The following is a 42,983-nucleotide window of genomic DNA, read 5'->3' on the forward strand; positions in this document are numbered from 1 at the left end:
AAGGTTTTAAAAAAATTAAGACAAAACTTAATATCTTAATGGTTCAAAAATAATAGTAATGTTTTAAACCGTCATCGAAAACAACTGTCTTTCCGGCGCTTTTCGTTGCAATCGCATGTCAAAAGCCATACAAATGTTTCGCACAAAGGCTTTTCCCTTCTCGGTAACTTGTACGCCATCAATGATAAATTCAAGCAATCCGTCTTCTTCAAACTCTTTGAGTTGAGGTAAAACTTCGTAAATTTCATCAAAATAAGTGGCGTCTGTACTCCAAGTTGTGTGAAACTTACACGTGATATTCAAAATATGTTGACGTATTTTTAAATCTTCTTCGGTTAAAATGTGACCTTTGTTTACGGGAATCTTGTCCCATTCCAACATTTGATAGTAATCATCAAAACTCTTCACATTTTGACCAAAACCAAACCAACTGTCGCTAATTGCCGAAACGCCTAAACCAATCATCAGTTGGGTTTTAGAAGCGCTATACCCCATGAAGTTTCGGTGTAAATTTCCTTCTTGGAAGGCTATGGTCATAGCATCCTGCGGTACTGCAAAATGATCCATCCCAATTTCAAGATAACCACTTTCGTCCAATTTTCGTTTTCCTTCTTCATACATTTCGCGTTTTGCATCATCTTTTGGTAGATCTTCATCCTTAAAACCACGTTGTCCGTTTCCTTTAATCCAAGGCACATGAGCATAACTATAAAATGCCAATCGGTCGGGAAATAATGATTTTGTTTTCTCAATCGTATCGTAAATATCTTCTATAGTTTGAAATGGAAGTCCGTAAATCAAGTCGTGACTGATGGAAGTATAGCCAATTTCTCGTGCCAAATACGTCACTTTTGCCACATTTTCAAACGGCTGAATTCTGTTAATTGCTTTCTGAACAGTTTCAGAATACGACTGTACGCCAAAACTCACCCGTCTAAAACCTACATTATACAAACTTTGCAAATGCTCTCGAGTGGTATTGTTGGGATGCCCTTCAAAACTCATTTCACAACCCGGATGTTTATTTGCTAAAGCAAAAATTCCGTTGATTAAATCTTGCAAATTATTGCTTGAGAAAAATGTGGGCGTTCCACCGCCTAAATGGATTTCTTTAATAACAGGTTTTTCGTCAAAAAGCTCCGAATACAAACGCCATTCTTTTAAAAGTGCTTTGATATAAGGATCTTCAACCGCGTGGTTTTTGGTAATGCGTTTGAAGCAACCACAAAAAGTACACAAGCTTTCGCAAAAAGGCAAGTGAATGTATAAACTTATTCCCTCGGCAGAATTACTTTGCGTAAATGATTTACGAACACTTTCCAACCACAAGTCGTGCGAAAAGGTATCTTCTTCCCAATAGGGAACGGTTGGATAACTTGTATATCGTGGCCCTGGAACGTTGTATTTTTGAATTAGTGAAGTTTTCATAGACTTTAATTTCTTTATTTTTCGTCTAATACAAATAATTTTGCCACTGATTTTTAAGATTTCCACAGATAAAACAAATTAAATCTTTTTAATCATTGTAATCTGTGGCGAAAAAAAAAACAAATATGTATTTTTATAGACCATCGAATTTGAAATTCAAAATTAATGGTATAGCTTCTACTTACAAATGATAAATGTCATATCTAAAAACCGCGTTGTCTTTTGGCTTCAAAAAGTAAAATTGCAGCGGCAACTGAAACGTTCATTGAATCAATTTCACCTTGCATGGGGATGATGATGTTTTGAGTGGCTTCATCACGCCAAGGTTTTGTGAGTCCCGTAGCTTCTGTTCCAACAACAAGTGCCGTCGGTTTCGTATAATCTTGGGTATGATACGAAGTGGAGTTTTGCAACGTCGCACTGTAAAAATTAATGTTATTTTCCTTCAAAAACGCAATCACTTCTTCTGTAGAACCCGTTGCAATTTGATTGGTAAACAAGCAGCCCACACTCGAACGAACGACATTTGGGTTGTATAAATCACTCTTCGGATTGGCAATAATAACGGCGTCGACATTTGCAGCATCGGCTGTTCTTAAAATGGCACCTACATTTCCGGGTTTCTCCAGGCTTTCGCCAATTAATATCAGCGGATTTTCTGATAGTTTCAAGTCTTTTAAAGAAAGTGATTTGGTTTTTGCTATAGCCAAAATACCTTCGGTAGTATCTCTATAAGCGAGTTTTTGGTATACGTCTTTACTTATCTCAATCTTCTCTGCAGAAGTAATTTTCAACTCTGAAAGCGCTTTTTCACTAATAAAGTCAGGAACAAATAAAATGGTTTCCAATTCATATCCACCTTTTAAAGCGAGCTCAATTTCGCGTTTTCCTTCAATGATAAACGTGCCGGTTTGCTTTCGCGTTTTGGCTTTGTCTTGCAGTTGAACGAGTGATTTTATGTAGGGATTTTGAGAGGAAGTTATTTGTTTCATTGTGTAGTTGTATAAATTTAACCGCAAGGTTCGCTAGGTTTTACGCAAAGTAAAAAAGTAATTTGCAATTAATTATTGCAAATATATAATTTATTGATGCCACGGGTTAGAATGATTGGCACAGATTTAAAACTGTAAATAAAAAATCTTTTAAATCCTTCTAATCTGTGGCAAAACCTACAAAATCCCTCTTGCTTTTATTTCTAAATATTTATTAATCGTATCCAGAGTCAGATTTTCAGGGTCGGTAAGCACCGAATAAATACCGTATTTCTTGAGTTCGTTTACAATCAAACGTTTTTCAAAAGCAAATTTCTCTGCAATTACTTTATCGTAGATTTCTTGTACGTTCTCGGCTTTTTTCTGAATCAAGTCTTCCAACTCTGTATTGTTAAAAAAGACAACTACTAATAAATGGTTTTTTGCAATTCCTTTTAAGTAGGGCAATTGACGGTGTAAGCCATCTACAGTTTCAAAATTAGTGTACAAAACTACTAAACTTCGTTGCTTCAAATTTTGTTTACAATCGACGTACAATCTGGAAAAATCACTTTCGTAGAAATCGGTTTTGATGTTGTATAAATTCTCTAAAATCAGTTGCATTTGAGACGAACGCTTTTCGGCAACCACGCGATTCTCTACCTTTTTAGAAAACGAAAACACACCTGCTTTGTCTTGTTTTTTCAGAATTACATTGGACAAAACCAACGTAGCATTAATGGCATAATCCAATAAACTCAATCCATTGAAAGGCATTTTCATCAAACGTCCTTTATCAATTACCATATAAACAGATTGCGATTTTTCATCTTGAAATTGATTCACCATCAACGCGTTTTTTTTCGCAGTGGCTTTCCAATTCAGCGTTCTGATGTCGTCTCCGGGAATGTATTCTTTAATTTGCTCAAACTCCATCGTATGACCAATTCTACGGATTTTCTTGAAACCGTATTGAAACAGCGAGTTGGAAAAAGCCATCAAATCATACTTTCGCAATTGGATGTACGACGGATAAACCGGTACCATTTGGTACTTATCAAAAGAAAAACGTCGCGAAATCAGTAATAGGGGAGAACTGATGTAAATGTTTAAGTTTCCAAAGAAGTACTCACCACGTTCTGTTGGACGGAGGTAATAACTGATTTCGTCTTGCGATGAAGCTTTTATTTTTCGAATAATATTGAAATTTCGGACTTGAAACTGAAACGGAATCTCATCAATAATACTTGCAGAAACAGGGAAAGTATAAAAGTTTTTGATACTTACATTAATTGCATTTTCGTCGCCGTTGGATAGTTTTTCAGCCATAATTCGGCTGGCTTCAATTCCTTTTTTAGCAAAGAATAAAATTACAATGTCAATCAGTAGAAATACCATTAGTATTAAAAAAGCAATCCACGAAATTTTATACAGTCTTGGGAAAAAGAAAGCCACGACAAACAGCGCTATATTGCCCAAAAGCAAATAGAAAAATAAATTATTGAGGTATAGTTTTTTAAAAAAGTTCAAATTTTATGGGCTAAAATGATAATTGTTTTATCTTGGAATTTCTACAGCTTCAATGATTTGCTTGATGATTTCAACACTTGTAATTCCTTCCATTTCGCGTTCTGGAGTAACCATCACACGGTGTTGTAAAACAGGAATTGCAGCTTCTTTAATGTCTTCAGGCGTTACAAAATCACGACCACGCAAAGCCGCAAAACCTTTTGCCGCATTCAATATTGCGATAGAAGCACGAGGTGAGGCACCTAAATATAAGAAGGCATTTTCTCTCGTATTGATAACAATTTTGGCAATGTATTCGAGTAAATGTTGCTCCACTACGATTTGCTTCACCAAAGTTTGATACGTTTCAATAATTTGAGCGGTAATGATTTTCTTAATATTTTGGAGTTTATTATTGTTTTGCAATGAATGTTCGCGCTGCAAAATAATCACTTCCTCATCCAATTTTGGATAATCAATTATAATCTTGAATAGAAAACGGTCCAATTGCGCTTCAGGCAAACGGTACGTTCCTTCTTGTTCAATTGGATTTTGGGTGGCAATTACTAAAAAAGGTTTGTCCAAAATATAAGTTGTTCCGTCCATCGTGATTTGACGTTCTTCCATGACTTCAAACAAGGCCGCTTGTGTTTTGGCAGGAGCTCGGTTGATTTCGTCAATTAAAATTAAGTTTGAAAAAATCGGTCCTTTTTTAAAGGTAAATTCGGATGTTTTTAAATCAAAAACACTTGTTCCTAAAATATCCGATGGCATTAAATCGGGTGTAAACTGAATTCGGCTGAAGCCAATATCCATCGTCTGTGCCAAAAGTTTTGCGGTAATTGTTTTGGCAACTCCAGGAACACCTTCCAGTAAAATGTGTCCGTTAGATAAAAATGCCACAAGTAACTGGTCAATCATTTTTTCTTGACCTACAATTACTGTATTTAGTTCGGCTTTCATTGCTGTAATGCTGTTTTGCAATGCCGTTAAATCCAATCGTGATTGAAAATTCACATTTTCGTTTGCTGCGGTATCTTGATTTATTTCGTCCATCTTAGCTAAATATTTTTTCAATTAATGTATTAATTTCAACCAAATCATTTTCCACACTTCTATAATTTCCCTTGCGGTGTTCATTGATTTTGTAGAACAATTGTTTTAAGTCTTCGGCATTTTTGCCTGTTTTTTGTTGGAGCTTCTGTACAAATTTATCGTCAAGAGTTGTAGTATCTAACAAAAATTCACGTCGTATTTTATCCAACAAATAAATGATTTTTTTATCAATAATAGTAGGATGATTGCCTTCTTGAAAATATAGATTTCCAATGGTTTTGGTAAATTCTACAGTAGTATTTGCTAAAGGTTCCACGATGGGAACGATGCGTTGTTTTCTTTTGGCATTGAACACGATAAAGACTAACATTCCCAATAGAAACAAGTACCAAGCATTTTTTAAGGCAGGCTGACTAAATATAAATCGCATCGGATTTTGCGAAATATAGCCTTCGCGTAAATCTCGTGTGTACCAATAAATAGTTCCTTGCGGAAGGTAAGACAGAACCTTTTCGGCATATTGAAAGTGGTTGTTTTTCAATAAATGATAATTTGTAAATGCAGTGGGTTGCAAATGCAAGTAGAAATAACCTTGGTGGTACGGTACTTTTATAAAATTGGCGTAAGCTTCATCATCACCTTGATAACCTAAAATGGTGGTGGATACGGTATCAATTTCCGAGAAATAATTGGTCCCTAAACCTTCTGTTAAATTATATTTTTCAACACCTAATTTTTCATTGGCAAGCCAAACAGCTGTGGTAGGATTTATTTCAAAATTGGAATTAAAATTGAATTTAAGACTGTCCACCAGCATTTGCGGAAGCGATTGCATACTCAAGAAAACCGTATTTCCATGACTGGCAAAATAAAGCAGTTCCTTTACCGATTCAGTATCAAAAGTGGATGTTTCACTGATGGACACAAAAGTACCTGATGTTTTGTATGTAGCTACTAAAGTGTCGTAGTTGTATAAATCGTCAAAATACTCGTAAGGTGTTACGTTTACAGTGTTTAATGTATCCGGTTTTAAAAGCGAATGCAATTCTTTGTTGAACACATAAAGTCCAAACGGAATTTTGTCGTTTATGGAATAAGTGGGCGTCCAATTGATGGGTTTTGGCGCCGTAGAATCTAGGGCAGCAATGCTAACTAGCACAATTACCAAGAAAATCAAGTAGGTTCTTATCGACTTATCCATTAATAAATGCTTTGAATTGTGGTGTCAAACGCTTTTTTTGCTTTTTCAAATTCTGTTGCAGTCAATTCAAATTCTCCGTACCAAATGTAATTATATAAGTAGGACAAGTATTCAAAATTGGCTTTCAATTGCGGTGATTTTATTTCATAAAGGTAGTCGGAATTGGTTTTTTCCACATCCCATTCGATGAGTTCCTTTTCAGACATTTTTTTCAATACAAATAAGTAGTAATACCGAATAGTTAAACGGTGTTCTCCTGATTGTATGCTTTGTTTGATTAATTTTTCAAAATCCACTAAATGTAAATTCTTCTCAATTTCGTCGTAGCGAATTAAATTCGCATCGGATTTTGATCCAAAAATCCACGTGCCTTCCTTATTAAGAATTGCTTTGACAATAAGATAAATAACCACTAAAATTAGTAAAACTGCAATCGTATTGATGGCATAGTCCAAAATTGTCATGGCTCTTGCACTGTCTTGTACATCAAACGTACGGTTCAGCCACTCGGAAAACCATTCTTTAAAGCGTTCCCAAATTGATTTTACAGGAGCTGCTTCTTCGTACTTAAATGCGGTTCCATTATAATTTTCCTTAAAATTTTCTTTAAAATAAACCGGAACAACATCCGACGTGTCAATTGCAACTGCAGTGGAATCTGTCGTAATTTTTGACGCAGGTGTAGACTGACTCCAAAGTGGAATTATGCTAAAAAATAAAAGGATAAGGACAAATTTTTTCAAAGCAGCTTAAACGATTTTAGGAATAGAATTATATTTTTTGGCAACAATATGAGGGAAAATCAGATAGTAAAATGAAATGAGCGACAAGGTGGTTAAAATGATAAAAACATTCATCCAATTGGGCATTTCAAGTGAATAACGGGTTACAAATCCTTCCAGAAATCCTGCTGCAATAGTAAAAGGAATGGTACTTAAAAAGATTTTAAAACTATTTCTAAACCCAATTTTTAACGAATTCATACGAGAAAAAGTTTGCGGAAATAAAATGGAAGCACCTAAAATAAATCCGGCCGCCGATTCAATTACGATGGCGAAAATCTCCATGGAACCGTGAATCCAAATTCCTTGAACGCTTTCCCAAAAAACACCTTCTTGGTAGAAAAAATATTGAAAAGCACCAAGCATTAAGCAGTTCTTAAATAAAACATAGAATGTTCCTATCCCGCCAAAAATCCCCATGATAAAACAATAGGCACCCACTCGTAAATTATTAATTGTAATTCCGATAAATCCGCCCCAATTAGAACCTGTTTTATAAATGGCAACTGGATTTCCATCTTTAATATTTTCTAAAGTTGTATTGACATAAGTATCGCCCAAAATCAGTCTTGTAACGTCATCATCATACCTGGCCGACAAAACTCCAATGCCAACCGACATGAAAAATAATAAAAAGGCGTACAAAACATGGCGTCTGTATTGAAAGAGCAATAGTGGCACTTCCTCAGAAAAAAAGTACAAGAGTCGGTTTTTTTCTTGTCTTTTAGTTTTATAAATGCGTTGGTAAATTTGCGAAGCTAAATAATTAAGGTAGACAACGGTCTTACTTTTAGGGTAATACGTTTGTGCATACGATAAATCATTGATTAAATGTATGTATAAGCCTGCAATTTCATCAGGATTTTTTTTAGCTTTACCGAAAATTGCGGCTTCAAAATCGAGCCATTTTTCTTTGTTTTGTTTTATGAAGGCAACTTCTCTCATCGTAGGCTAAATTATAAAATATGTCAGAATTATCCATCAATACGACCCAAAATGTAACTATTAATTTTACAGCCGCTTCCATTGGCCATAGATTACTCGCATTTGGCATTGATTTACTCATCATAATCGCCTATTTAATCAGTGTCTTTTTGTTGATGGCTTACACCGGCTTTTCAAGTTTTGTGGACCGTATGGACGGTTGGTCTCAAATGGCAATTCAATCTCTTGTTTTTTTACCGGTGATGTTTTACAGCTTGCTTTTTGAAACCTTTTTTGAAGGCCAAAGCTTAGGAAAAAAAATAGTTCGGATAAAAGTGGTTAAAATTGAAGGTTATCAAGCGAGCTTTGGCGATTATTTAATTCGGTGGTTGTTTCGGATGATTGATATTGTCATCAGCAGCGGCGTTATTGGTTTTATTTCTATCATTATGAACAAGAAAGCCCAGCGTCTTGGCGATATGGCAGCGGGAACTTCAGTAATTACTTTGCGAAATAATATAAATATCTCAAGTACAATTTTAGAAGAAATCAATGACGATTATAAACCCATTTATTCTTTAGTAATTAAACTGTCTGACAATGATGTTCGAATCATTAAAGAAAACTTTATCCGTGCGAAAGCAGGAAATGACTTAGAATTACTAGCTAAATTGACTGAAAAGATTGAATCTGTTACAGGAATTAAAAATCAAAGTGGTAATCATGTTGATTTTATCAATACGATAATGAAGGACTACAATTATTATACGCAAAGCATGTAGTTTCACTTAAAACCATTTCAAAGATGACCATTTTTTCTCTTCTCGATTTCATAGGAACCGTTGCTTTTGCTTTGTCTGGTGCTTTAACGGCAATCAATAAAAAGCTGGATCCATTTGGCGTGTTCATCATTGCGTTTGTTACGGCAGTTGGTGGAGGAACATTGCGCGACATCATGATTGGAAGGACACCAGTCAGTTGGATGTTAGATTTGCGGTACGTTTACTTGATAATTTTTGGTTTTATATTGGCCATAATTTTTCGAAAGAAATTAGACCGTTTTAGAAAATCTCTATTTTTATTTGACACCATTGGTTTGGGTGTTTTTACATTAATAGGACTTGAAAGAGGAATCATTTTTGGACTGCATCCCGTAATTTGTATTGCTTTGGGAACAATGACTGCATGTTTTGGAGGTGTCATTCGGGATATTTTATGCAATGAAATACCTGTGATTTTTCGCCGTGAAATTTATGCTACGATTTGTATTTTCGGTGGAATTGTGTTTTTTGCACTTAAAGAAATCAATTTGAATCAAGACGTTTTATACATCATCACATCCTCTGTTATGATTAGCATGCGACTCTTTGCTGTAAAATACAAGTGGTACTTGCCTACACTACATAAAGCTTAATTTGTAACGTGAATAAATCCAGTCATTGCCTTTGAATAATCGCGGTCGTTTAAATGTAAGATATAATAATAGGTACCAGGAGTTACTTTATCTCCCATAATTCTCGGGCCTTTATTGGCAAATCCATTCCAATCCTCAGTTTGATTATTTCCTTCCCACACTAAATTTCCCCAACGGTTGTAAATTTCCAATTTGAAATCCATAAAAATATCACGCAATCCTTCTATAAAAAAAGTATCGTTGGAACCATCATTATTTGCCGTAACCAAATTGTATATTTTAGGCGGACAATTTTTTATTTCTAAATAAAAGGGCACGATGTTGAAACAAAATTCGGTATTTACGCGAATTACTATTTGCTGTGGCGAAGAAAACGTTTCATACGATGTCAGGTCTACGATGGGATTTTCTTGTGCATTGGCATCAGCGGCATTATTGTAAAAGGTAACTTCATCTGTGGGATTCATCTTTACAATGTCTTCATAGATAGATAAGTCAAAAATCCCTCGACCCAAAAGTAAATTACAAGTTTTCAGCGTTTCCAATGTTGGCGTTGCTGGTCCAGAAAAAAGTACAATAGGTTGTGAAAAATCGTTATTATTTTCATCCAATTCTTTTTGAATTCCGACACCATTCTCAGTTTGATCTACTATGAATTTCAATTCAAAGTCGAGCGGCAGGTTTTCGGGAATTGTAATGGAAATAATGCCACTTTCAAAGCCGTCAATTGGAATTGAATTTTGGGTAAGAAATGTAGTGACATAAGTGGTATTAGCAAAAATACTAACTGGAATTCCGGACGGCAATTGATCGGTACTGTTGGTATTGAAAACCGTATACGGTACAGAAAGTACGCGCGAATTGCATTGAATTTCAGGGGATTCAAATGTAATGGTGGCGTCTGGAAGTTGGTTGTTTAATTTTGAAATTACGGTAGAGATCATCACAAAATCTTGCAGGGAAACCAACTCAATAGTTGCTGTAGGATTGCTCACTTCTATAAAATCTTCAATGTCATAAACGTCCAAATCCATATTATACAATTGATCAGAGCCGGTAAAACTATTGGTGCTGTTAAACGCATTATTTAGCGGATTGATAGCATTAGTCAGGTCGAAACCGTTGAATTTAAACGTCTCTTCATTCGCTAAATCTGCATCGCCTTCCCAAGCGATAAAGCCCAGTTTTGCACCCAGATTGTCCACCACATTCATATTGTTTAGCGTCAAAGTCAAGGTGTTTTGTGCTTGCGATACCGCCTGAAGTCCGTCATAAACATTGAGCTGGTTTACTGGTAAAGCATTATTTTTGTAAACAATTAAAATCGCCCAACCGCCAAAATTCGTTCTGTTTTGACAATAACCTGAGCCTGTAATGAAAGGTTGTAAATCCAATTCGGAAACCGTGTAAAGTCCATTTCCATTGGCTTTAATGATATTTGTGACATCCGCATAAGCAGAAAAGTAATCTAAGTTATTTCTAAAAAGCGGAAAGTTTCGTTCGGAATTTACAAGTTGACCGTTCAGTTTAATTTCAAAATCTCCTGTTCCTGATCCAGCCCAATAGATAAAAGCCTTTTCTACTTGATCATTATCTTGCAACGTCAAGCTTGCAGCCGAAGTATTGAGGATTGTGCATAAGTTATTGAGGTTATTTCCAGAAACGGTATTTAACGTATTTCCTACTACTGTAAAGTCATAACGGCCATTAAATTGCTGCCAAAGAGCCACGTCTTGACCAACGCAATTTGCATTGGTAAGCCAAAATAGGATACAATAAAACAGCCAAAGAGTAGTTTTCACAGAATAAATGTGGATTTAAAAGTTTAAAGATAGCTTTTTTTGTCAAAATCATTCGCATCAATTTTAGTGATTTTTCAATTGCTATTGGTGGCTATTCCTAAAAAAATCAGTAATTTTCCCCATTAAATGTAGCCTTTTGAATATGTATACTGTTCGGTTGTACCAAAAAAATGATTTTGATTCTTGGAATGCTTTTATTGATCAAGCAAAGAACGCCACTTTTCTGTTCCATCGTAATTTTATGGAGTATCATGAAGATCGATTTGTAGATTATTCTTTAATCATCGAGGATGGTAGTAAATGTGTTGCCGTTCTGCCAGCCAATTTTTCAAATAATCAGGTTTTTTCGCATCAAGGACTTTCGTATGGAGGTTTAGTTTATGATAAAAAGACAAAATTAGCAACAGTGCTTACTATTTTTAAATATATTTTGGAATTCTTGAAGCAGAATGAAATTAGCAAATTTCAGGTAAAATTAACACCCTCTTTTTACACTGATTATCCTTCAGACGAGTTGAATTACGCACTTTTTTTGACAGAAGCTAAACTGATTCGGAGAGATACACATGCTATTATTGAATTGCAGAAGGGAATTTCTATTACAAAAGGACGAATGGAAGGTGTTGCAAAAGCGATAAAGCAAAAATTGATCATTAAAGAAGAGACTGAATTTCATGCCTTTTGGAACCAAATTTTGATTCCGAATCTTGCAGAAATGCATCAAGCTAAACCTGTGCATACATTAGAAGAAATACAGTATTTACATCAGAAATTTCCAGATAATATAAGGCAATTTAATGTATATCATTATGATAAACTGGTTGCTGGAACTACTATTTTTGAAACCAAAAATGTAGCTCATGCTCAATATATTTCAGGAAATAATGATAAAGGTAAATTGGGCAGTGTAGATTTTTTATACCATCATTTACTCACAAATATCTTTAGCCATAAAGAAATCTTTGATTTTGGAATTTCGAATAGTAATGAAGGTAAAACCTTAAATGGAGGTTTGTCTTTTTGGAAAGAAAGTTTTGGAGCACACATTATTTCCCAAGATTTTTATGAAGTAAATACAGCTAATTATGGTCTTTTAGAAAACGTAGTACTATGATTCAATTTTTAGATTTACATAAAATAAACCAACCCTACGAAGCACTTTTTCAAGCAAAATTAAAATCAGTTTTGGATAAAGGTTGGTACATTTTAGGAAACGAAGTGGAAAAGTTTGAGAACCATTTTGCGGATTATTGCGGCACAAAATTTTGCATTGGAGTAGGAAATGGGTTGGATGCTTTGATATTAATTTTTAAAGCCTACATTGAATTGGGAAAACTCCAAAAAGGAGATGAAATTATCGTTCCTGCAAATACGTATATTGCAAGTATTTTAGCGATTTTACAAGCCGATTTAATTCCCGTTTTAGTAGAGCCGGACGAGAAGACGTTCAATTTAGATCCCAATTTATTAGCTGAAAAAATCACTTCTAAAACAAAAGCAATTTTGGTGGTGCATTTATACGGTCAATTGGCGGATATGAATAAAATTAATGATTTTGCAAACCAACATAGTTTAATAGTTGTCGAAGATGCTGCACAAGCACATGGAGCAAAAAGTGAAATCCCAGAAAATAAACTCCAAATTTCAAATTCCAACACTCAAAACCTAGAACCTAGAACTTATAACCTACAACAAGCAAGTGCCTACAGCTTTTATCCTTCTAAAAATTTAGGAGCACTTGGTGATGGAGGAGCAATTACCACCAATGATCTTGATTTAGCGAACGTACTATTTTCACTTCGAAACTACGGTTCAGAAGTGAAATACCATAATGATTTTATTGGTGTGAATTCTAGATTAGACGAGCTTCAAGCAGCTTTTTTAAATGTAAAATTGCCTAATTTAGATTCAGAAAATGAGCGACGAGTTGATATCGCAAAGAAGTATTTAGCAGAAATAAAAAACGATAAAATCACATTGCCTTTTTATGATAATTCGACTAATCATGTGTTTCATTTGTTTGTAATTCGCACCAGAAACCGCAATGAATTGCAAGAATATTTAGCTAAAAATAGCATCCAAACGCAAATTCATTATCCAATTCCGCCGCATAAACAAAAAGCGTTAAAAGAATTGAATCATCTTTCTTTTCCAATAACTGAAAAAATGCACGATCAAGTACTTTCTTTGCCAATGAGTCCTGTTTTGAGGGATGAAGAAGTGGCACAAATCATTCAAATTATAAACCAATATTAATTTGAATTTTATAAAAAAAATACTGCAATCACAGTTATTCAAGATCTCATCTTTAAACAGTGTGAGCGTTTTGATCAAAATGGGTACAGGATTGATTACCTCGAAAATGATTGCAATTTTTGTAGGGCCAAGTGGAATGGCTTACATTGGTAATTTTAGGAATTTCATTACAACTCTAGAAGGCTTTTCTACGCTAGCATTTCCGTCCGGCATTGTAAAATATGTAGGTGAAAATGAAAATAACGAAAAGCAACTGAATCAAATTATTACAACCATATTAGTTACTTTCTTAGTATTATCTAGTATAATAAGTTGTGTATTATATTTATATTCAGATGTACTTTGCGCAAAAATATTTGGAAGTAATTTAGAATTTCAAATTGTATTTAAGGTTGTAGCAGCTGTGTTACCATTTAGCGTTGTGTCGGTACTTTTTGTGAGTATTATCAATGGTTTAGGAAAGTACAGTAAACTTATTTACGCAACGATTATAAGTAATGTTTTAGCTTTATTATTGACAGTTTTATTGATTTACAAATTTGAATTACTTGGAGCACTACTGTCAATAGCGGTAAGTCCGGCAGTTCTTTTTGCTGTTACTTTCTTTTATGTGCCAAAGGAATTACAGATACTAAAAAGAATAAATTTAAAACAGTATGATTTCTCGATCATCAAAAAATTATCTGGATTCTCCTTTATGATCTTACCGTCCATTTTGTTAAGTCCTTACTTGACACTTGAAATACGTAAGTTTTTAATTGAACGAGTCGGACTTATTGATGCTGGTTTTTGGGAAGCAATGACACGGGTTTCCAACTTATATCTAATTTTTATCAGTACACTCATTAGTCTTTATTTTTATCCCCAATTGATAAAAGCTACTAATGCAATTCAAACAAAAAAAGTTTTTGCAAGCTTTTATAAAACTATTGTTCCTCTATTTATTTTGTGCTCCATTGCAATCTATATTTTTAGATTTTGGATTCTCAAAATACTTTATAGTGATGAGTTCCTACCTGTTTCAGATCTATTTGTTTGGCAAATGGTAGGCGACTTATTTAAAATCTGCGGAATGATTTTGGGCTTTCAGTTTTTGGCAAAAAAGATAATTATACCATATATTGTATTCGAAGTTTTATCAATTGTGTTTCTGTATTTTTTAAGTATATATTGCATCGAAACTATTGGAGTTCAAGGAGTTTTGATTGCGCAAGCTATTGAGCATTTTCTCTATTTCATTATTTTATTGTGCTATTTTCGTAAAATGATATTTTAATATTTAATTTTTTTCAGTACATGACTAATGACTTATTGATAACCGTTTTTGTTCCTGTTTACAATGGCGAAAAATATTTAGAACACACTTTACAGTCGATTCAGCAGCAAACGTACGCCAATATTGAAATTTTGTTGGTCGATGATTCTTCGACAGATGGAAGTTTAGAAATTTTAAATCATTTTGCTGAAAAGGATGCTAGATTTAAAGTTTTTGTCAAAGAGAATGGAGGAATTGTAGCTAAATCAATGAATTACATTATGCATAAAATTCAAGGTGCTTTCTTTTTTTACAGTTCTCAGGACGATCTTTTTTCGCCAGATTTAATTGAAAAAATGGTGTCGAGACAAATAGAAACTGCAGCGGATACGGTGCTTCCCGATATGGAATTTTATTTTGAAGGTAATAAAGACAACGCACAAATTATCGGTTTAAACTCCAACAAAAACATTCAATTAAAAGGAAAAGAGGCGTGTTATGCATCTTTAAATTGGACTATTCATGGTTTTGCAATGTTCAAAAGTAGTTTAGTACAATCAGAATTTTTTCCAGAAGACGCTTTTGATTCAGATGAATATGTGACACGAAAATTATTTTTAAAAAGTAATAAGATAGTATTTAGCGGTGGATTGTTCTACTACCGTCAAGACAATGAACATGCCATTACAAAGTCGTTTTCTAAGAAAAACTTTTACGTTTTAAACACTTCATGGAAGCTGTTGAAATTGCTTAAAGAAAATAATTTTGATGAAGAAGTAGTTTTTAAGCATCAATTGGTTTTGATGCAACAGTATTTGGATTTTCGTATACTTTATGAAAGATATTGTTTTGAATCTGAAGACGATAAAAATGAGGTCAATCTTTTTTTGAATCAGTTTAAAGAAAATAATTTTAAAACTAACTTTTATTATACTAACTTCAACTACGTAATACGGAATTTGAAGTTTTATTATCTAGGTTTTGTTTTAGTAGTAAAGTCACCCGTTTTGTTTAAAATTTTTAGGATATACAAAAAGCTAAAATCGTAATTAAAGTTAATGATTAGTCGTTTTAATCTTTAATCGGACTTTCAATTCTAAGATGGCATACTTAAAAAGTAATCCAAAATCCCGAGTGTCAAATGCAACTGTCATTTCATAATGAATTTTTTTCAACATTGCTTTAAATTCGGCTTTGTTGCGGTTTAATAGAAATATTTTTTCCACAATTATATAAGTTGAATAATTAAATTTTCTAGTTCGCTTATTGTTCTTTTTCAAAAACAAACTGTAAAGTGAACTCTCTAAAACCCTTTTTTTGATTAAGATTTCATCAATGTATTCGAGGTTGTAAATTCGTGAAGCTCTAATCCAAAAGTCATAATCTTCATAAGCTAGATTTTCATCATAACCATTTAATTGCATAAAAACTTCTCTTTTAACTAATGCACTGACCGAGCACAAAGTGTTTTCTCCACTTAAGAGGCCAATGTAGATGTCTCCATTTGCTTGTAAATTGATTCTTTTTCTGTTGGAATCCGTTTTAAAGTAATCCTTTAAAAACGAGCTGTCTTCTGAGATTAATGCTGCATTTCCATAAATAAATCCTAGATTTTTGAAGCTACTATTTTTAAAACCTTGTAATTGTTTGGAAATACAATCAGGAACCAAAACATCATCTGCAGCTAGATCAATAAGAAATGCACCTTTTGAAATTTTAAAAGCGTTATTAAAGGTTTTAGTGTTGCCTAAATTTTCAGTGTTTTTAATAAAAGGAATAGCAGGATTTTCTTTTAACCAATTTTCAATCACTTGAACTGAATTATCGGTACTAAAATCGTCTGCAATAATAAGTTCAATATTTTTATGGGTTTGATTAATTACCGAATTTAAAGCTTCTACAATGTAGGGGCCTTGGTTATAGCAAAGACAGATGACGGTAACTAATGGGTTGTTTTGCATGAATAAATAATAATAATATTATATTTGCTAAAATATAAAATTAATTGAAAGATCCTTACATTATTGCTGATATAGAGTTTTTAATTTCTACGCAAAATAAAGTGTCGTTAGATTTTTTAAAAGCTATATTTAAAGGGTATGATTTAACCAAGACCTCTATTTTAATTGTCAATCAGACTCAACCTGATATGTTGCTACATTCTGATTTTTATAATATTAGAATTGTAAATTCGTATGAAAAAGGTGTGGCAAAAAGCAGAAATTTAGCGTTGCAGAATGCAAGAGGTAAAATCGTTGTTTTTACGGATGATGATGTAGAATATTTTCAAGATACATGCCAAATTATTGTAGACGCTTACAACAGTAACAATACACCGGATGCTATTTTATTTCAGGCGCAAAAAAGTAATTCAGAATTGTTAAAGCCGTATGCAAATAACGTTCAGGATCCTATTTCCACTATGTCAATTCTAAATTGTGGAACTATAGAGATCACATTAAAAACAGAGAATTTTGATCCAAGTAGATTTAAATTTGATGAACGATTTGGCATCAACGCAGCTTTTGAATTAGGTGATGAACCCGTTTTTATAATGGATTTAAAAAGGGATGGGAAAAGGGTTCTTTTTGTTAATAAATCAATTGTGCAACATGAAAATATCACAACAATATTAAAAAACAGCGCGGAAAAAAACTATTTCATTTTAGGGGCTTTTTACAAGCGCATTTTCCCAAAGTACCACAAGATTTGGATTTTTATAAAAGTGTTTTTTGATCTAAAACAAAAAAAAATTAAAGTAAATGAAGTTTTTAATTTACTCGGTTGTGCAAAAGAAGGACGTAATAAATATATTTCTACAATAGCTAAAAACAATAGTTTATGAATATTTCGCTAATTTCGATTCCAAAAATTGAAGAACCTCGTGGAAATTTGTCGGTCATTGAGTGTGATATTTTACCTTTTGAAATGAAACGGGTTTATTATTTGTACGATGTTCCCAGTGGTGCCGAACGGGGAGGACATGCTCATAAAAATTTAAAACAATTTCTACTCGCATTAAGCGGAAGTTTTGATGTGGTGCTGAATGATGGACGAGAAAAAAGAAGCATTACGTTAAATAAACCTAATGAAGGCCTGCTCATCAATCCAGGAATTTGGCGTGAACTCAATAATTTTTCTTCGGGAAGTGTGTGCTTGGTAATTGCATCAGCCGTTTTTGATGAAAACGATTACATTAGAGAGTTTGAGGACTTCAAGACGTACAAATCTACTATTGATAGATAGAAAAGTCAATGCCGTTATTTCTTAAAAAGATTTTGATTTTTTTCAATAAAACTAGCATATTTGAAGGAGTATAGAACAGTATTTTGCTTTTAAGTGGAATGTTTTTAGGGTGAATATCTTTAAATAATTTTTGTGCAAGTTCCGGTTTACCTTCCATTTTATACTGTAACGCATATTCCATTCTGTATAAATCCAAGTACTTTTTTAAACTTGGATTGCGTAGTTCATCTTCCCTATAAAAATCAAATGCTTTTATTTTTTTCTGTAAAATCGATTTTTTTGACAAACTATTTTTTACGGAATGTACATAAGAAGCGGTTATGGATTCTCCAATAATTACGGGATATTTTAAAGCAATCCGAATCCACATATCGGTATCTTCTCCAGCAGAAACAGAGGTGTCGAAAAAACCTACCGTTTTAAAAATTTCTTTTGAAACCGCAACAGAAGAGGAAGTAGCGATGGCGTAATGCAAACTGGATTTAAAATAATCAGCTACAATTCCACTGTAATCTAATGGAATACCTTTGAATTGCGGAATATAAATACTTTGGTTTTTAAAAATCAGTTGGTAGCGTGAAGCATAAATTCCAGTATTTGGGTCCTTTTCTATTAAAGCCCTTAAATGTGCTAAATGATTGGGAAACCACAAATCATCTGCGTCCAAAAAAGCAATATAGTTCGCCGTAGCTTTCTCAATTCCAAAATTTCTTGCAACTGAAACGCCTTGGTTTTCTTTTGAAAAATACTTGATTTTAGCGTTAGTAAATTGCATTACGATTTCCTGACTTCTATCCGTAGATCCGTCGTTGACAATAATTATTTCATAATCGTCAAAGGTTTGATTTAAAACACTATTTAATGTGTGTTCAATCCAATTTTCTTTATTGTAAAGCGGAATAACGACGGAGAAAAAAGGCATATGCTTGTACTCAAATTTTGTTGTTGCCAAATGTACTTATTTTTTGACAATACTTGTAAAAGTAGTACATTTGAAATCAATAATGATGCAAGAAAAAAGCCTACAAATTGTTAGTTTTGATAATCCTTTTCCACCCCAATATGGTGGCGTAATAGAGGTGTTTTATAAAATTAAAGCACTTTATCAATTAGGATATACCATTCATTTACACTGTTTTGTAAATCAATTGCCTGAAAAAGAATCGATTTTAAGTCAATATGTAAGTAAAATCTACTTTTATAAAAACAGAAAAACCTTGTTACGTTTTTTTACTATTATTCCTTTTTCTGTTGGTTATAGAGATGATAAGGAGTTGCTTGTGAATCTAAATAAAAGTAACGCTCCCATAATTTTTGAAAGCTTAAAAACAACTTTTTTAGTAAATAAAACTGATTTTAAGCAAAAAATCATATTGCGATTGCACAATATTGAACATCAGTATTTTTTAGGAATTTCAAAAAGCGAATCTAATTTCTTTTTTAAAGCACTTTTCTATATAGAAAGTTTGAAGTACAAACGTTATGAATCCTTAATTAGTAAGTTTGACGCCTTAAGTACGTTGTCCGTCTACGAAACGAATTATTTAAATACGACCTATAAAAACGCCTATTACACGCCTGTTTTTCACGGAAATAATGTTGTTAAATCCTTGTCGGAATTTGGCGAATATGCAATTTATAATGGTGATTTGAGAACAGCTGACAATAGAAAAGCAGTGCTTTTCCTAATTGAAGTTTTTAAAGAAATTGACGATTATAATTTAATCATTGTAGCAAGTGATGGACAAAAATGGGTTGAAAATTTGATAAAAGGAGTTGAAAATATACATTTCACAAAAATGAAAGATTTTGAACATCTGAAAGATTTATTGTCATTGGCACACATTAATATTATGTTGTCATTTCAACAATCGGGCACAAAATTAAAACTCATTAATGCACTTTATAACAGTCGACATTGTTTGATAAACAGCAATATGATTGATGATGAACGGATTTTAAATTTATGCGTTTTGGCTAATTCCAAAGATGATTTTAAGAAAGAAATATCAGTTTTAAGAACGACAAGTTATGTTGATTTTGATAAGAGGGAGAAAATATTGAATAGTGTGCTAAACGATGAAGTAAATGCAACGTCTTTAATGGCAATTATTAACAACTTAATTTAAGTAATTATGGAATTGAACAGAAATGACATGGCATCTTTGATTTATGATAAGATGAATCAAGAAAAAGATATTTTAAAAAAGCAATTTTCACAATCCAAAGATAAAATTGGCTATTTCTACGTAGATAATTTGTTACCAAATGAAATTGCGCATTCAATACAGAAAATATTTCCAAAGCCCGAAGAAATGGTTTTGAAGAAAAGCATTCGGGAAAATAAATTTGTCGCTGCCCAGATGAACAAGCATAATCCATTACTCGAGGAACTAATTTTCGCTTTTCAAGATAAACGAATTGTTGATCTAATTGCTGAAATTTGTCAGATCGAAGAAGCGATTCCAGATGAAAATTTATACGCGGGAGGAATTTCAATGATGGGGCACAAGCAATTTTTGAATCCACATTTGGATAATTCGCACGATAAAGATAGGGAACTCTGGCGTGTTTTGAACTTACTTTATTATGTAACTCCAGATTGGAACAAAGAAAACGGGGGTAATTTAGAACTTTGGCCGGACGGTTTACATAAACCACAGGTAACAATTCACAGTAAATTCAACAGATTAGCAGTAATGGCAACACATAATCAATCATTGCATTCGGTTTCACCTGTGGTATTTGAAGGATTCAGATGTTGCGTTTCTAATTATTATTTTTCGACAAAACCATTAGAATCTTCGGACACCTTTCATGTAACTTCCTTTAGAGGTCGGCCAGAAAATAAAATGACGGATTTAATGCTGCAAACCGATACTTGGTTGCGCATGAACTTGCGCAAAATATTTAAAAAAGGAGTAAAAGAAAATCCGCATTATTATAAAAAAGATGCAAAAAACTAAACTGCTCTTTGAATTACTTCAAAAATAGTCCCATTTTCGCATTTCAATGTTTTTGCAGGAAATTTCATGATGATCGCATAGTCGTGCGTTGCCATAATTACAGTCTTACCATTTTCGTTGATTTTACGTAAAACTGCCATAACTTCAACACTGGTTTGCGGATCTAAATTTCCCGTAGGCTCGTCGGCCAAAATCAATTCGGGGTCGTTTAATAAAGCTCGTGCTATAGCAACACGCTGTTGTTCGCCACCAGATAATTGGTGTGGCATTTTAAAAGAAGATGCTTTCATGTCCACTTTTTCAAGAACTTCATCAATTTTATGCTGCATCTCCACCTTATCTTTCCAGCCTGTTGCTTTCAAAACAAACAGCATATTTTCATTAATACTACGGTCGGGAAGCAATTTAAAATCCTGAAATACAATTCCAATTTTTCGACGCAAATATGGGATTTCGCTTTCTTTTAAAGCCGCTAAATCATAATCTACAATGCTTGCTTGGCCTTCTTTTAATGGCAAATCGGCATAAAGCGTTTTCATTAAACTACTTTTTCCTGAACCTGTTTTACCAATAATGTAAATAAATTCACCGTGATTGACTTCCAAATTCACATTGGAAAGAATCATGTTTTTTTCTTGGTAGACATTTACATTTCTTAAAAAAAGTACGTTTTGCGACATGATAAAATTGATTTTAGTGTGGTAAAAGTACTATGTTTCGAGGGTTTTTCAAAATAAAATACAATTTGAAATGCTATTAAATCTGTTTTTCCTAAAGTTTTGTTATTTTCAGTAATATCTGTTAAAATCAACATACTAAAATTGGATTTTTGTTCGTTATACCCAATGGAAATTGATATATTTGACCTCTAAAAAATAGACCTAATGCATAAATATTCTTGGCTATTGTTCCCGTTGCTTACCGCTGGAGCCGCCACCACCGTTTCTGCTCAACAATCAGAAATTTATACCCACGACTTAAAAGATTTTAATCGCGCAGTCGAACTTTATAAAGACAAACAATATTTGTCTGCACAACAACTGTTCATCGGTGTTCAACAGCAGAACAGTCAGATGGATGTGCAAGCAGATTGTGCGTATTACATTGCCAATTGTGCCATTCGATTGAAGCAAAATGGATCGGATCAATTGATGGAAGATTTTGTAAAAAACTATCCAACGAGTTCCAAAAGAAACCAAGCTTTTATAGAAGTTGCCCAATTTTATTTTGAGCAAGGAGATTACAAGCAGTCGATGGAATGGTATGATAAAGTAGAAGAAAGTTCGTTAACGGCTTCAGAACGTGACCGCTTTTATTTCCAGAAAGGCTATGTTTTTTATACCGCTAAAAATAAAAAAGACGCTACTACGTACTTTAATAAGGTTTCCAATTCTAAGGAATACGGTTCGCAAGCCAAGTACTACTTAGGATTTATGGCCTACGAAGCAGACGATTATACTGAAGCAACAAAGCAATTTGAACAAGTGGCAGGTGAAGAAAAATACGACGAGAAAATGTCTTATTTTAAAGCCGATATGAATTTCAAGAGCGGAAAGTTCCAAGAAGCAATTGACTTGGGTAAGAAAGCCATGGCAAAATCCAATGCGGCAGAAAAGTCAGAGCTAAGTAAAATTATTGGAGAAAGTTATTTCAACTTGAAACAATACGATGCAGCCATTCCATATTTAAAAGACTACAAAGGGAAAAAAGGAAAATGGAACAATACCGACTATTATATGTTGGGTTATGCTTATTACCAGCAAAAAGATTATGAAAATGCCATTGCGCAATTCAATAGAATCATTGACGGTAAGGACTTTGTAGCTCAAAATGCCTATTATCATTTGGGTGAAAGTTATTTGAAAACAGGTAAAAAGCAACAAGCTTTAAATGCATTTAAAAATGCATCTGAAATGACATTCGACTTAAAAATTCAAGAAGACGCCAATTTGAATTATGCCAAATTGAGTTATGAAATTGGAAATCCATACCAAAGTATTCCAAGTGTTTTGAGTTCGTTTATCCAAAAGTATCCAACAAATCCCAATAATCCTGTAGTGGAAACGTTATTGATTAACTCCTACATTACTTCAAAAAATTATAAGGAAGCATTGGTTTTGTTAGAAAAAAATAAAAGTTTTGAAAACAAGCAAGCGTACCAAAAAGTAACGTTCTACCGTGGAATTGAATTGTATACTGATGGAAATTATAGCGAAGCTTTATCGATGTTCAAAAAATCTCTTGCTGAACCACGCGATGCTAAATTTGTGGCTCGTGCTACATTTTGGAAAGGAGAAACTGAATATGTGTTGGATAATTTCAGCGAAGCAATTCTAAGTTTCAAACAATTTTCAGGAAATGCAGAGGCAAAAAACACCCCGGAATTCAAGAATATTGATTATAATATTGGGTACACGTATTTCAAATTAAAAAATTACGAGCAAGCAGTAATTAGTTTTGATGCTTATATCAAAAGAGGCAAGGCAGATAAAGTGCGTTTGAATGATGCGTATTTACGTTCAGGGGATAGTAATTTTGTCACTGGAAAATATTGGCCAGCGATGGAAGCGTACAATAAATCCATTGACATGAATGGTATTGATTCTGATTATGCAGCTTTTCAAAAAGCAATTAGTTACGGATTTGTACAACGAAATGAAAAGAAAATTGAAGATTTAAACAGGTTCATAACCACTTTTACTAAATCAAAATACCGTGATGACGCCTTGTTTGAACTAGCAAATACCTATACTGCTGAAAATAAAACGGCTGATGCTATCAAAACGTACGATAAATTAATTGCAGAATACCAAAACGGTTCGTACTCTGGAAAATCTATTTTGCGTCAAGGTTTGATTTATTATAACGGCGACCAAGCTCAGCAAGCTTTGGTAAAATTCAAAAAAGTAGCTGCTGAATATCCAAATACACAAGAAGCATTGCAAGCAGTTTCTACCGCACGTTTGATTTATGTGGACAGTGGAAAGGTGGACGAATATGCCACTTGGGTAAAAACATTAAATTACATTAACATTTCTGATGCAGAATTGGATAATGATACTTATGAATCGGCTGAAAAACAATATTTGCAAAATAATGCAAAGGCGGCGATTGCTGGATTCAATACGTATACCGCAAAATTCCCGAACGGAATACACGCTTTAAAAGCAAATTTCTATTTAGGTCAGCTATATTTTGCAGATAATTTAGAAAATAATGCGATTCCGAATTATGAATTTGTGATTGCAAAACCAAGAAGTGAATATACGGAACAAGCATTGGCCCGACTTTCTTCTATTTACTTAAAAGCTAAGAATTATGATAAGGCAATTCCTGTTTTAAAACGATTGGAAGTAGAAGCCGATTTTCCACAAAACGTGACGTTTGCCCAGGCAAATTTAATGAAAGCGTATTATGACAAAGGAGATTACAGCAATGCAGTAGCTTCGGCAGATAAAGTGTTGGCAAATCCTAAAACGGATGATAAAGTACGAAGTGATGCGCAAATCATTGTAGCACGTTCGGCGGTGAAAACAAAAGATGAAGCAAAGGTGCGTTCGGCTTACGCCAAATTGTTGACCATTGCCAAAGGGGAAGTTGCCGCAGAAGCGTTGTATTACGATGCTTATTTTAAAAATAAAGATGCTAAATATGAAGAGTCGAATAAAACGGTTCAGAAATTGGCCAAAGATTATTCGGGTTACAAATATTTTGGTGCCAAAGGATTGGTATTGATGGCTAAGAATTTCTACGCTTTAAAAGACAGTTACCAAGCAAATGTTATTTTGGAAGCAGTAGTGAAAAACTTTTCTGAATATCCAGATGTAATTGCGGAAGCACAAGAAAACTTGGCTATTTTGAAAGCGGAAGAGGCTAAAACCAATTCTTCAATCCAGAACTAAAGTTGCTTTATTTAAATTTTCAAAACTAAAAAGATGATTCATAAAATCAATTATAAAATTTCAATCGTTCTGCTTTTTGCAGGATTGCAAACCACATTTGCACAGAAAAAGGACGAGAATATTGGAACAGAAGTGGTGAATGTAGTGAAATCCTATACGCCAACCGTTTCAGATGCTTTTAAAGTAAAGGAAACGCCTACATTGGACGATGAAGAAACAGCTAAAAAAGAGGTAATTAATTATAATATTTTCTCTTTTCCAGTGGCTTCTACATTTGCACCAGCAAAAGGTCGCGCTGCGGCAGTGGACAAAACGGCTCAAGAACGTTTGTATAAAAATTATGCAACTTTAGGTTTCGGTACTTATGCTTCTGCAAATGCCGAATTGTTCATTACCGAAGATGTTAATGACACCGATTATGTAGCTGGGATGTTGCGTCATCAATCTTCGCAAGGAAATATTAAAGGTGTAAAGTTGGATGATAAATTTTACGATACTGGTTTAGACTTGACTTACGCCAGCAACATGGATACCTACCATTGGAACTTGGATTTGGGTTACCAAAATCAAGTGTACAATTGGTATGGTTTACCTCAATATTTTGGGGATAATTTATCTGGGGAAGACCAAAGCAGCTTAATCAATTCTATTGATCCGCAGCAAACGTATCATAATTTCTATATTGGTGGAACTATTGGTGCAAGAGACAGTTTCTTTGATAAAGCAGTAATCAAATACAATCGCTTTTGGGATGCAACGGGTTCAGAAGAAAATCACGTGATTTTTAAACCTTCCATTGATTTAGGTGTGGCTTATTACTTCTTCAAACTGAACTTTGGAGTGGATTATTTGAGTTCAAAATTTGACCGCGCTTACTCTGCACTTCCGTTAAATCCAGCAACGACTTTCCCAAGTGAAAATGCAAATGCAATTTTATCTGCTAATCCTAATTTTCAATTGTTACAAGACGATTTGACTGTAAATATTGGAGCAGAAGTTACCTATCTTTCGGTGATGCAAAATAAATACAATGGAGATGATTTTGGATCCGATAGTAAATTTTTCGTTTACCCAAAAATTACAGCTTCTTATGAAGTTGTAGGTGATTTAATGATTGCTTACGCGGGAGCTGAAGGTGGATTACAACAGAATACGTACCGTGATTTGACCAACATCAATCCGTATTTATCGCCTACGCAAATCATTCGTCCAACGGACAGCCAGTATGATATCTATGTAGGATTGAAAGGGAAGTTGACCAATTCGGTAAGTTATAACGTTAGAGGTTCTTATTTGAGTGAAAAAGACAAACCCTTCTTCTTATCAAATGAATACACGCAAGCGCCCGGAAATGAAGCGTACGCCTTTGGAAATTCATTTTCCGTTGTGTACGATAACATCAAGACGATGAGTTTCTTTGGGGAATTAAAAGCTGATTTTTCTAAGAATGTAGCTTTTGGAATCAATGCATCATTCAATAGTTTCTCTGTAAGTTCATTAGACGAAGCATGGAATTTGCCGCAAGTAAAAGTAGGCTCTAACTTGGATGTAAATATTACTAAAAAATGGTTTGCCGGTGCCAACGTGTTTTTTGTAGGCGAACGTATGGACAAGCAAATTGGTCAAGATTTTCAAGAAATCGGAATTGAAAAAAGAACTTTGGATGCTTATTTTGATGCTAATTTAAATGTGGGTTATCGTTATAATGAGCGTTTGACGGCATTTATAAAAGCAAATAACATTGCAAATCAAGCGTACGAAAAATGGTTGAATTACCCTACACAACAATTTCAAGTACTTTTAGGAGCAAGTTATAAATTTGACTTCTAGTAAATCATAAACATTTCATTGACCCACAAGGCGAATTGTTTTGTGGGTTTTTTAATTCAAAAAAAATGACATTTAAAGCTCAAATCGTAGCCCAATACGAACAACGAATTCAAGATAAAATTGATGCATTTCAGGACATGATTGCCGCCTTATCTGAAGATTCTAAAAACGATGCGAAAGGTTCGGCAGGAGACAAGCATGAAACGGCTTTGTCCATGATGCACATCGAGCAAGAAAAGCTCAATTACAAACTAAAAGAATATTTAAACGACAGTCAAGACTTTTCTAAAATTGACTTTGAGAAAAAGCATTCAAAAATTCAAATTGGAAGTTTGGTTCAAGCCAACTCCAACTACTTTTTAATTAGCGTGGCCTTGCCCAAAATAACCATTCAAGGACAAACAGTTTTTGGAATTTCACCTCAATCACCATTAGCATTAGAATTGTTGGGTAGGGAAGTAGGAGAAAGTTTCAAAATCAATACAATGGATTATTTAATCAATGAAATTTTTTAGGAATACTCTTTTAAAATGAAAAATGTCTATATTTTTAGCGGACTTGGAGCAGATAAAAGGGTTTTTCAAAAGTTGGACTTTTCCTACTGCAACGCGACATTTATAGAGTGGACGGCTCCATTAAGGCATGAAAGTATTGAGCATTACGCCAGCCGAATTTTGAGTCAAATAAAACATGAAAATCCAATTTTAATCGGACTTTCCTTCGGTGGAATGATGGCTGTGGAAGTAGCGAAATTAATTAAAACGGAGAAAGTAAATTTAATTGCATCGGCAAAAAATAGTACTGAAATTCCGTTGTATTACAGATGTGTTGGAATGGTAAAACTACACTACCTTTTACCAGCCAAACTTTTAAAAATGCCAAATTTCTTCAGTTTTTGGTTTTTTGGCGTGGAGCAAATGGAAGATAAAAGAATTCTTCGTGCTGTTCTTAAAGATACTGACGAAAGATTTCTAAAATGGGCAATCAATGCCATAGTAACTTGGAATAACTGCAATGCGATTCAGAATGTAGTGCATATTCACGGAAGTGCGGACCGTATTTTGCCAATAAAATATGTGAAAGCAAATGCTGTAGTTGAAAATGGCGGTCATTTTATGACATTAAATAAAGCGAAGGAAGTATCAGAAATACTGCGAGAGGAATTGACTTTTTAGAGTCCTACAATTACTTTTAAATACAAAATGCTCTTCATATGAAGAGCATTTTTAGTGTAATCTAGTTCCGAAATAGATTATTTTCCACTTTTGTCCACAACCGGTCGTTCTGCTCTATTGGCCAATTCCCAAGCTGTAGCAAAAGCAAGTTGTGCTCTTTTTGCCAAAGCATCGTACTCAATTTTATCGGGTGTGTCGCCAGGCAAATGATAATCTGCATGCGAACCGTTGTAATAGAAAATAGAAGGAATGCCGTTTTTAGCAAAGTTATAATGATCCGATCGGTAATAAATTCGTTCAGGATCGCTTAAAGCGTTGTACTTATAATCCAGCTCCAACTTCGTGTATTTGGTATTGGCTTCCTCATTGATCTTGTGTAAATCGGTAGACAAACGATCTGATCCAACAACATAAATATAATTGTTGGTGTCTTTATGCAAATCATCACGACGTCCAATCATATCAATATTGATATTGGCAATCGTGTTTTTCAGCGGAAACAATGGATTTTCGGCATAATATCGGGAACCGTGTAATCCTTTTTCTTCACCTGTAACATGCAAGAATAATATGGAACGCTTGGGTCCATTACCTTCATTTTTTGCTTGCTTGAAAGCTTGTGCAATTTCCAACAATGCCACAGTTCCTGAACCATCGTCATCAGCTCCGTTATAAACTTCACCGTTTTTAGTTCCCACATGATCGTAATGTGCCGAAATCACTAAAATTTCATCCGGTTTTTCTGATCCTTCAATAAATGTCCAGATGTTTTCTGAATCGTTTGGCGTCGGGCTGTAACTGCGTTTCATGAATGCAGCAGGTACTTTTTGATAAAAAGAAGTCGCTCCTTTCGGAAAAGTAATTCCCATTTTTTGGTATTCGGCAATTAAATATTTACCTGCTTTTTTCTGACCTTCAGATCCAGTATCGCGTCCTTGCATTGAATCAGCCGCTACAATGTAAAGGTGCTTTTCTAATTCAGGTGCTGTAATGGTGTTGAGGTACTGAATAAGGTCTACTTGTTTTGTGTCGGTTCCTTTAGTTACTTTCAAAGTGGATTGACCACAGCTTAACACAAGGCAACAACCACTCAGGAAAAGAAATTTTTTCATAGAAGGAAGTTAAAATTAAGAGCCTAAAGTACAAAATTACTTTAACACTTCCTTCAAAAATAATTTCATATGTTCCCAAGAACGTTTGTCTGCTTTTTCATTATAAGCTGCACCTTTAGAGTTATCGTTTCCAGCAGCAGGTTCGGTAAAAGCGTGAACCGCATCTGCGTAATAAACCATTTGCCAATCCGCCTTTGCATTGCGCATTTCATTTTGAAAATTGGTAATTGATGGTACGGAAACATAAGGATCATCAGCTCCGTGAAGTACTAAAACCTTTGTATCTATCGGATTGACAAAACGAGAAACTTCTTTTTCTAAACCTCCGTGAAAGGAAACTACACCTTGTACGCTCATTTTAGAACGCGCTACTTCCAAAGCGCCTGTGCCACCAAAACAGTAGCCTATAACTACAATTTGATCTGGATTCGTACCCATTTTAATCAATTGTTGCATAGCCAACTCGATTCTTTTTTGATACTCCAAGTAATTGGTCTTGTAATACCCAGACTGTTTTCCCGCTTCTTGTGTGTTGGTAGGATAATTTCCCTCTCCATAAATATCCGCAACAAAAGCGTTGTAATTTAAGTCAGAAAGTTGTTGAGCCACTTCTTTGGAATGTACGTCAATTCCTTTCCAAGCAGGAAGTATTAAAATGCCCGGTTTGCTTGCCGAAACCTTTTTTGCAAGAATACCAAAGCCGTTTAATTTTTGATTTCCGTCCGAATATGCAATTGGTTTTAACTGAGCGTTAGTCAACTGCATTGAAAACACAGTGAGAAGTAAAATAATTTTAGTTTTCATATTATAATTTTTTAATTAAAAATAGTGTTGTCCTACTTAATTCATCAAGGTCTTAAAATTACAGATTAATTACGTTTGACAAATGATAAATTTAATATAATTATTTGCAACCCATTAAATTGATACAAAAAAAAAGGCTGCGCTAAAATTTTTAGCCCAGCCTTAATTAAAATATTAGGTTGTCTTCTGATCTATAATGTCTGACGGTCGTGCTTTCCTTCCTTAATTTCTTCCACCATTTTCTTGTTAAATGCTGGTAAGTCATCGGGGTTTCGACTAGTTACTAATCCATGATCACAAACCACCTCTGAATCTTCCCAGATTGCTCCGGCATTAATTAAATCGGTTTTAATCGATGAAAACGATGTCATTTTTCTGCCTTCTACCACAGCTGCTTCAATCAATAATTGGGGTGCATGGCAAATGGCGGCAACTGGTTTTTTGGCTTTGAAAAAAGCACGTACAAATGCTACGGCTTTTTCTTCTCTTCTTAATTTGTCTGGATTAATTACACCTCCAGGAAGTAGTAAAGCATCGTAATCGGATGGATTGGCATTGTCTAATGTAACAGAAACTTCATATTCATTACTCCAATTTCCGTCCGCCCAACCCTTAATTTTTCCGGCTTTCAGACTGACAATTTCTGCCGTCCAACCTTGTTCTTCCAAATATTCTTTTGGCGATTTTAATTCACTTTCCTCAAATCCGTCGGTAGCCAAAATGGCAATTCTCTTTTTCATAGCGTTTTATTTTTTGGTTTAATAAGCACTAAATTACTGCTTTTTTAAACTTTGAGTAAAATGTAGTTATTAATTTTCTGCTAATCTTTGTTAAGAAATCCTAATTTTCCGTCTGCAAATTCAAGCCAGTAAAAAAATTAAAACTATTTTTACATCTCACATTATAATCACATCAAGATGGCTATCCAAAACTATAAAAACCACATTCGCTTTTATCCACCACATCATTTTGTCTTTTATCCTTTGATGATGGCATTGCTTGCATTTTCTATTTACACTGCAATTAACGACGAATTGAACCAGAAATTTTGGGTTTTCATAAGCATAATTCTTTTTGTAATAGGTTGGTTGGCATTCATGCTACGGCAACATTATGCACTGGTTTTACAAAACAGAATTGTTCGTGGCGAACTGCGTTACCGCTATTTTGTAATTACCGGAACCCGTTTCGAGCCGATGGAACAGCTATTAAATGAAGGTCAGATTTTTGCACTTCGCTTTGCACCTGATGCCGAATTACCCAATTTAACACAAAGAGCCGTTGCCGAAAAATTAAGTGCCGATGCCATAAAAAAAGCAATCGTAAATTGGTTTCCAGATCACCAGCGCGTTTAATTTTTTATTTTGGATCAAAACTTTTGGCATCTTCTTCACCATAATCCTGCCATCCACTAAATCTTTTTTAGTCTCGTAAAAACGATACTAAAAAAGGATACCGCTGCTGTCAGGGATAGTAAAACCATCTTTCGGCATTTTTTTAACTTTCGGCTTTTGAGCTGCATGAAATAACTACAGTTTTGGCGCAAAAAAACTGGAACATCTTCCGGTATTTAGTTTAGCGCGTCGAAACATTTATTTTGCCATTTTGCCGACCAACAAAAACGTTTTCAATTCCATTTGCATTCTTAAATGGAATCCAGTTGGACATTTTTACATTTTGTAATTCATCATCGAGTTTGATTTTCAGCGCTATAATGTCGCCGTTGCTTCCTCGTTGCAATTCAGAAGTGTATAAGATTACACCAACTTCAGCCAAGTGCTTCTTGTAAAAGGCAATGTCACTGTCTTGCGATTCCTTATGAATGATAAAAGCGCCATCTTCAATATCCAACTTAAAAGTGGCAGGCAGTGCTTCAATTTCTGCACTACTCAATGGTTTTAAAATAAACATAGTTTCTATTAAAATAGCGCCATTTCTAGCTTTCTCACCATATTGAGCCACAAGATTTTCGTTATTTTTGCGGTTCAATTTACGGACAGATCCAATGGTTTCAGGGTCAATTTTGTCTAAGGCGTCACTCGTAATTTCTTTGCCATTTAAACTGATAAAAGCATTTTTATAATTGATATTCTTATCTAATTTGATCGATGAAATATGGTTGTCCGGTAGTGCTGCCGCTTCATCATTGGCTTTGTTTTCTGAATTCAATAATTTTTTTACAGCAGCAGCTTCTTTTTCTGTAGCAAAAAGCGAATCTGCCGCTCGCTGATTATTACTGTTTTCATCTATGAGCAAACTAATACTGGCATCATTATAACCAAAAGTCATTTCTTTATGTTCATCGATGCGAACAAAAATTGCAAACGGTTGAATAGGCTCATCTGCAGAAACATCGTATACTTGCTTTGAACCTTTGTCATCCGATAGAATGATATGGATTGTTTTTATGAGCTCGTTTTTATCTCTCTTTACTTTTTTTAGTTTCATTTCTAAGCCAAATTGATTGCTTAAGTCAGTGGATTTAGCTTCAAGTTCGTCGTCAGTTGTAGTACTTCTAATCATTGCTTCAATTGAAGTTGGATACCGTTTTGAGGTTTCTTTTTCAATAGGGTTTTGAGCGTTAATTTGCACCTGAAATAATAGGAAAAATAATACTAGTGCAGAAATTACATTGAAGTTATAATCTGCAAAATGTCTTTTGGAAGTAGTTGCTTTTAACACAAGATTTCTTTTTAATGGTTTAAAATAATTTTACAAAGTTTCGATCACAGGTTAAATCCAAGGACACTATTTTTGTTAAAAAATTAGTATTGAATATTAATAAATTTAATAACATATCGATACTAATCACAATTAATTCAAGTGGATCGAAATTTAATTTAGTAAATTACTTGTAAATGTATGAAATACAAGTGAGTAAAAAAACCAGAATTTCTTCTGGTTTAAATTTTATAGCGCATTCAAGTTGAGTGTTCCTTTTTTTCGACCTATTGAAATATCAGGAATGCCGTTTGCGTTTTTAGATGTAGTCCAATTTTCAGACATTTTATGGTTTCGTTCCGTGTCCACTAATTTAATTTTAATTGCGGTAATAAATCCTTCTGAATTTCTTTCAACTCCTGAAATTTTTACAATCACACCAATTTTCAAAAGTTGTTTTTCGTAAAATTCAAAATCACCTTTTTTAGAACGTTTGTGTAACGTGAAACCTCCATTTTCAGAATCAACTTTGAAGCTTTTGCCTGCTTCTTTTACTTCATTTTCAGAAACAGATTTTTTGTAACCGTACTTTTCAATTAAGATAACGCCGTTCCTCGCTTTTTCACCATATTTTGCAACTAGCCTGCTGTTGTCTCCTCCATTAATAGACATTACGGTTTCAATACTTGTGGGTTTGATTTTCTCCATTTCCGAAGAAGAAATTTCTATTCCGTTCAAGCTGATAAAAGCTTTTTTATAATCAACATCTTTACTTTCCATTATTAGAACGATATTATCAGCTGGTGAAGAAGTTTTATAGCCCGATATATTATTTTCTTGTGCAACTTGTTCTTTTACGGCATTCATTTTAATATCAATAATACCATTTTCAGCGCGCTTTCCATATTTTTTAAACAAGGCTTCATGATTTGCATCAGCATTACGACCTTTCTTTATAACAGTGACTGATTTAATGGAATTGGGATCTAATTTTAAGTATTCCTCTTTTGAAGTAATTTTATCATCAACGATAAAGAGTGTGTTTTTTGGAAAAGTAGATTTATCGCTTACTGCAAATTCAGCAATGCTAACTTCAGATTCTGGTGCTGATTTCATCATTGATTGACCATCTTTTTCATACAACATCAATACAACTTCTTTAGGCTGCGATTTATTTTGGCTTCGCTCCACTGCTTCAAAATGCTGTTTCATGTGAGGGTTATCTTGAGAAGCACTGAATCCAAATGTTTCCTCTTGATTTTCATCTGTTTTTACAAAAATGCTAAAGGGTTTAATAGGTGCGTCTCCAGCAACAGAATTTGATTTTAGGACTCCCTTTCTGTTTTTTAAAGTCACATCAATTTCGGTAATTTCGTTGTTCGCATTTCTAGTTATAGTATTAAATTTTACTTCAATATTTGATCTTTTTTGCAATATTTTTTTATAACTTTTAAGAACTTCATCGGTTGAATTTGCATTGATAGAAATAGAGAAAGACGTACTTAAACTTATATTTTTACTTTTTTCCGCCGTGTAATCAAAATAAATTGAATCGTTAGCTTTTCCATTTTGTGATCTATCAAATGCGGCATCAGCTTTCAAATTTTGCACCATTGCAGGATTATCTGATGGATCGCTAAATCCAAAACTAATTCGCTTACTTTCATCCTCAATTGCAAAAATCAGAAAGGGCTGGATTGGTTCAGAATTTGATACATAACGATTTTTGATTAAGCCATTGGCATGCGTTAATACTATTTTTATCGACTTAATTTTACCTTCTTTTGTTCTTGAAATTTTATTTACTTTTCCTGTAATACCAAATTCAGATTGAAGCATATTCAATTGTGATATTATGTCTTCTTCGGTTGAAGAACTTTTAATCATCATTTCAAATTTGGTAGAAACTATTTCCGATTTCAATTTTTCAACAGGTTTTTCTTGTGCTACAACTTCCACTTGATACGTCAGCATAAAGAAAATGAGTGCGGGAAGAACAATGAAGTACTTCCAAGAATGGTACTTTTTTGATTGATTTGTGTGTAACATAACGATTCGTTTTTTGATTAATGATTGATAAAAATGATTGGTAATGGCTACGTGCTTTTCGGCAGTAGTTATTTTTAATAAGGTTAGTAAGTAGGATTTTTTGTTTACGGCTTTCGCCAAAGCGTTTTGGTCGGCAATGAATTCGAGATTTTGAATCATCGCTTTTTTATAAAACCAAATTAGTGGATTCCACCAAAATAAAATGCAGTATATTCGAGCAATCAAAACATCTAAACTGTGCAATTGCTTGGCATGAATTTTTTCGTGCTCGATGATGTTGTGTAATTCTTCGGGTTGAAACAAATTGCGGTTGTATACAATTTTTTTGAAAAAGGAGAAAGGCGATATTGCTTCTTCAATTTCAATTAATTCAAAACCATCTACTTTAATTTTGCTTTTACTTTGAATGATTTTTCGCAAAGAATAAAACTCAATCAACAGTTGCGTCAGAAATATAAGGACGCCAATTCCATAAAATAAGCCGACAACCAGTTCCCAAGAAATTACGAAATTTTCTTCTACCGGTAAAGGCAAATGATCCATCGAAATCACTTGAAAATTAGCAGTATTTATTGGAGAAATTACCGGTTCTACCCAAACTGTTTTTTGAAAAGTAAGTAATGGTAGAAGCGGTGCACAAAAAATCCCACACAGTAGAAACCAGCGATTGCTAGTGAAAAAGGTATTCTTCTTCAATAGAAAATGATAGGTCGTAAAAAACAAGAGTAGAAGTGTGCTTGACTTTACCAGATAAACGATTAGATTTTCCATGATTCTACTTTTTTTCAATCATTTCAATAATTTCACGGAGTTCCTCGGCAGTAATTTTCTCTTCTTTGGCAAAAAAAGAAACCATATTCTTGTACGAATTATTAAAATAACTCTCAATTGCAGAATGCATAACCGGTTTTCGGTACGCTTCTTTTGAAATTATAGGATAATATTGGTGCGTGTTTCCAAATGCATGGTGCGAAACATATCCTTTTTCCTCCAAATTTCTCACAATCGTGGAAAGTGTGTTGTAGTGTGGCTTATCGGTAGTGATTTCTGCAGCAATTTCTTTTACAAACGCTTTTTCAAGTGTCCATAAAATGTGCATTATTTCTTCTTCCTTATTGGTTAGCTTTTGCATAGTTGTAAATTTGAAAATCAAACTTACAACTATATTTTTAGTTTACAAACTATTTTTATAGTTATTCAACTAATTAAGTAGTTTCTCTCGCTCTTTCTGGTACAGGTGAAGCAGATAAAAACAAGCTAATGTGGCAAGTAAGCCTAAAATTCCCATAACAATCCAATTGGAGCGGTAACCGAAAAGCGCTATGAGTTCCAATCCTGTTTTTGAACTTCCAATGTGTGCCAAGCTAAAACTCATAGTAAATAACGCCATGTAGCGACCTTCCTGACCTCGTGGCGCTCTTGATAACGCAAAGGAATTGGAAAACGGAAAAATAAGCATTTCACCAAATGTCATAAAAAGCATGCTGATGACTAAAATTCCGGCAAACGTATCCATCAATAATACAAAAAAGCTAAAGGACATTAAGAGGCAACCTATTAATATCAACTTTAATTTGGAAGTATTTCTGCTTTCAAACGTACTTACTATCGGCATTTCCAGAAAGAAAATAAGCAAGCCGTTCATCGTCATTAAAAGTCCAGTTTGAAATTCGGTCAAGCCATATTTTTCAGCGTGGTAGAGTGGAAGCGTGGTAAATATTTGGAAAAACAGCAACGCAGAAATAAAACTCACAAACAAGAATACCCAGAAAATATGATCTTTATAAACAGATTTTACCACAGCCGCTTCATCAGTGTGATTCACTTCAAAAACTGGTTTTTTCTTTTCTTTAACCAGAATTGCAAAGATGGAAATGGCCACAATACAAGCCGCTCCATCTACCCAGAATAGTCCGTGATAGCCCATATTCATAATAATCAAACCTCCCAAAGCAGGTCCAGCAGCAAAACCCAAATTCACCGCTAGACGAACAAGCGTAAATGCTCGGGCCCTATTCTCTGGCTTTGCATACGTTCCCAATGAAACATACATCGCAGGTCGAAACATGTCGGCAATCATCATAATCCCGAAAATAGCAAAACACAAGGAGTAAAAGGTGGTAACATATTGAATGGCAAAAAATAATAAACCACTGGTAAAAAGACTAAAAACCATGATTTTATAAAACCCAATTTTGTCAGATAGTTTTCCGCCAAGCCAAGATCCCGCCATTGAACCCAATCCAAAACACACCATAATCCAACCTACTTGACTGTACGTAAATTGTAAATCTTCTTTTAAATACTTGGATAGAAAAGGTAAAACCATCGTTCCTGCTCTGTTAATGAACGTAATGAGGGTTAAAATCCAAATTTCTCTTGTAAAACCTCTGAAATTATTGATATAGTTGCGGAATGCTTTTTGTAACATTTGGGTACTTTTAGGTTGTGCAAAGTTCTTAAAAATTGCGGTGGCAAACTGAATTTAGATTAAAATAAAATCATTAAAAGTAACATTAAATTTTTAGTGTTGAATGAGGTAAAAATCTTGATTTAATTTTTACCAGTAAATTTGAATTACTTGAAAGAACTTACTTCGTGAATTTACATAATTAAAGAATTTTTTTTCACCTGAATGGTTGTAAGTTGTGTCAAACCAATGCATGTCTGATTATATTTGTTATTTTTACAAAAAATAACTATTCCCATGCATAGAGTACTTACCTTATTATTTCTTCTCAGTTCAATAATTAATTTTGCTCAATTAAAAGTAACTGCGGAAGATTTTCAAAGTAATTTAAATAAAGAATTTGCGGATGCCAAAACGTCGCCATTGACTGCAGAAGACAGAAATATATTTAAAGCGCTGGATTTTTTTGCCATTGACACCGACTTTATTGTAGAAGCCAAATTAGTGAAGAGTAAAAATGAAAAGTCGTTTGCGATGAAAACCACTACAGATCGGACGCCATTGTACGTAAAATATGGTGTAGTTTCATTCAAAATCAAAGGCGAAGATTTCCAATTGAATGTGTATCAAAATTTAGATTTGATCAAACGCCCCGGATTTAAAAAACACCTATTTCTTCCGTTTACAGATTTAACTTCAGGTGATCAAACCTATGGAGGTGGACGATACATAGATTTGGAAATTCCAAAAGGGGAGACGATTACCATTGATTTCAATCAAGCGTATAATCCGTATTGTACTTACAATCCAAAATATTCTTGCCCGGTAGTTCCCGCTGAAAATGATTTGATAATTCAAGTCAATGCCGGTGTAAAAAAGTTTCACGACTAATGAAATACATCAATATTCATACACACGAAAGTTCGGGCAATCCAGCAGTATTGGATGTAGTAAATCAGTATCCGAGTTCTTTTGAGCAAACAGATAATTATTTTTCAATAGGAATTCATCCGTGGTATATCAATGCCGAAACTTGGAAACAAGAATTAAACGTTATTGAAGAAAAATTGCAGTTGAAAAATTGCTTGGCCTTGGGTGAATGTGGTTTGGACAAACGAAGAGAAACTCCAATTGAATTTCAATTAGAAGTGTTTGAAGCCCAACTTTTATTGGCAGAAAAATACCAGAAACCAGTGATTATTCATTGTGTTGCAGCTTTTCAAGAAGTGATTGCGACGAAGATAAAATTGAAAATTTCGGTACCAATGGTGATTCACGGTTTTTCAAAAAGTCAGGAACTTGCAGCGCAATTATTGAAGAACGATTTTTACATTTCTTTTGGGAAATATTTAATTAAAAATCCAGAATTGAAGTCGGTTTTTGAAATAATGCCAAACAATCGATTTTTCTTGGAAACTGATACCATTCAGGAAGGAATTGAGGAAGTATATGATTTGGCTGCGAAATATAAGAATATAGATGTTGTAACTTTGCAGCAGATTGTAACTAAAAATTTTAAAACTGTTTTTAAAGATGGCAGAATGGACGGAACGCTCTGAACTTTTATTTCAAAAGGAAGGATTGGAAAAATTAAATAAGGCAAATATTTTAATTGTTGGCATGGGAGGCGTAGGCTCTTGGGCGGCAGAATATTTAGTGCGAGCCGGAATCGGAAAAATGACTATTGTAGACGGTGATGTGGTAGATATTACCAACATCAATCGGCAATTGCCGGCTTTACATTCTACGGTTGGACAAGCTAAGATTACCGTAATGGGCGATCGATTGATGGACATCAATCCGGAGTTACAATTGACCCGTATTCAAGAATTTCTTTCTCCTGAACGGGCATTTGAGATTGTTTCGGACGAATTTGATTATGTTTTGGATTGCATTGATAGTGTAACGCCCAAATTCAACTTGATTGTGGGTGCCAAAAGAAAACACGTTAAAATTGTGAGTTGCATGGGTGCCGGTGGAAAAATGGACGCTTCCAAAGTAAAAGTAGCCGACATTAGTACGAGTAACAGTTGCTTTCTTGCTCGAGTAATTCGGAAACGATTGAAAGAAGTGAAGATTGATAAAGGCGTGAAAGTGGTGTTTTCAACGGAGATCCAAGACGAAAACAGTTTAAAAATTACGGACGGGAAGAATTACAAGAAATCGTTTTACGGAACCAATAGTTATATGCCAGCGCTTTTTGGACTTTATGCTGCACAAACGGCAATTCGGTATTTGTTGAAAAAATAAATTACTGAGTTTAATTTAAATTTTTTAAAAATTTTCAATTCGCAAATTCGGGTATCTTTTCTCATTCAATATTTGTGTGCTATTGATATTTCATTTCAAGACGGCGTGATTTATTTGAGGAGATAGTTGCTTTTTCTGCGTTAGGATTTTTTTTGCGTGAAGGATGGAAGAGGAGCTCTTAATTGCTTTGTAGAAAGCAATTAAAGCGGGAACGTACAGCCTGACCCGCAGGGGCACGCCCAAATTAAAATGATTTAATTACTTTTAAAAATCCACATCAGAACTGGCTTTTTCGCTGACTTAAGTAAGGGGTCAATTGTTCTGAAGCTTGCATTTGAAATAGCGGGACAGCCCCAACCTTCGGGAGTTCCGCTTGGAAAAACTTCTTGATCGGGCACTTTTTCCCAAGAATGAAAAACGATGACGCGTTTTAACGCATTGCTATTGGTGGATTCTAAGCCGTGCATTAGATATTTTACGTTGATACCCCAATTACTGAAACCGCGTTCGCCAATTTTGAACTTGCCGATGGAGGAACAATGGCTGTTATTTACGTTACTAAAACTTGCTTTGTCTTTGGTGAAATCTTGTCCCCACATGGAGTTGCAACAGCCGTGACTGACTAGAAAATGGTGTGTAATTTCTTTTTTTGCAAAATCGTATATAAAGAAGCGTTTCCGGCCGGAATGCGTTCCGAGGTCAATGAGAATGCAGAAATCTTGGTTCATTTGGTTTGCTTTACAGAAGACTAGAGCTTCTGTTGCTTTGGAATGAATGGTGTTTTCAATTTTGGGAATGGTATTTTTTGGAGCAGTTTTTTGACATCCGAAATTTAGCATCACGAGTAACAGCAGGACGAAATTTAATTTTTTCATTTGGCGTTGATTTTAGTAGAATTCCACATTTTACCCGTTTTGCGTTTCCAATGTAAAATCTGAAACTTGGCGCTGTCGTAAAATAAGCCGATAAAAAGTAATAATGCAGGAAGTAAGAGTTCGTATAAATGAAAATAAGGATACAAAATGCCTGCTAAAATTCCGCCTAAAAAGAAAAAGAGAATGATTCGGAATCTTAGTTTTATGGTGGAGCGTAAAGTATGTCGTTCTTTTGGTTCTTTATAGAAAAGAAGTTGGGAAATTTCTATTCCTAAATCGGTAAAAAGACCTGTTAAGTGCGTTGTTCTCACTAAAGCTCCTGAAATTCTAGTGACCAAAGCATTTTGTAAACCCATCGCAAAAAGCAAGGTGATTGCAATAATATTTGGACTTTCTACGCTTAAAAAGGAGCCTGCTAAAGCAATGGTTGTGAGAATTATAATTTCAATTAGTGTGGGAATAAAATAAATGTACCGATCGTCTTTTTTGTGAACCAACTCGATGAGAAAGTTGGAAACAAATGAACCTAAGAAGAATGATAAAAAATAGAGAAAGTAAATAAAGCTTGCGCTAAAATTCATTTTAAAAACTTCGTCAATAAAAAACGCAAAATGTCCGGTAACATTGGTAGTAAGACGCTGTACAGCCAAGAATCCTGCAACATTGACCATTCCCGCAACAAAGGATAGCAGCGATGCAATCTTTTTATTGTGGCTTAAAGTTCTAGTTTTACCGTGGTGTCTGAACATTATTTTTGCAATTAAATTATCTGATTTATGCCGAATGAATGGTTTGAAATTTTATTTTACGATAAAGTTGGTTCTTTTTAATGTAAATGTATTAAAGAATACGTTTTAATAGACATCAATTCACCGTTCCTATACTTTTTTTCAAATTAACAATTTCATTTTTCAATTCAAAAAACATGTTCTTGATAGTTGTATTTTCCAACACTTCCGTTTGAGCATCACTTCTTGAAATACTGCATTGGTATTCCCAAATTTCGAGTATGTTAGAGGCTTTAATTTCGTAAGGTGGATAGAAAAAATTATCAGACGAAACAGACAACAAGTTTTTCTTCTGGCTGCTCAATCGTTTATAAACTACGCCTTCACTTCTGGTAATTAGAATGTATGTTTTTCCAGAAAGTACTTCGCCTAAATTTTCAATATAACGTCCCACAATAATATCGCCATCTTGATGCGGTGGCATCGAATCGCCTTCCACTGGAAATCCGCGGTATTTTCCTACACCTAAAAAAGGCAATGAAATTTGTTGCAATTGCTCAATATATTCTGGATCTGCATAACCGCCAAGGTAACCTGCTTTGGCTTTTTGAGTTACCACTTCAATGTAATTTTCTCCCGAGCGGTCCACTTGAATCGGTAGAATTACACGGTTGTTTTCGAGTTGCATTAGTTTCTCCACTTCAATTTTTCGCACGTCCACCGAAAGCAATAAGTCAATGCTTAAATGATAATATTGGGCAATTCTTTTGAGGATATCGTAAGGTGCTTCCGAAGTGCCGTCTTCATACTTAACGTATCTTCCACGGGTTATCAATAACTGTTCGGCCAGCTTTTCTTGCGAAATTTGGTGCTTGATGCGAAGCGCTCGTATGTTGTCTGAAAATAAGGACATTGCAAAGTTGTTATAATTTGTAACAGCAAATATAATAAAAAATGTTAGTATCTGCACTAATTTTGTAACGCTAAATGATAGAGATGAAACGTGCAATTGTACATATGGATTTAGACACTTTTTTTGTGTCTTGTGAACGGCTTACCAACTCCGCTTTGGAAGGAATTCCGTTGATTATTGGAGGTGGAGATCGGGGAGTGGTAGCTTCTTGTTCTTATGAAGCACGGCGTTTTGGCGTACGTTCGGCAATGCCAACGGCTATGGCTTTAAAATTGTGTCCACAGGCCAAAGTAATTAAAGGCGATATGGAACGCTATTCGCAATTATCGCACGCCGTTACTGAAGTAATACAAGAAAAAGCGCCTGTAATGGAAAAGGCAAGTATTGACGAATTTTACCTCGATATTACTGGAATGGATCGTTTTTATGGGTGTTACCAATGGACCAATGAACTGGCAAATCGAGTGGTGAAAGAAACGGGATTGCCCATCAGTTTTGCCTTATCGGTAAATAAAACCGTATCCAAGATTGGCACGGGCGAAGGAAAACCCAAAGGACATCTTGATATTCCCGAGGAGCAAGTACGTGCTTTTTTAAACCCTTTGTCAATTCGGAAAATTCCAATGGTGGGTGAAGTTACTTTTCAAACGCTTTCTAGAGTTGGCATCCGAAATATCCAAACTTTATCCGAAATGCCGTCCGAAGTTTTGCAACGTATTATTGGTAAAAATGGCGTGGAAATTTGGAAGAAAGCCAACGGAATCGATAATAATCCCGTGGAACCGTATACCGAAAGAAAATCCATCACTACTGAGCAAACCTTTACCGAAGACACCATTGATTTGGTACAACTCAAAGTCGTGCTTTGTGGAATGGTAGAAAAACTCGCTTTTCAATTGCGCAAAGAACAGTGGCTCACGTCAACCGTAGTGGTTAAAATTCGGTACGCCAATTTTGACACAGAAACCAAGCAATGCAAAATCGCCTACACTTCTGCCGACCATGTATTGACCGAAAAAATACTCGGGCTTTTCACGGCACTTTATCAACGTCGGATGCGGTTGCGACTCGTCGGAATTCGGTTCAGCGGCTTGGTTCGCGGCACGTATCAAATCAATATGTTCGAAGACACCCAAGAAATGCTGTCCCTCTATGCTGCAATGGATAAAATGAAAAATCGCTTCGGATTTGACGCCGTAATGCGTTGTGCTGGAGCGCATTTAAAGAGGAGTGTTAAGATTTGAGTATTAAGTATTAAGACGGGAAGTATCAAGATTTGAGTATTAAGAATTAAGACAGTGGAGCAGAAGCAGCATTTTTATTTGGGCGTTTCCCTACGGGTCAGGCTTTCCACTCCCGCTTTAATTGCTTTCTTCAAAGCAATTAAGAGCTCCGCTTCAATCCTTAACGCAAAAAAGTATTAAGATTAAAGTATCAAGTATTAAGACTAGAAGTATTAAGATT

Annotated in this window: 40 protein-coding genes; 19 read left to right on the forward strand and 21 right to left on the reverse strand. The window is 34.5% G+C overall.

Annotation, left to right across the window (positions count from 1 at the left end; all coding sequences use genetic code 11):
• Positions 1-63 precede the first annotated feature (63 nt).
• The 7 genes from hemN to H602_RS0110050 form a co-directional block, all read right to left on the reverse strand.
• On the reverse strand, positions 64-1,428 hold the full coding sequence (hemN, locus tag H602_RS0110020) for an oxygen-independent coproporphyrinogen III oxidase (RefSeq protein ID WP_026977869.1): 1,365 nt from the start codon (positions 1,426-1,428) through the stop codon (positions 64-66).
• 203 nt (positions 1,429-1,631) lie between these two features.
• A complete protein-coding gene (locus H602_RS0110025; RefSeq protein ID WP_026977870.1) occupies positions 1,632-2,420 on the reverse strand; it encodes a TrmH family RNA methyltransferase in 789 nt (262 codons plus the stop codon).
• 177 nt (positions 2,421-2,597) lie between these two features.
• Positions 2,598-3,929 carry a DUF58 domain-containing protein gene (locus H602_RS0110030; protein ID WP_026977871.1) on the reverse strand — a complete coding sequence of 444 codons (1,332 nt, stop codon included), beginning with the start codon at positions 3,927-3,929 and terminating at the stop codon, positions 2,598-2,600.
• 27 nt (positions 3,930-3,956) lie between these two features.
• Positions 3,957-4,964 carry an AAA family ATPase gene (locus H602_RS0110035; protein ID WP_026977872.1) on the reverse strand — a complete coding sequence of 336 codons (1,008 nt, stop codon included), beginning with the start codon at positions 4,962-4,964 and terminating at the stop codon, positions 3,957-3,959.
• A gap of 1 nt (position 4,965) precedes the next feature.
• Positions 4,966-6,165, reverse strand: a complete 1,200-nt coding sequence (locus H602_RS0110040; protein ID WP_026977873.1) for a DUF4350 domain-containing protein — start codon at positions 6,163-6,165, stop codon at positions 4,966-4,968.
• Positions 6,165-6,908: a hypothetical protein gene (locus H602_RS0110045; protein ID WP_026977874.1), complete on the reverse strand. Its 744-nt coding sequence runs from the start codon at positions 6,906-6,908 to the stop codon at positions 6,165-6,167. The genes H602_RS0110040 and H602_RS0110045 overlap by 1 nt, the downstream gene beginning before the upstream one ends.
• Before the next feature lie 6 nt (positions 6,909-6,914).
• Positions 6,915-7,892, reverse strand: a complete 978-nt coding sequence (locus H602_RS0110050) for a stage II sporulation protein M (protein ID WP_026977875.1) — start codon at positions 7,890-7,892, stop codon at positions 6,915-6,917.
• 20 nt (positions 7,893-7,912) lie between these two features.
• Between H602_RS0110050 and H602_RS0110055 the strand changes: the two genes are divergently transcribed.
• Both H602_RS0110055 and H602_RS0110060 read left to right on the forward strand, forming a co-directional pair.
• A complete protein-coding gene (locus tag H602_RS0110055; RefSeq protein WP_026977876.1) occupies positions 7,913-8,653 on the forward strand; it encodes an RDD family protein in 741 nt (246 codons plus the stop codon).
• 29 nt (positions 8,654-8,682) lie between these two features.
• Positions 8,683-9,285, forward strand: coding sequence for a trimeric intracellular cation channel family protein (locus H602_RS0110060; protein ID WP_026977877.1), 603 nt, complete (start codon positions 8,683-8,685; stop codon positions 9,283-9,285).
• Here the strand turns inward: H602_RS0110060 and H602_RS0110065 are convergent.
• Complete coding sequence (locus H602_RS0110065; protein WP_026977878.1) at positions 9,282-11,087, reverse strand: T9SS C-terminal target domain-containing protein; 1,806 nt, start codon at positions 11,085-11,087, stop codon at positions 9,282-9,284. The two genes, H602_RS0110060 and H602_RS0110065, sit on opposite strands and share 4 nt — an antisense overlap.
• Positions 11,088-11,229: 142 nt before the next feature.
• Between H602_RS0110065 and H602_RS0110070 the strand changes: the two genes are divergently transcribed.
• The 4 genes from H602_RS0110070 (at position 11,230) to H602_RS0110085 (ending at position 15,647) form a co-directional block, all read left to right on the forward strand.
• Positions 11,230-12,201, forward strand: a complete 972-nt coding sequence (locus H602_RS0110070; protein WP_026977879.1) for a hypothetical protein — start codon at positions 11,230-11,232, stop codon at positions 12,199-12,201.
• A complete protein-coding gene (locus H602_RS0110075; protein WP_026977880.1) occupies positions 12,198-13,343 on the forward strand; it encodes a DegT/DnrJ/EryC1/StrS family aminotransferase in 1,146 nt (381 codons plus the stop codon). Before H602_RS0110070 ends, H602_RS0110075 begins: the two co-directional genes overlap by 4 nt.
• 61 nt (positions 13,344-13,404) lie before the next feature.
• The gene (locus tag H602_RS0110080; RefSeq protein ID WP_157505025.1) at positions 13,405-14,619 is read left to right on the forward strand and encodes an O-antigen translocase; all 1,215 of its coding nucleotides are present in this window, start codon (positions 13,405-13,407) and stop codon (positions 14,617-14,619) included.
• Between the two features lie 20 nt (positions 14,620-14,639).
• Positions 14,640-15,647 (forward strand): glycosyltransferase family 2 protein, encoded by a 1,008-nt coding sequence (locus H602_RS0110085; RefSeq protein ID WP_026977882.1) that lies wholly within the window; start codon positions 14,640-14,642, stop codon positions 15,645-15,647.
• A gap of 6 nt (positions 15,648-15,653) precedes the next feature.
• On the opposite strand, the gene H602_RS0110090 is transcribed toward H602_RS0110085, so the two are convergent.
• Positions 15,654-16,559, reverse strand: a complete 906-nt coding sequence (locus H602_RS0110090; RefSeq protein WP_026977883.1) for a glycosyltransferase family 2 protein — start codon at positions 16,557-16,559, stop codon at positions 15,654-15,656.
• Between the two features lie 44 nt (positions 16,560-16,603).
• Here H602_RS0110090 and H602_RS0110095 point away from each other — a divergent pair, with 44 nt between their 5' ends.
• Both H602_RS0110095 and H602_RS0110100 read left to right on the forward strand, forming a co-directional pair.
• Positions 16,604-17,443 (forward strand): glycosyltransferase family 2 protein, encoded by an 840-nt coding sequence (locus H602_RS0110095; RefSeq protein WP_026977884.1) that lies wholly within the window; start codon positions 16,604-16,606, stop codon positions 17,441-17,443.
• Positions 17,440-17,844: a sugar 3,4-ketoisomerase gene (locus H602_RS0110100; RefSeq protein WP_026977885.1), complete on the forward strand. Its 405-nt coding sequence runs from the start codon at positions 17,440-17,442 to the stop codon at positions 17,842-17,844. The genes H602_RS0110095 and H602_RS0110100 overlap by 4 nt, the downstream gene beginning before the upstream one ends.
• On the opposite strand, the gene H602_RS0110105 is transcribed toward H602_RS0110100, so the two are convergent.
• On the reverse strand, positions 17,831-18,796 hold the full coding sequence (locus H602_RS0110105; protein WP_051224366.1) for a glycosyltransferase family 2 protein: 966 nt from the start codon (positions 18,794-18,796) through the stop codon (positions 17,831-17,833). The genes H602_RS0110100 and H602_RS0110105 overlap by 14 nt on opposite strands.
• Positions 18,797-18,809: 13 nt before the next feature.
• Between H602_RS0110105 and H602_RS0110110 the strand changes: the two genes are divergently transcribed.
• Together H602_RS0110110 and H602_RS0110115 are read left to right on the forward strand one after the other, a co-directional pair.
• Positions 18,810-19,973, forward strand: a complete 1,164-nt coding sequence (locus H602_RS0110110) for a glycosyltransferase (RefSeq protein WP_157505027.1) — start codon at positions 18,810-18,812, stop codon at positions 19,971-19,973.
• A gap of 6 nt (positions 19,974-19,979) precedes the next feature.
• The gene (locus tag H602_RS0110115; protein WP_211224078.1) at positions 19,980-20,810 is read left to right on the forward strand and encodes a 2OG-Fe(II) oxygenase; all 831 of its coding nucleotides are present in this window, start codon (positions 19,980-19,982) and stop codon (positions 20,808-20,810) included.
• Here H602_RS0110115 and H602_RS0110120 read toward each other — a convergent pair.
• Positions 20,807-21,490, reverse strand: coding sequence for a cell division ATP-binding protein FtsE (locus tag H602_RS0110120; RefSeq protein ID WP_026977889.1), 684 nt, complete (start codon positions 21,488-21,490; stop codon positions 20,807-20,809). The genes H602_RS0110115 and H602_RS0110120 overlap by 4 nt on opposite strands.
• Positions 21,491-21,694: 204 nt before the next feature.
• On the opposite strand from H602_RS0110120, the gene H602_RS0110130 reads away from it, so the two are divergent.
• From H602_RS0110130 to H602_RS0110145, 4 genes are all read left to right on the forward strand, one after another.
• Positions 21,695-24,712: a tetratricopeptide repeat protein gene (locus H602_RS0110130; RefSeq protein ID WP_026977890.1), complete on the forward strand. Its 3,018-nt coding sequence runs from the start codon at positions 21,695-21,697 to the stop codon at positions 24,710-24,712.
• A gap of 33 nt (positions 24,713-24,745) precedes the next feature.
• Positions 24,746-26,542, forward strand: coding sequence for a TonB-dependent receptor (locus H602_RS0110135; RefSeq protein ID WP_026977891.1), 1,797 nt, complete (start codon positions 24,746-24,748; stop codon positions 26,540-26,542).
• Between the two features lie 65 nt (positions 26,543-26,607).
• Positions 26,608-27,057: a hypothetical protein gene (locus H602_RS0110140; RefSeq protein ID WP_026977892.1), complete on the forward strand. Its 450-nt coding sequence runs from the start codon at positions 26,608-26,610 to the stop codon at positions 27,055-27,057.
• A gap of 15 nt (positions 27,058-27,072) precedes the next feature.
• Positions 27,073-27,717, forward strand: coding sequence for an alpha/beta hydrolase (locus H602_RS0110145; RefSeq protein WP_026977893.1), 645 nt, complete (start codon positions 27,073-27,075; stop codon positions 27,715-27,717).
• Positions 27,718-27,794: 77 nt separating this feature from the next.
• On the opposite strand, the gene H602_RS0110150 is transcribed toward H602_RS0110145, so the two are convergent.
• The 3 genes from H602_RS0110150 to H602_RS0110160 form a co-directional block, all read right to left on the reverse strand.
• Complete coding sequence (locus H602_RS0110150; RefSeq protein WP_026977894.1) at positions 27,795-28,829, reverse strand: M28 family metallopeptidase; 1,035 nt, start codon at positions 28,827-28,829, stop codon at positions 27,795-27,797.
• 36 nt (positions 28,830-28,865) lie between these two features.
• Positions 28,866-29,633, reverse strand: a complete 768-nt coding sequence (locus H602_RS0110155; RefSeq protein ID WP_026977895.1) for a dienelactone hydrolase family protein — start codon at positions 29,631-29,633, stop codon at positions 28,866-28,868.
• A gap of 191 nt (positions 29,634-29,824) precedes the next feature.
• Positions 29,825-30,373, reverse strand: coding sequence for a type 1 glutamine amidotransferase domain-containing protein (locus tag H602_RS0110160; RefSeq protein ID WP_026977896.1), 549 nt, complete (start codon positions 30,371-30,373; stop codon positions 29,825-29,827).
• A 177-nt stretch (positions 30,374-30,550) separates the two neighbouring features.
• On the opposite strand from H602_RS0110160, the gene H602_RS0110165 reads away from it, so the two are divergent.
• Positions 30,551-30,988, forward strand: coding sequence for a DUF6526 family protein (locus H602_RS0110165; protein WP_026977897.1), 438 nt, complete (start codon positions 30,551-30,553; stop codon positions 30,986-30,988).
• 220 nt (positions 30,989-31,208) lie between these two features.
• Here the strand turns inward: H602_RS0110165 and H602_RS0110170 are convergent, their stop codons facing one another.
• The 4 genes from H602_RS0110170 to H602_RS0110185 form a co-directional block, all read right to left on the reverse strand.
• The gene (locus H602_RS0110170) at positions 31,209-32,315 is read right to left on the reverse strand and encodes a hypothetical protein (protein ID WP_026977898.1); all 1,107 of its coding nucleotides are present in this window, start codon (positions 32,313-32,315) and stop codon (positions 31,209-31,211) included.
• A 228-nt stretch (positions 32,316-32,543) separates the two neighbouring features.
• Positions 32,544-35,114, reverse strand: a complete 2,571-nt coding sequence (locus H602_RS19375) for a M56 family metallopeptidase (RefSeq protein ID WP_084404237.1) — start codon at positions 35,112-35,114, stop codon at positions 32,544-32,546.
• A 4-nt stretch (positions 35,115-35,118) separates the two neighbouring features.
• A complete protein-coding gene (locus H602_RS0110180) occupies positions 35,119-35,475 on the reverse strand; it encodes a BlaI/MecI/CopY family transcriptional regulator (protein WP_026977899.1) in 357 nt (118 codons plus the stop codon).
• Positions 35,476-35,544: 69 nt separating this feature from the next.
• A complete protein-coding gene (locus tag H602_RS0110185; protein ID WP_026977900.1) occupies positions 35,545-36,774 on the reverse strand; it encodes an MDR family MFS transporter in 1,230 nt (409 codons plus the stop codon).
• 276 nt (positions 36,775-37,050) lie between these two features.
• On the opposite strand from H602_RS0110185, the gene H602_RS0110190 reads away from it, so the two are divergent.
• Genes H602_RS0110190 through H602_RS0110200 form a run of 3 tightly spaced genes read left to right on the forward strand, consistent with a single transcriptional unit; the run spans position 37,051 to position 39,003 of the window.
• Positions 37,051-37,644: a DUF1684 domain-containing protein gene (locus tag H602_RS0110190; protein WP_026977901.1), complete on the forward strand. Its 594-nt coding sequence runs from the start codon at positions 37,051-37,053 to the stop codon at positions 37,642-37,644.
• Positions 37,644-38,312: a TatD family hydrolase gene (locus H602_RS0110195; protein WP_026977902.1), complete on the forward strand. Its 669-nt coding sequence runs from the start codon at positions 37,644-37,646 to the stop codon at positions 38,310-38,312. The genes H602_RS0110190 and H602_RS0110195 overlap by 1 nt, the downstream gene beginning before the upstream one ends.
• Positions 38,287-39,003, forward strand: coding sequence for a tRNA threonylcarbamoyladenosine dehydratase (locus tag H602_RS0110200; RefSeq protein ID WP_026977903.1), 717 nt, complete (start codon positions 38,287-38,289; stop codon positions 39,001-39,003). Before H602_RS0110195 ends, H602_RS0110200 begins: the two co-directional genes overlap by 26 nt.
• A 254-nt stretch (positions 39,004-39,257) precedes the next feature.
• Here H602_RS0110200 and H602_RS0110205 read toward each other — a convergent pair whose 3' ends face one another.
• From H602_RS0110205 to H602_RS0110215, 3 genes are all read right to left on the reverse strand, one after another.
• Complete coding sequence (locus H602_RS0110205) at positions 39,258-39,878, reverse strand: murein L,D-transpeptidase catalytic domain-containing protein (RefSeq protein ID WP_026977904.1); 621 nt, start codon at positions 39,876-39,878, stop codon at positions 39,258-39,260.
• The gene (locus tag H602_RS18680) at positions 39,875-40,627 is read right to left on the reverse strand and encodes a YoaK family protein (protein WP_035759422.1); all 753 of its coding nucleotides are present in this window, start codon (positions 40,625-40,627) and stop codon (positions 39,875-39,877) included. Before H602_RS18680 ends, H602_RS0110205 begins: the two co-directional genes overlap by 4 nt.
• A gap of 115 nt (positions 40,628-40,742) precedes the next feature.
• The gene (locus H602_RS0110215) at positions 40,743-41,519 is read right to left on the reverse strand and encodes an XRE family transcriptional regulator (protein ID WP_026977905.1); all 777 of its coding nucleotides are present in this window, start codon (positions 41,517-41,519) and stop codon (positions 40,743-40,745) included.
• Positions 41,520-41,602: 83 nt separating this feature from the next.
• Between H602_RS0110215 and dinB the strand changes: the two genes are divergently transcribed.
• The gene (dinB, locus tag H602_RS0110220) at positions 41,603-42,763 is read left to right on the forward strand and encodes a DNA polymerase IV (RefSeq protein WP_026977906.1); all 1,161 of its coding nucleotides are present in this window, start codon (positions 41,603-41,605) and stop codon (positions 42,761-42,763) included.
• Positions 42,764-42,983 lie beyond the last annotated feature (220 nt).

It is taken from the genome of Flavobacterium tegetincola DSM 22377, from assembly GCF_000425485.1.
Taxonomy (GTDB): Bacteria; Bacteroidota; Bacteroidia; order Flavobacteriales; family Flavobacteriaceae; genus Flavobacterium; species Flavobacterium tegetincola.

Excerpts from the sequence above, each read along its gene's own strand:
- H602_RS19375 (WP_084404237.1), bottom strand. The coding sequence starts at position 35,114 with ATGGAAAATCTAATCGTTTATCTGGTAAAGTCAAGCACACTTCTACTC.
- H602_RS0110100 (WP_026977885.1), top strand. The coding sequence starts at position 17,440 with ATGAATATTTCGCTAATTTCGATTCCAAAAATTGAAGAACCTCGTGGA.
- H602_RS0110205 (WP_026977904.1), bottom strand. The coding sequence starts at position 39,878 with ATGAAAAAATTAAATTTCGTCCTGCTGTTACTCGTGATGCTAAATTTC.
- H602_RS0110135 (WP_026977891.1), top strand. The coding sequence starts at position 24,746 with ATGATTCATAAAATCAATTATAAAATTTCAATCGTTCTGCTTTTTGCA.
- H602_RS0110200 (WP_026977903.1), top strand. The coding sequence starts at position 38,287 with ATGGCAGAATGGACGGAACGCTCTGAACTTTTATTTCAAAAGGAAGGA.
- H602_RS0110055 (WP_026977876.1), top strand. The coding sequence starts at position 7,913 with ATGTCAGAATTATCCATCAATACGACCCAAAATGTAACTATTAATTTT.
- H602_RS0110075 (WP_026977880.1), top strand. The coding sequence starts at position 12,198 with ATGATTCAATTTTTAGATTTACATAAAATAAACCAACCCTACGAAGCA.
- H602_RS0110150 (WP_026977894.1), bottom strand. The coding sequence starts at position 28,829 with ATGAAAAAATTTCTTTTCCTGAGTGGTTGTTGCCTTGTGTTAAGCTGT.
- H602_RS0110215 (WP_026977905.1), bottom strand. The coding sequence starts at position 41,519 with ATGTCCTTATTTTCAGACAACATACGAGCGCTTCGCATCAAGCACCAA.
- H602_RS0110050 (WP_026977875.1), bottom strand. The coding sequence starts at position 7,892 with ATGAGAGAAGTTGCCTTCATAAAACAAAACAAAGAAAAATGGCTCGAT.
- H602_RS0110140 (WP_026977892.1), top strand. The coding sequence starts at position 26,608 with ATGACATTTAAAGCTCAAATCGTAGCCCAATACGAACAACGAATTCAA.
- H602_RS0110120 (WP_026977889.1), bottom strand. The coding sequence starts at position 21,490 with ATGTCGCAAAACGTACTTTTTTTAAGAAATGTAAATGTCTACCAAGAA.
- H602_RS0110190 (WP_026977901.1), top strand. The coding sequence starts at position 37,051 with ATGCATAGAGTACTTACCTTATTATTTCTTCTCAGTTCAATAATTAAT.
- H602_RS0110180 (WP_026977899.1), bottom strand. The coding sequence starts at position 35,475 with ATGCAAAAGCTAACCAATAAGGAAGAAGAAATAATGCACATTTTATGG.
- H602_RS0110155 (WP_026977895.1), bottom strand. The coding sequence starts at position 29,633 with ATGAAAACTAAAATTATTTTACTTCTCACTGTGTTTTCAATGCAGTTG.
- H602_RS0110195 (WP_026977902.1), top strand. The coding sequence starts at position 37,644 with ATGAAATACATCAATATTCATACACACGAAAGTTCGGGCAATCCAGCA.
- H602_RS0110025 (WP_026977870.1), bottom strand. The coding sequence starts at position 2,420 with ATGAAACAAATAACTTCCTCTCAAAATCCCTACATAAAATCACTCGTT.
- H602_RS0110185 (WP_026977900.1), bottom strand. The coding sequence starts at position 36,774 with ATGTTACAAAAAGCATTCCGCAACTATATCAATAATTTCAGAGGTTTT.
- H602_RS0110090 (WP_026977883.1), bottom strand. The coding sequence starts at position 16,559 with ATGCAAAACAACCCATTAGTTACCGTCATCTGTCTTTGCTATAACCAA.
- H602_RS18680 (WP_035759422.1), bottom strand. The coding sequence starts at position 40,627 with ATGTTCAGACACCACGGTAAAACTAGAACTTTAAGCCACAATAAAAAG.
- H602_RS0110115 (WP_211224078.1), top strand. The coding sequence starts at position 19,980 with ATGGAATTGAACAGAAATGACATGGCATCTTTGATTTATGATAAGATG.
- H602_RS0110130 (WP_026977890.1), top strand. The coding sequence starts at position 21,695 with ATGCATAAATATTCTTGGCTATTGTTCCCGTTGCTTACCGCTGGAGCC.
- H602_RS0110070 (WP_026977879.1), top strand. The coding sequence starts at position 11,230 with ATGTATACTGTTCGGTTGTACCAAAAAAATGATTTTGATTCTTGGAAT.
- H602_RS0110085 (WP_026977882.1), top strand. The coding sequence starts at position 14,640 with ATGACTAATGACTTATTGATAACCGTTTTTGTTCCTGTTTACAATGGC.
- H602_RS0110160 (WP_026977896.1), bottom strand. The coding sequence starts at position 30,373 with ATGAAAAAGAGAATTGCCATTTTGGCTACCGACGGATTTGAGGAAAGT.
- H602_RS0110145 (WP_026977893.1), top strand. The coding sequence starts at position 27,073 with ATGAAAAATGTCTATATTTTTAGCGGACTTGGAGCAGATAAAAGGGTT.
- dinB (WP_026977906.1), top strand. The coding sequence starts at position 41,603 with ATGAAACGTGCAATTGTACATATGGATTTAGACACTTTTTTTGTGTCT.
- H602_RS0110040 (WP_026977873.1), bottom strand. The coding sequence starts at position 6,165 with ATGGATAAGTCGATAAGAACCTACTTGATTTTCTTGGTAATTGTGCTA.
- hemN (WP_026977869.1), bottom strand. The coding sequence starts at position 1,428 with ATGAAAACTTCACTAATTCAAAAATACAACGTTCCAGGGCCACGATAT.
- H602_RS0110035 (WP_026977872.1), bottom strand. The coding sequence starts at position 4,964 with ATGGACGAAATAAATCAAGATACCGCAGCAAACGAAAATGTGAATTTT.
- H602_RS0110165 (WP_026977897.1), top strand. The coding sequence starts at position 30,551 with ATGGCTATCCAAAACTATAAAAACCACATTCGCTTTTATCCACCACAT.